The 57,671-nt window shown below is 66.4% G+C and carries 43 protein-coding genes and 1 tRNA gene (2 of these 44 cut by a window edge); 25 read left to right on the forward strand and 19 right to left on the reverse strand.

Features of this window, described 5'->3' with window-relative positions; genetic code table 11:
- The 3 genes from JS531_RS07465 to dnaA all read right to left on the reverse strand — a co-directional run.
- On the reverse strand, positions 1 to 165 hold the 5' portion of the coding sequence (locus tag JS531_RS07465; protein WP_214314667.1) for a DNA replication and repair protein RecF. 978 nt of this gene lie to the left of the window's left edge; 165 of the gene's 1,143 nt are visible here — the first part of the coding sequence; the start codon lies at positions 163 to 165; its stop codon lies off the left edge, out of view.
- A 100-nt stretch (positions 166 to 265) separates the two neighbouring features.
- The gene (dnaN, locus tag JS531_RS07470; RefSeq protein WP_214314669.1) at positions 266 to 1,390 is read right to left on the reverse strand and encodes a DNA polymerase III subunit beta; all 1,125 of its coding nucleotides are present in this window, start codon (positions 1,388 to 1,390) and stop codon (positions 266 to 268) included.
- A 776-nt stretch (positions 1,391 to 2,166) separates the two neighbouring features.
- On the reverse strand, positions 2,167 to 3,729 hold the full coding sequence (gene dnaA / locus JS531_RS07475; RefSeq protein ID WP_214314671.1) for a chromosomal replication initiator protein DnaA: 1,563 nt from the start codon (positions 3,727 to 3,729) through the stop codon (positions 2,167 to 2,169).
- Positions 3,730 to 4,041: 312 nt separating this feature from the next.
- Here dnaA and rpmH point away from each other — a divergent pair, with 312 nt between their 5' ends.
- From rpmH to JS531_RS07520, 9 genes are all read left to right on the forward strand, one after another.
- Positions 4,042 to 4,176, forward strand: a complete 135-nt coding sequence (rpmH, locus tag JS531_RS07480) for a 50S ribosomal protein L34 (protein WP_214314673.1) — start codon at positions 4,042 to 4,044, stop codon at positions 4,174 to 4,176.
- Positions 4,177 to 4,205: 29 nt separating this feature from the next.
- Entirely contained in the window at positions 4,206 to 4,571 is a 366-nt protein-coding gene (rnpA, locus tag JS531_RS07485) for a ribonuclease P protein component (protein WP_214314675.1), read from the forward strand.
- A gap of 17 nt (positions 4,572 to 4,588) precedes the next feature.
- Complete coding sequence (gene yidD / locus JS531_RS07490; protein WP_214314764.1) at positions 4,589 to 4,870, forward strand: membrane protein insertion efficiency factor YidD; 282 nt, start codon at positions 4,589 to 4,591, stop codon at positions 4,868 to 4,870.
- A gap of 14 nt (positions 4,871 to 4,884) precedes the next feature.
- A complete protein-coding gene (gene yidC / locus JS531_RS07495; protein WP_214314677.1) occupies positions 4,885 to 5,895 on the forward strand; it encodes a membrane protein insertase YidC in 1,011 nt (336 codons plus the stop codon).
- Positions 5,896 to 6,016: 121 nt separating this feature from the next.
- On the forward strand, positions 6,017 to 6,547 hold the full coding sequence (locus tag JS531_RS07500; protein ID WP_214314679.1) for a R3H domain-containing nucleic acid-binding protein: 531 nt from the start codon (positions 6,017 to 6,019) through the stop codon (positions 6,545 to 6,547).
- An 83-nt stretch (positions 6,548 to 6,630) separates the two neighbouring features.
- Entirely contained in the window at positions 6,631 to 7,299 is a 669-nt protein-coding gene (rsmG, locus tag JS531_RS07505; protein ID WP_214314681.1) for a 16S rRNA (guanine(527)-N(7))-methyltransferase RsmG, read from the forward strand.
- A gap of 312 nt (positions 7,300 to 7,611) precedes the next feature.
- Positions 7,612 to 8,556: an AAA family ATPase gene (locus tag JS531_RS07510; RefSeq protein ID WP_214314766.1), complete on the forward strand. Its 945-nt coding sequence runs from the start codon at positions 7,612 to 7,614 to the stop codon at positions 8,554 to 8,556.
- A 5-nt stretch (positions 8,557 to 8,561) separates the two neighbouring features.
- Positions 8,562 to 9,908 (forward strand): ParB/RepB/Spo0J family partition protein, encoded by a 1,347-nt coding sequence (locus JS531_RS07515; protein WP_214314683.1) that lies wholly within the window; start codon positions 8,562 to 8,564, stop codon positions 9,906 to 9,908.
- Positions 9,909 to 10,082: 174 nt separating this feature from the next.
- Positions 10,083 to 11,225 (forward strand): FAD-dependent oxidoreductase, encoded by a 1,143-nt coding sequence (locus tag JS531_RS07520; protein ID WP_214314685.1) that lies wholly within the window; start codon positions 10,083 to 10,085, stop codon positions 11,223 to 11,225.
- A gap of 154 nt (positions 11,226 to 11,379) precedes the next feature.
- Here the strand turns inward: JS531_RS07520 and JS531_RS07525 are convergent, their stop codons facing one another.
- From JS531_RS07525 to JS531_RS11265, 4 genes are all read right to left on the reverse strand, one after another.
- The gene (locus JS531_RS07525; protein ID WP_214314686.1) at positions 11,380 to 13,269 is read right to left on the reverse strand and encodes a hypothetical protein; all 1,890 of its coding nucleotides are present in this window, start codon (positions 13,267 to 13,269) and stop codon (positions 11,380 to 11,382) included.
- Between the two features lie 122 nt (positions 13,270 to 13,391).
- A complete protein-coding gene (gene murJ, locus JS531_RS07530; protein WP_214314687.1) occupies positions 13,392 to 15,227 on the reverse strand; it encodes a murein biosynthesis integral membrane protein MurJ in 1,836 nt (611 codons plus the stop codon).
- Positions 15,224 to 17,491, reverse strand: coding sequence for a DUF6049 family protein (locus tag JS531_RS07535; protein ID WP_214314688.1), 2,268 nt, complete (start codon positions 17,489 to 17,491; stop codon positions 15,224 to 15,226). Before JS531_RS07535 ends, murJ begins: the two co-directional genes overlap by 4 nt.
- 44 nt (positions 17,492 to 17,535) lie before the next feature.
- Entirely contained in the window at positions 17,536 to 18,417 is an 882-nt protein-coding gene (locus JS531_RS11265; protein WP_214314689.1) for an NUDIX hydrolase, read from the reverse strand.
- An 84-nt stretch (positions 18,418 to 18,501) separates the two neighbouring features.
- Here JS531_RS11265 and JS531_RS07545 point away from each other — a divergent pair, with 84 nt between their 5' ends.
- Complete coding sequence (locus JS531_RS07545) at positions 18,502 to 20,043, forward strand: CCA tRNA nucleotidyltransferase (RefSeq protein ID WP_214314690.1); 1,542 nt, start codon at positions 18,502 to 18,504, stop codon at positions 20,041 to 20,043.
- A gap of 119 nt (positions 20,044 to 20,162) precedes the next feature.
- Here the strand turns inward: JS531_RS07545 and JS531_RS07550 are convergent, their stop codons facing one another.
- The 7 genes from JS531_RS07550 to JS531_RS11125 all read right to left on the reverse strand — a co-directional run bounded on the left by JS531_RS07550 (position 20,163) and on the right by JS531_RS11125 (position 28,334).
- Positions 20,163 to 20,795, reverse strand: a complete 633-nt coding sequence (locus JS531_RS07550) for a LytR C-terminal domain-containing protein (RefSeq protein ID WP_214314691.1) — start codon at positions 20,793 to 20,795, stop codon at positions 20,163 to 20,165.
- A gap of 36 nt (positions 20,796 to 20,831) precedes the next feature.
- Complete coding sequence (locus JS531_RS07555) at positions 20,832 to 21,866, reverse strand: 4-(cytidine 5'-diphospho)-2-C-methyl-D-erythritol kinase (protein WP_214314692.1); 1,035 nt, start codon at positions 21,864 to 21,866, stop codon at positions 20,832 to 20,834.
- Positions 21,863 to 22,858, reverse strand: coding sequence for a 16S rRNA (adenine(1518)-N(6)/adenine(1519)-N(6))-dimethyltransferase RsmA (gene rsmA, locus JS531_RS07560; protein WP_214314693.1), 996 nt, complete (start codon positions 22,856 to 22,858; stop codon positions 21,863 to 21,865). The genes JS531_RS07555 and rsmA overlap by 4 nt, the downstream gene beginning before the upstream one ends.
- Before the next feature lie 104 nt (positions 22,859 to 22,962).
- On the reverse strand, positions 22,963 to 24,492 hold the full coding sequence (locus JS531_RS07565; protein WP_214314694.1) for a G5 domain-containing protein: 1,530 nt from the start codon (positions 24,490 to 24,492) through the stop codon (positions 22,963 to 22,965).
- Positions 24,493 to 24,759: 267 nt separating this feature from the next.
- Positions 24,760 to 24,833 (reverse strand) — tRNA-Thr (locus JS531_RS07570).
- A gap of 82 nt (positions 24,834 to 24,915) precedes the next feature.
- Complete coding sequence (locus tag JS531_RS07575) at positions 24,916 to 25,887, reverse strand: thioredoxin domain-containing protein (RefSeq protein ID WP_214314695.1); 972 nt, start codon at positions 25,885 to 25,887, stop codon at positions 24,916 to 24,918.
- Positions 25,888 to 26,033: 146 nt separating this feature from the next.
- A complete protein-coding gene (locus tag JS531_RS11125) occupies positions 26,034 to 28,334 on the reverse strand; it encodes a protein kinase (RefSeq protein WP_346427770.1) in 2,301 nt (766 codons plus the stop codon).
- Positions 28,335 to 28,872: 538 nt separating this feature from the next.
- On the opposite strand from JS531_RS11125, the gene JS531_RS07585 reads away from it, so the two are divergent.
- Both JS531_RS07585 and ugpC read left to right on the forward strand, forming a co-directional pair.
- A complete protein-coding gene (locus JS531_RS07585; protein ID WP_276313208.1) occupies positions 28,873 to 30,003 on the forward strand; it encodes a glycosyltransferase family 2 protein in 1,131 nt (376 codons plus the stop codon).
- 246 nt (positions 30,004 to 30,249) lie between these two features.
- Positions 30,250 to 31,377 carry a sn-glycerol-3-phosphate ABC transporter ATP-binding protein UgpC gene (ugpC, locus tag JS531_RS07590; RefSeq protein ID WP_214314697.1) on the forward strand — a complete coding sequence of 376 codons (1,128 nt, stop codon included), beginning with the start codon at positions 30,250 to 30,252 and terminating at the stop codon, positions 31,375 to 31,377.
- A gap of 271 nt (positions 31,378 to 31,648) precedes the next feature.
- Here the strand turns inward: ugpC and JS531_RS07595 are convergent, their stop codons facing one another.
- Together JS531_RS07595 and rlmB are read right to left on the reverse strand one after the other, a co-directional pair.
- Positions 31,649 to 33,052 (reverse strand): DUF4032 domain-containing protein, encoded by a 1,404-nt coding sequence (locus JS531_RS07595; RefSeq protein ID WP_214314698.1) that lies wholly within the window; start codon positions 33,050 to 33,052, stop codon positions 31,649 to 31,651.
- A 129-nt stretch (positions 33,053 to 33,181) separates the two neighbouring features.
- Complete coding sequence (gene rlmB / locus JS531_RS07600) at positions 33,182 to 34,198, reverse strand: 23S rRNA (guanosine(2251)-2'-O)-methyltransferase RlmB (RefSeq protein WP_214314699.1); 1,017 nt, start codon at positions 34,196 to 34,198, stop codon at positions 33,182 to 33,184.
- 283 nt (positions 34,199 to 34,481) lie between these two features.
- Between rlmB and JS531_RS07605 the strand changes: the two genes are divergently transcribed.
- On the forward strand, positions 34,482 to 37,481 hold the full coding sequence (locus tag JS531_RS07605; RefSeq protein WP_214314701.1) for a cation-translocating P-type ATPase: 3,000 nt from the start codon (positions 34,482 to 34,484) through the stop codon (positions 37,479 to 37,481).
- A gap of 221 nt (positions 37,482 to 37,702) precedes the next feature.
- On the opposite strand, the gene JS531_RS07610 is transcribed toward JS531_RS07605, so the two are convergent.
- Positions 37,703 to 39,523, reverse strand: coding sequence for an FIVAR domain-containing protein (locus tag JS531_RS07610; protein WP_214314703.1), 1,821 nt, complete (start codon positions 39,521 to 39,523; stop codon positions 37,703 to 37,705).
- A gap of 73 nt (positions 39,524 to 39,596) precedes the next feature.
- Entirely contained in the window at positions 39,597 to 40,178 is a 582-nt protein-coding gene (gene dcd, locus JS531_RS07615; protein WP_214314705.1) for a dCTP deaminase, read from the reverse strand.
- Positions 40,179 to 40,596: 418 nt separating this feature from the next.
- Between dcd and JS531_RS07620 the strand changes: the two genes are divergently transcribed.
- The 6 genes from JS531_RS07620 to JS531_RS07645 all read left to right on the forward strand — a co-directional run bounded on the left by JS531_RS07620 (position 40,597) and on the right by JS531_RS07645 (position 49,121).
- Positions 40,597 to 41,469, forward strand: a complete 873-nt coding sequence (locus tag JS531_RS07620; protein ID WP_214314707.1) for a hypothetical protein — start codon at positions 40,597 to 40,599, stop codon at positions 41,467 to 41,469.
- A gap of 10 nt (positions 41,470 to 41,479) precedes the next feature.
- Positions 41,480 to 42,160, forward strand: coding sequence for an esterase (locus JS531_RS07625; protein ID WP_214314715.1), 681 nt, complete (start codon positions 41,480 to 41,482; stop codon positions 42,158 to 42,160).
- A gap of 260 nt (positions 42,161 to 42,420) precedes the next feature.
- Positions 42,421 to 43,200 carry a sulfite exporter TauE/SafE family protein gene (locus JS531_RS07630; protein ID WP_217625669.1) on the forward strand — a complete coding sequence of 260 codons (780 nt, stop codon included), beginning with the start codon at positions 42,421 to 42,423 and terminating at the stop codon, positions 43,198 to 43,200.
- 192 nt (positions 43,201 to 43,392) lie between these two features.
- Positions 43,393 to 45,465 carry a Na+/H+ antiporter gene (locus JS531_RS07635; RefSeq protein WP_214314719.1) on the forward strand — a complete coding sequence of 691 codons (2,073 nt, stop codon included), beginning with the start codon at positions 43,393 to 43,395 and terminating at the stop codon, positions 45,463 to 45,465.
- A 128-nt stretch (positions 45,466 to 45,593) separates the two neighbouring features.
- A complete protein-coding gene (locus JS531_RS07640; protein ID WP_214314721.1) occupies positions 45,594 to 46,046 on the forward strand; it encodes a nucleoside deaminase in 453 nt (150 codons plus the stop codon).
- A gap of 756 nt (positions 46,047 to 46,802) precedes the next feature.
- A complete protein-coding gene (locus tag JS531_RS07645; RefSeq protein ID WP_214314723.1) occupies positions 46,803 to 49,121 on the forward strand; it encodes an alpha-galactosidase in 2,319 nt (772 codons plus the stop codon).
- A 128-nt stretch (positions 49,122 to 49,249) separates the two neighbouring features.
- On the opposite strand, the gene JS531_RS07650 is transcribed toward JS531_RS07645, so the two are convergent.
- Positions 49,250 to 50,269 (reverse strand): LacI family DNA-binding transcriptional regulator, encoded by a 1,020-nt coding sequence (locus tag JS531_RS07650; protein ID WP_214314725.1) that lies wholly within the window; start codon positions 50,267 to 50,269, stop codon positions 49,250 to 49,252.
- A 328-nt stretch (positions 50,270 to 50,597) separates the two neighbouring features.
- On the opposite strand from JS531_RS07650, the gene JS531_RS07655 reads away from it, so the two are divergent.
- The 6 genes from JS531_RS07655 to JS531_RS07680 form a co-directional block, all read left to right on the forward strand.
- Entirely contained in the window at positions 50,598 to 51,926 is a 1,329-nt protein-coding gene (locus tag JS531_RS07655; protein WP_214314732.1) for an extracellular solute-binding protein, read from the forward strand.
- Positions 51,927 to 52,039: 113 nt separating this feature from the next.
- Entirely contained in the window at positions 52,040 to 53,152 is a 1,113-nt protein-coding gene (locus tag JS531_RS07660; RefSeq protein ID WP_240542108.1) for a glycoside hydrolase family 172 protein, read from the forward strand.
- Positions 53,153 to 53,277: 125 nt separating this feature from the next.
- Positions 53,278 to 54,306, forward strand: coding sequence for a LacI family DNA-binding transcriptional regulator (locus tag JS531_RS07665; RefSeq protein ID WP_214314736.1), 1,029 nt, complete (start codon positions 53,278 to 53,280; stop codon positions 54,304 to 54,306).
- A gap of 318 nt (positions 54,307 to 54,624) precedes the next feature.
- The gene (locus JS531_RS07670; protein WP_214314738.1) at positions 54,625 to 55,950 is read left to right on the forward strand and encodes an extracellular solute-binding protein; all 1,326 of its coding nucleotides are present in this window, start codon (positions 54,625 to 54,627) and stop codon (positions 55,948 to 55,950) included.
- 136 nt (positions 55,951 to 56,086) lie between these two features.
- A complete protein-coding gene (locus tag JS531_RS07675; RefSeq protein ID WP_214314740.1) occupies positions 56,087 to 57,007 on the forward strand; it encodes a sugar ABC transporter permease in 921 nt (306 codons plus the stop codon).
- Between the two features lie 7 nt (positions 57,008 to 57,014).
- Positions 57,015 to 57,671, forward strand: partial view of a carbohydrate ABC transporter permease gene (locus JS531_RS07680; RefSeq protein ID WP_214314742.1) — the 5' portion only. It continues 168 nt past the right edge of the window; only the first 657 of its 825 coding nucleotides appear in the window; its start codon is at positions 57,015 to 57,017; the stop codon falls past the right edge of the window.

A 57,671-nucleotide genomic window follows, 5' to 3' on the forward strand; every position in this document is an offset into this window, starting at 1 on the left:
GGACGTGCGGTGGCTGGTGCCGGTGGACAGCACCTCCACAGCCTCGACGATGTTGGTCTTGCCGAGTCCGTTCTCGCCGTGGAGCACGTTCACGCCGGGCTCGAGGTCGACCACGACGCTTCCCCAGGAGCGGTAGTGGTCGAGTGCGAGACGCGAAACGTACACGGTGGATGCCTTTCGGTTTTTTCTTCGGTCGAAATGAGTTTCGCTTTCGTTTCGCAAGTGCGAAAACCTTGCGAAATGAAAGCGAAAAGTCGTGCGAAAATCAGGCGCTCAGGCGCATCGGGACGAGCAGGTAGCGGTAGTCCATCGATTCGTCGGAATCGGACTCCTGCTGACCGTTGAATTCGACCGGCTTGACGGCGGTCGTCATCTTCATGCGGACGAACGGTTCGGTGATTGCGCTCAGACCCTCGATGAGGTAGGAGGGGTTGAACGCCACGGTGATGTCCTCGCCGTCCATGTCGATGTCCAGCACCTCGGTGGCCTGCGCCTCATCGGCGGCGCCGGCGGAAAGCGTAAGCTCCTGGCCGGCGAACGCCATGCGAATCGGGGCGTTGCGCTCCGCCACCAGGGCCACTCGCTTGATCGCGCCGAGCAGCTGCTGGCGGTTAAGCACCGCCTGGATCGGATATTCGTCGGCGAACAGACGATCGACCGCCGGGAACTCACCGTCGATGAGCTGCGAGGTGGAGACGCGTCCGGCGTTCTCGAATCCCAGCAACGACGGGCTTTCCACGTCGAAATCGAGGACGACGTTCTGATGCTCGTCGAGCGAACGGGCGATGTCGCGAAGCAGCGAGCCGCGGACCAGCGTGGTGGTGTTCGTGTCCATGTCCATCGGGGTCCAGGTGAAGCTGGCGCGGGACAGACGGAAGCGGTCGGTCGAGGTCATGATCACCTTGTCGCCGTCGAACTGCATGCGCACGCCGGTCAGCACCGGGCGGTTCTCCTCGCGGGAGACCGCGACGCACGCCTGGGCCACGGCCTGCACGAACGTCGGCGCGTCGACCTGGCCGAGTTTCGGCGGAATTCCGGGCAAATCCGGGTATTCGGCATCGGGCATGAGCTGCAACGTGAACGTCGACTTGCCGGAGGTGATGGTCATCGTGGAGCCGTCGGTGGCGAGGTAGGTCTTCTCCGCGGGCAGCGATTTGGTGATATCGGCGAGCAGTTTGCCGAGGACGAGCACGGTTCCGGGCTCGTCGACGCCGGCCTCGATGTGGTGGCGGGCGGAGATTTCGTAGTTGAACGCGGACAGCTGCAGCGTGCCGTCGACCGCTTCGAGCTTGATGCCGGCGAGGATCGGGTTCGACGGGCGGGCGTCGATGACGCGTGTGGTCCATGCCACGGCGTCGGCAAGTGCGGCGGATTCGATTTCGACCTTCATGGTTCCTGCTTTCGGTGGTTCGGTTTCGTTCACGCGATCGGTTCACGCACGGTTCGGCGTGCGGTTGTCCGGCTGGGTCTCATTCTAGCGACTCGGACGGCTGCCGCCGTCCTCGCGCGGGGAAGGTGAGGGTACAGGTGATGGTGAGTGGAGAGAGAACGTAAGTAGTAGTCGTAATAAGGCTTGTGGATAGTGTGGAAAACGTCGCGCGACCGTTCTGCCGACTTGTCTCAGGGTGGGGTGCCGATTGTGGATAACTGGTGCCAAGTAATGTGGATAACTGGCCGACTTATCCACAGGCGGAGGCTCGTCGCGCGGTAATCCACAATGGGAGGGGTCTCATCCACCGGTTTTCCACAACGGAACCCGGGGTAATCCACCGGTTATACACCGCGGTTACCCACATTTGTGGATAACGCTGTGGATAACTTTTCCGTAAAATCATCGTCCGTTCGGAGTGTTGCGGAGGCTTCCGTCCGTCAGAATCGTTCCTGACGACCGATTTCGACGTTTTTTCCGAACGGTTCCGAAAACCCCCGAAAACGTTCGCTGTACGCGATTCTCCCGGATGAAGGTCTCCGTGCGGGGTCGGCGGGGAACGGCACGGGATGGTCATGCGGAGGCTTCCGAACGTCCCGGGACGGACGACCGTCAGGGCCGCCGGCCACACATCGGCCCGCAGGATTGCTCCTGACGAACGTTTCCGGCGGTTTTCGCCGCGCGGCGGGCAACATGCGAAAAACGCTCGTCCAGAACGATTCTGCTGGACGAGCGTGCTACTTGTCGATGTCGGCGTTGCCCTGTTTGAGGCGTACGGTGAGCTCCATCACGTAGTTGTAGACCTCCTGGCGCTCCTGCATCTCGTTGCTGATGCGGTCGCAGGCATGCATCACCGTGGTATGGTCCTTGCCGCCGAACACCTTGCCGATGTCCACGAGGCTCAGACTCGTCATCTCGCGGGTGAGGTACATGGCCACCTGCCGTGCGATGGCGATGCTCTTCATGCGCGAGCGGCCCACGATGTCGTCGAACGTGAGATGGAAGTACTTCGCCACCTGGCTGATGATGTCGGTGGGCTTCACCTCCACGTCGGTGGTGAAGAAATCCTGCAGCGTCTGCTCGGCCATCGCGCGCGTGACCGGCTGGTTGCTCAGGCTCGCCACCGCGGTCACGCGGGTGAGCGCGCCCTCCAGCTCGCGGATGTTCTCCGTGAAGCGTTCGGCGATGAGATCGAGCACATCGTTGGGGATGTTGCTGTGGTTCATCGAGGCCATCATGCGCAGGATGGCGATGCGCGTCTCCAGGTCCGGTGGTTTCACATCCACCGTGAGGCCCGAATCGAAGCGGGAGATGAGCCTCGCCTCGAAGCCCTTGAGGTTCTTCGGCGCCACGTCGGAGGCGATGACGATGCGTTTGTTCGCCTGATGCAGCGCGTTGAACGTGTGGAAGAACTGCTCCAGGGTGGCTTCCTTGCCACCGAGGAACTGGATGTCGTCGATGAGCAGCACGTCGACCTCGCGGTAACGACGGTTGAATTCCGCGATCTGGCCCTGCGACTGGTTCGGGTTCTGCAGCGCCTCGATGAACTCGTTGGTGAACTCCTCGGAATTCACGTATCGGACCTTGAGGCTCGGATCCTTGACGAGCGCGTAGTTGCCGATCGCGTTGAGCAGATGCGTCTTGCCCAGACCGGAGCCGCCGTAGATACACAGCGGGTTGAAGTCGCGTCCGGATCCCTCCGCCACGGCGAGGGCCACGGTTCGCGCGAAACGGTTGGAATCGCCGGGGACGAACGTGTCGAACGTGGCGTTCTTGTTGAGGTGGGTCTCCGGATCGCGGGCCACCTTGTTGCGGCTGATCGGATAGTCCGTGGTCTGCTGCGGTTGGTGCGCCGCGGTCGGGACCGCGGTCGGCACTTTGGGGACCGGTCCCCGGGAGCCGAACGGCTGCCTGGCCAGATCGGCGATGGAGGGCGTGCGCCCCACCACGTCCGCCGGGGTCGGCACCTTCGGTTTGGCCGGTTTCGCCGGCTGGGGCTGCGGCGCCGGTTCGGCGTGCTGCTCGCGCGGCGTAATCTTGAAGGCGGGGAACATGTCCTGACCGGTCACGAAGCGCAGCGCGTCAAGCAGCGGCTTGCGCAGTTCGTTCTCCAACGCCTGACGGGTCCCGGCGTTCTCGACGCACAGCACGATCGTCGTGCCGAACATCGCCTCCGGGTACACACCCTCGAGCCACCCCTTGTCCCGGGGGGACAGGGACGAGTTCTGCTTGAGCAGTCGCAGCGTGTCGGACCAGATACGGTTGGCCTGCGCTACGGGGTCGTTCGACTCTGCGGCCATACCGTTCCTTTCTCCATCCGTGCGCGAATACAGTGCGCGTACTATTTTTACTCAAGACCGGGGAAGTTATCCACAGGCTTGCGTGTTGCAATCATTGGAATGTGAATAACACAAGTGTAATTTGTGGATAACTTCCATGCGCGCAGCGGCGTCATACCAACGTTCCGGCACGGTGAACGCAGTGCGTCCACGGGGCCAATTGTGAATAAAATGCCCGTATGTTGACGTCTGGGGAGGGGTGAGGGTACTTTGGTATAGCTTGACTCACGTGTGAGCCGCGCGTAAGCGTGGCCGAAAGACTTAGGAGCGATTATGAAGAGGACCTTCCAGCCCAACAACCGTCGTCGTCACATGAAGCACGGCTTCCGTGCCCGCATGCGCACCCGTTCCGGCCGCGCCATGATCAACCGTCGCCGCGCCAAGGGCCGCAAGACCCTGGCCGCCTGATTTCCGGTTTTTCGACGGCTGAGATTCGTTTGGAACGGCTGAAAAGCCACGGTGATTTCGTCGCCGTGCTCAAGCGCCGTCACAGGATATCCCGCAATGACATCGTCGTGCACTATCTGGTGCGCGGCGATTCGGTCGTTCACGGGAATGTGACGCCGCAGGCACGGCGCATGGGTCTTGCCGTATCCAAAGCGGTGGGTAACGCGGTTACCCGCAATACGGTGAAGCGTCGCTTCCGCGTGCTGGCCGCGCGGTACGAGGACCGACTTCCCGAGGGCATCGACATCGTGCTTCGTGCGAAGCCGAGCGCCGCATCCGCATCGTTCCAGTCCTTGGACGAGCAGATGGCCTCCGGTTTCGACAAAGTGTCCCGCAAGGTGACGCAGGAATCATGAGCACGTTGGGGGATGGCATGCTGCGGGTGGTGCGTTGGTATCAGCGCACGTTCTCCGCACGGCGTGCCGTGCCCTGCTGCCGGTATTACCCCAGCTGTTCGAACTATGCGATTCAGGCCATCGAGCGTTTCGGTGCCGTCCGCGGGGGGACTTTGGCGGTGTTGCGGCTGCTGAGATGCCGACCGTGGAATCGTGGCGGCATCGATGATGTGCCGCAGCGCTTTTCCCTGTTCTATCGTTTTTCATGGTCGTCATGCCATGAGGAGCCGCGATTGACGCCGTTGCCGGCCGATAAGTGAGGTAATCCCGAACGATGTTTAACCAAAACCAATTCATGCTGGACAGCGGATTCTGGGGGTGGCTGTACAAGCTGCTGACCCCGGTGGAGTGGCTCATGACGCAGATCATGAACCTGTTCCACGAGTTCCTCTCCCTGTTCATGCCGCGCGTCGGCGTCTCCTGGGTGCTGTCGATCATCTTCCTCGTGCTCGTCGTGCACGCATGCATCTTCCCCATCTACTACAAGCAGATGAAGTCGATGCGCAAGATGCAGGCGCTGCAGCCGAAGATGCAGCATATCCAGAACAAGTACAAGGGCAAGACGGATCAGGCCAGCAAAGAGGCCATGAGCCGTGAGATGATGAAGCTCTACCAGGACAACGACGCGAACCCGGCCGGTTCGTGCCTGCCGTTGCTGGTTCAGGGCCCCGTGTTCATGTGCATGTTCTACGTGCTCTCCGCCATTCCGTACATCGCTCGTGGGAAGCGCGCCGCGCTCGGCGCTTTCGATGTGGCCACCGCTCAGGAGTTCGCCAAGTCCAAGGTCTTCGGCCTGGTGAGTGTGACCGACATGTTCGGCACCGCGGACACGGTCGGCAAGGTCGTCATCGTCTCCTTCGTGGTGCTTATGTGCGCCTGCATGTTCTACATGCAGTGGCTCAACATGAACCGGAACATGAATCCGGCCACCATGCAGGGGCAGGCAGCCACCATGCAGAAGACCATGCTGTGGATCATGCCGCTCATGTACATCTTCTCCGGTTTCACGATGCCGTTCGCAGTGCTCGTCTACTGGCTCACCAACAACGTGTGCAACCTGTTGCGTACGTTCTGGCAGCTGTACGCCTTCCCGACGCCGGGCTCGCCCGCCGCCGACGAGAAGAAGATTCGCGACCACAAGAACGAGAACGCACGCCGTGCCAAGGCCGGTCTGCCGTCCCTCGAGGAAGAGGAGCTCGCCAAGGCCAAGGATGAGGCAGACAAGAAGGCGACGCAGGGATTCCAGCGTCAGCAGCCGCAGCGCAAGCGCAGCAAAAAGAAGTGAGTAAGTAAGGCCCGATGTTTCACGTGGAACATCGGGCCGAACTATCCCGGCACACGGCGGGGGACCCGAGTGCCGCTGGTTTAGACTGTTACCATAGAACCCTCGAAACAAGGAGGAATCCATGACCCAGGAAGACGACAAGACCGTCGATCAGCTCAATGATGAAGCCGATATCGCGGCCGACTACCTCGAAGGTTTGCTGGATATCGCCGACTACGACGGTGACATCGAGATGGGCGTGAGGAACGGTCGTCCGATGGTGCAGATCGTCGCCGACGACGATACCGACATCAAGCATCTCATCGGGCGTAACGGCGAAGTCGTCGACGCTCTGCAGCAGCTCACCCGATTGGCGGTCCAGCAGAAGACCGGCGAGCGTTCGCGCCTCATCGTCGACGTCGATGGCTTCCTCAAGCGCAAGCGTCAGCGTCTGCACGACATCGCCCTCGACGCGGTGGACGAGGTCAAGGAGACCGGCGAACCGGTGAACCTCAAGCCGATGAACTCCTTCGAACGCAAGGTCGTCCATGACGTCGTACGTGAGGAGGGGCTGCGTTCCCGCTCCCACGGCGAGGAACCGCATCGCTACGTCACCATCTACCTGCGCGCGAATGCCGAGGCAGATGAAGGCGACGACGACGTCGAGGAGTGATCGGGTTTCATCGAGGCCCCTCACCTTCAGGCGAGGGGCCGTTCTGATGCCGCCGTGTGCGGCCTGACCAAAGCGGAGTGGACATGACGGATCAACTTGAAGGCTCGCCGATTCTCGCCGAAGTACTGGGTGATGCCTTGCCTGCGCTGCAGGTGTTTCACGTGAAACTCGAGCGCGAGGGCGAACCGCGCGGACTCATCGGCCCTCGTGACGTCGACATCATCTGGGAGCGGCATATCCTCAACTCGGCGGCCATCGTACCGTTCGTGCGTGAGGCGACGAAGGGCGCCCGATTCAAGACGGTCGCCGATGTCGGCAGCGGAGGAGGGTTCCCTGGTCTGGTCGCGGCCGCATGCCTGCCTGATCACGAGTTCACGTTGATCGAACCGATGGAACGTCGCGTCGCATGGCTGAAGGAATGCCGTGACGAGATGGGCCTGAAGAACGTCAGCGTGTTCCGTGCACGTTCCGAAGAGGTCATCGATGCGATGCGGCATGACCGCCAGCTGCACCCGTACGCGGTGGTGACCTGCCGTGCCGTCGCGCCGATGACGAAACTGTCCGGATGGACCCTGCCGCTGTTGAAGCCGCATGGGCGATTGGTCGCCTTGAAGGGGCGTTCCGCGCAGGCCGAAATCGACAAGGCAGCCAAGGAGATCGCTAAACGTCACGGCGTCAATCCTCGGGTCTGCGAGGCTCCGGTCGGCCCTGGCTTGGAACCTACGCACATCGTGCTGGTGGACAAACAATGACGGGGACGGCCTGAGCAGATTGGTTTGGACCGTGGGCGTCATGTGGATAAGGGAGGCAGTTATCCACAATTTGCAGGCTGCCGAAAAGTTATCCACAATTCCAAGTTCATCTGGCTGAAACCGTAAACCGTTGGAAATATTGACCTAAGACGTTGTGGAAAACATCGTGTGGATAACCGGGAACCGAGTTATCCACAGTTATCCACATTTTTGTGGATAACTTCATGGCGTGTGGATTCCTGTCCACATGCATAGAGAAACTGGAGCGAGTTATGTTGCCAAGGAGGAGTCGTGGCTGAGCATCAGGAGCCTATGGAGTCCGCCGAACAGACGCTGAAGCGCATCTTCAGCGAAGGAAGTTCGTCGGTCGGAGCCGAAATCGCGCAGGAGTCCAGCCGGTACGCCCGCCTGCAGCAGGCGACATATCCGAAGCCGTCGCGGACGCGACTCATCGCGGTCGCCAACCAGAAGGGCGGCGTCGGCAAGACCACGTCCACGGTGAACATCGCCGCGGCCCTCGCCAACAGCGGGTCGCAGGTCCTCGTCATCGACATGGATCCGCAGGGCAACGCCTCCACCGCACTCGGCGTGCGTCACGCCTCGGGGGAGCCGTCCGTGTACGACGTGCTCGAAGGGCGACTCTCCCTGGCCGAAGTGAAGCACCAATGCCCTGACTTCGACACCCTGGATGTCGTGCCGGCCTCCATCGACTTGAGTGGTGCCGAGCTTGAGGTGGCTGACCTGCCGAACCGCAACACCCTGCTCAAGGAGGCTCTTGACGCCTATCTCGAGGCTTCCGAGGTCCACTACGACTACGTGTTCATCGATTGCCCTCCGAGCCTCGGCCTGCTCGTCATCAACGCGATGTGCGCGGTGCATGAGATGCTCATCCCGATTCAGGCGGAGTACTACGCGCTCGAAGGGCTCGGCCAGCTCATCAACACCATCGGCCTGGTGCAGGATCACTTCAACCCGAGCCTCACCGTCTCCACGATGCTGGTCACCATGTTCGACCGCCGCACGTTGCTGAGCCGTGAGGTGTTCAACGAGGTCAAGCAGCACTACCCGTCCATCGTGCTGGATACCACTATCCCTCGCACGGTGAAGATCTCCGAGGCGCCGAGCTTCAGCAAGAGCGTCATCGCCTACGATCCGCACGGCATGGGCGCGATTTCATACGCCGAAGCCGCACTGGAAATCGCACGTCGTTCGCCGTCCGTTCTGGACGCCATCGCAGCACGCATGAAGGAGGCCTGATCGATATGGCATCGAAATCCCGTCTTGGCAAGGGCCTTGGCGCACTGTTCCCCGACCTGCCGGGGGAGGAGTCCGAGAAGAAGGAGCCGAAGGTTTCACGTGAAACACCGGCCGCGGTGAAACCCGTTGTGAAGCCCATCGCCCCCACGCCGAAGGCTGAGACCAAGCCCGCGAAGAAGACCTCGTCCAAGAACCGTCGTGCTGCGATGCCGACACTTGACGACATCGCGCATCCGAGCGACATGTTCTTCAACGACACCGTCGGCATCGCGCCTGCACCGGTGAAGAAGGCGATTGCGGCCCCCGCGGCCGCTGAATCGTCGCCGTCGACCACTGACACAGGGGAGAGCGGCGGCAAGGTTTCACGTGAAACACCATCCTCCGCGAAGGATACCAAGAACGGCAAGGACGCGGACAAGGAGCCGGAACTCAAGCCGGTCGTCGGCGGCTACCTCGCCGAACTCAAGCTCGACGAAATCGGGCCGAATGCACATCAGCCGCGTACCGTCTTCGACGAGGACGACCTCAACGAACTCGCCGCCTCCATCAAGGAAGTCGGCGTGCTGCAGCCGATCGTTGTGCGCAAGCGGCCGCAGGCGCAGATCGACGAGGCTCGCAGGAAGCAGGAGGGGCACAAGCCCGCCAACCGCTTCGACGGCCATCTCGACAGCCCGTACGAACTCATCATGGGCGAACGCCGTTGGCGTGCGTCCCAGCTGGCGGAACTCGACAGTATTCCGGCGATCGTCAAGACGACGGCCGACGATGACATGCTGCGCGACGCCCTGTTGGAGAACCTGCATCGCGTGGCCCTCAATCCGCTCGAAGAGGCGGCCGCCTACCAGCAGATGATCGACGAATTCGGTCTTACCCAGGCCCAGCTGTCCAAGTCGGTATCGAAGTCCCGTCCGCAGATCGCCAATACCTTGCGTCTGCTCAACCTGCCGTCCTCCGTGCAGAAGAAGGTCGCCGCAGGCATTCTCACCGCCGGCCATGCACGTGCACTGCTCGGCCTGAACGATACGGCGAGCATGGACAAGCTCGCCAACCGGATCATCGCCGAAGGGCTGTCCGTGCGCAGCACCGAGGAAATCGTCTCCATGGCGAACCTGGAAAGCAAAGAACCCAAGAAGCCCAAGACGAACAAGAACAACCCGTGGGCCGGCTCTCCCATCCAGACGAACCTGGAGAACCACTTCGACACCAAGGTCAGCATCAAGGGCACGCCGAAGCATGGCCGTATCGAGATCGTGTTCTCCTCGCCGGAGGACATGGACCGCATCCTTGGTCTGCTCATGCCGGACAAGGGTGCTGCCTCGCCGTCGTCCGATGGAAAGGGCCAGTGGGTCTGATTCGGCTCCGTACGCCGTACGTTCCGTACCATCATGCAGTGGGGGTGTTGCGACATGATTCATGTCGCAACACCCCCACTGCCATATCCGATGTTCCATGTGACGTTCACGCATCGGTATATGCGTAGCGCCGAAACCCACAGGGGCAGGGCACTGCTTTGATAGGGTGGGGACATGACTTTGCGACATGTGGTGATCATCGGTTCCGGACCCGCCGGATATACAGCGGCGATCTATCTGTCTCGCGCGGGGCTTCGGCCGGTCATGGTGACCGGCGCGCTGACACCGGGCGGGCAGCTCGTCAACACGACCGAGGTGGAGAACTATCCGGGATTCCCGGATGGCATTCTCGGGCCCGACCTGATGGACGCGATGAAGGCGCAGGCCGAGAAGTTCGGCACCGAGTTCATCCCGTCCGATGTGGAATCCGTCGTCGAGCTGCCGTCGACCTCGGACCTGGATACGGACCTGGATACGGATGCGGACGGCACCTCCCACGGCAAACCGACATTCCGTCTCACGCTGGATACGGGGGAGGAGCTGGACGCCCGCGCGGTGATCGTCGCGACCGGATCCACCTACCGCAAGCTCGGTGTCCCCGGCGAGGAGAAGTACTCCGGTCACGGCGTCTCATACTGCGCCACTTGCGACGGCTTCTTCTTCCGGAACAAACCCATCGTCGTGGTCGGCGGCGGCGACTCCGCATTCGAGGAGGCTCTGTACCTGACCCGCTTCGGTTCGTCGGTCACGCTGATCCACCGTCGCGGCGAATTCCGCGCCTCCGCCATCATGGTGGAACGCGCACGTGCGAACGAGAAACTCACGCTGCTCGCCGACACGGTCGTCACCGCGATCCATGGCGGCGTTCCGGCCGCGACGCCGTCGGCGTCGGACGCTTCGACCGTATCCGCGCCGGCTCCGGGCGGGCTGAAACTCAACCTCGGCGGACCCGCCGGCGGATTGTCGCTCGGTGACGGCAACGCGATCGGCGGCGGTCTGTCGTTGCCGCTCGCTGTGCCGACGGCAGGCGAGGTGACCGGCATCGACATCCGCAACACCGTGACCGGCGAGACCGGTACGCTCACTACGTCGGCCGTGTTCGTGGCGATCGGCCACACGCCCGCCACGGGATTCCTCGGCGGTCTGGTCGATAAGGACGGCGACGGCTATGTGCTCGTCGATGGTGCCGGCACGTGCACCTCACATCCGGGCGTCTTCGCCGCCGGCGACTGTGTGGACCGCGTGTACCGTCAGGCCATCAGCGCCGCAGGCATGGGATGCCGCGCCGCGCTTGACGCACAGGCCTATCTGGCGTAGGCGCGGCCCGGCGCGCACAGGACAGGTTCCGGGTCGGGCGCCGAAACATACGCAGAACCCCTGCCAGGGAGTCTTTCGCTCCTGACAGGGGTTCCGTCGTACTGACGCGTAAGTGCCGCCGCTTATACGCGGTCTACGGTCGGCGTGAGCCGGTTCAGCGACGGTAATAGGCGGCGGTCACATCGACGAGCACGATGTCATCCGCGGCCGCGCCATGCGCATTCGTGGACGTCTTCTTCTGCGAGCCGCTGTCGCCGAACGGCACGTCGTTGAGGTTCTGTTCGGGCCACTGGTTCGCGTCGTCGCCCTTGTTGCCGGAGTTCGAATTGTTGTGGAACGTCACCAGCGCCACGGTCAGCGCGGCCGCGATGAGCACCACGGCCACCGTGATCACCGCCACGGTGATTCGCACATTGCCGAACAGGCGATGGTCGGACAGGTTGTCGTCCGGTTCCGAAGACTCCTCCACGGACTGTGCGGGACGGGGCACGAAACTCGGCGGCAGCTGACCCACCGGGGACATCACGTACGATTCCACATTTCCGGTGCGGGAGGTGCGCTCCGCATCACCCGTCACGATCGTCGAATCATCCATCGCATGCGGCGGGAACGACGGCGCGGCACCGGACGCACCCGGCGCAACGGCACCGGACGCACCGGACGCGGTCGCACCATGCGCGGAAGCGCCTTCGGGCCGGGCCGGCAGTTCGCTGCGGATTGCGGACATGTCCAACGCCATCGTCGGCTGGTTCTCCGTCATGATGGGGATGCGCGTGGTCTCCTCGCCCGGACCGAACGTGTTCGGCATCGGCGCGGGCGAGGGATACGTCTGGAACGAGAACTCGTGGAACAGGTCAGACGAGGCATCGCCGGGAATGGTCGCATCGAGGTCGCTGCCGATCGCCGCACGGGGGATGGCAACCGTGGGCTGCTGACGCTGGCTCCTGCGCTCCGGCAGCGGGATGTCTCCGGTAGGCGTGCCGGACCCCAGCGGGCCGCCCGTCGCGCCGGCGGCGAGGTGCCACAGCGAACGGGGTTCGTTCACGTCGATGACCGGATCGGCCGGCAGTGATTCGAACGCCTCGCGGTTCTGGCGCGCCACCACGCGGTCCGCGTGCTCGGCGGCCTCCGCCTCGGTGGGCGCGTGGTCGATGGTGAGGTTGCGCAGCTTCTCCCGGGTCACCACGTCGTCCGGCAGTGACACCGGCTTGAACTTCGAATCGGCTTCGACCAGCGCGGCCATGGCGATGGATCCGTTGCCGGACTCGCCGGGAACGGCCAGATCGTGACCGGAGAGTTTGCCCAACGGCGTCCATTCGCCCAGCAGTGCGGTGAGCTCGCCCAACGTGAGCATCGGCTCGCTGGCGTTGCCGGCCTCATCGGGCAGCTCCAGACCGCGGGCCATGATGACCTTGAATTCCGGCGGCAGGTCGTCGGGCATGGCGTGCAGGTCCACCTGATCGATGGACAACGCCGGCGCGCGCATGACCAGCGCGGCCATCACGAATGCGAGCTGGCGGATGGCGAGCTGCTCCACGGGGAGCTGCTCCTCCTCCTTGGCCGCCTCGCCCGTCTTGGGACGGGTCGTGTCGACGAGCAGCGAGGCCAACGGCGCATCGGCCAATTCCACGCCACTGGTGGAGATGCGGATGGTGTCCACGCTCAGACGCGGCTCCTGCAATCCGGAGGCGATGCCGGCGGCTTCGCCGATCACCGTGCGGATGGCTTCGAAGCTGAACGTGCCGCTCGCCTTGCCGAGCAGGTACTCATGCAGGGACAGTCCCTGTTCGATCTGCGTGACGAGCATGGCCGCCTGTCCGGCCTTGCGGAATTGGAGCACCGGATTGACGCCGGCTTTGCGGCCCACCGCCGTGGCCATGGACGAGACGGATTCGATGGCGGCGGGATCGGTGACGATGAACAGCTGGCATTCGCGCGCCAGCACACGGTCGGTGGCCTTCCACGCCTGCAGGTACGGAACGTCTCGAAGCAGGGTGACCAGTGTGTATCGGTTGAAAAGCGTGTCTCCCAGCTGAGGCTTCATAGTTCCTTCGACTCCGTGATGCGTGACGGCTGCGCCATGCTTGACTTCCGATGGCGCTGTAGACATTCTAGCCATGGGCATGCCCGTGTCGAAAGCGGTTTCGTCGGGACTTTGCCCTTGCTTCACAGTTGCGTGTCGTGGGGGTGCGACGACACCGTGCGGGGTGCGTGGGGCGCGGTTTCGGAACCGTCCCGTGGCGCCGGTTCCGGCGACGTCTCGCCGTCGTCCACGAAGATGTCCCGGGGAGCCGAAGCGTCCGCGCCTGCGGCGGCATCGGACGTCGGTGCGGACGCCGGTGCGGACGCGCCGCGACGGCCCGCCACACGGCGCAGCACGGAGGAGGACAGCGCGGTGAACTCCTCGCAGCGCACCGCCATGAGCATGGCCGCGTAGACGACCGCCGTGACCGCGGTGACGATCGCGCAGAACAGGAACGCCTGCATCCAGTTGAGATGCTCGTGCCCGGGCTCCAGCGACGAGCCCAGCAGGGCCTCGATCGGCCTGGAGAGCAGCTTGGCGACCAGTCCGGCCACCACGGCCGCGGCGAGCGTCTTCAGACCGGTGGAGGCGATGCGTCGGCCGTCCAGACGTCCGTCGAACCGCTTGCGCAGCATGACCACGAGGAACGGGAAGCTCAGCAGGTAGCTCAGCGAGATGGCCAGGCCGATGCCCGCCGTCCAGTACTGCGGCGGCGCGAGCAGCATGATGCCCACTTCGATGACGATCTGGATGGTGTTCGTCATGAGCTGGAACAGGAACGGCGAACGGCCGTCCTCGAACGCGTAGAACGTGCGCTGGATGAGCAGGTACGCGCTGGTGGCGGGCAGGCCGATCGTCAGGGCCATCATCGGCCCGGCGATGAGCTGCGCCTCCGGCACGCTCACGCTGGGCAGCAGCGCGATGGTGATCTCGACCGGCATGACGAGGATCGCCATCGTGAAGAACATCATGAGGACGAGCACGTTGCGCAGGGCGCCGCTCAGGTCGGCGCGCGCCTCGTCCATGTCACGGTCCGCCACCGCGCGCGAGATCTTCGGGAAGATGGCGGTGGCCACCGAGGTGGCGATGAGCGAATACGGCAGGATGTACAGCGTGAACGCGTTCTGGTAGGAGCCGTTGCCGGCGATGCCGTACAGGTCCCCGCCGGCGAACGGCGCGCCGTTGGAGATGCGGGCGTTGACGATGTTCGTGATCTCCTGCATGCCCATGACGCCCATGCTCCACGCGGCCACCGGGCCCATGGCCTTGAGGCCGATGCCGGACACGCCCCACTGGGGACGGTACTTCAGGCCGCTGCGCATCAGCGGGACGAACAGGATGAGCGCCTGGAAGGCCACGCCGATCGTCCAGGTGCCGGCGGTGAGGAAGATCTTGCCCTCGTCCCAGAACTGGAGCGGTTGGCGGCTGGCTGGGCCGAACAATACGAGGAAGACGGTGAAGCCGGCGCAGCTGATGACGTTCGCGCCCACCGAGCTCCACGCGTAGGCGGTGAACTTGTCCTGCGCGGCGAGGATCTGCCCGAGCACGGTGTACAGCCCGTAGAAGAAGATCTGCGGCATGCACCACAGCGTGAACGCGTTCACCAGCGCGCGCTGCGCGGGGTCCCAGCTCGAGTTGAGGTACAGCAGGGTGAGCAGCGGCGTGGCGGCCATCATGAGCAGGGTCATGGCCAGCAGGATCACCACGGCCAGGGTGATGAGCTTGTTGAGCCGTTCCTGCGCGTCATGCGCCTTGAGCGTGCGCACGATCTGAGGCACGAGCACTGCGTTGAAGATGCCGCCGGAGATGACGGTGAACAGCACCTGCGGAATCATCGAACCGGTTTGATACGCGTTGGCGGCGATGCCGGTGGTGCCGAGGCACGCGGCCAACAGGATGGTGCGCACCTGTCCGGTGATACGGGAGGCCATGGTCCCCGATGCCATGATCAGGGAATTGCGGCCGACGTTGGAACTCATTCGTCGGGATCCTTCTTGCGGTTGAACTGACGCCACAGGCCCAACGCGCCGAGCAGCACGGCGAACCCGATGATGACGAAGCCGGTCTTGTCGCTGATCTTGAGCACGCACGTGACGTCCGTGTGCTGGACGGCGCCGAACGAACGGCCCTCACGGTCCTCGAGGGACACGCTCGCCGAGGTGGAGCCGGAGGTGGCCGCGCGCAGCGAGAACGTGACCTGCGCCTCGGAACGCGCCGGCACGGTGACGGTGACGCGGCGGGAGGTGACGATCTCCGGGGAATCGGTGATCGACGAGACCTGGATGGTCACCGGATACGGCGTGACGTTGCTGACCGTCACCGGCATCGAGGCGGTCTCGGAGAGCATCGTCACCGCTTCCGAAGGCGTGAGCGTCACGCCGGACATCACGTCCGACGACAGCTGCCGCGCACCCTGCAGCACACTCGTCGCGTCCGCGCCCAACGCGGAGGAGCCGCCGTCGGCGGCCATCGCGTGCAACGCGAGCTGGTCGTGCGCGGCCAGCAGGTCGGCCGCCCAACGGGCGGAACCGGTGAGACGGGCGGTGGCCTTCGCGTCCTGACGGGCCAGCGCCTGCGCGTTGGACGAGCCGCTGCCGGAACCGGACGACGAATCGTCGTCCTTCGCCAGAATGGCATCGCGGAAACGCACGATGTCGTTGCGGGCGGACACCAGCGCGGACAGCGCGTCATGGATCGAGGCGGCGTCCGCGTCGCTCAGGCCGGACGCGTCCGGCACGGAGGCCTTCGCCTCCTCGCCCGTCGTGTACGGCGAGGTCGAGGCCAGCGTGTCCAGATCGGTGAGCTCGAGCCACGGCGACGATTCCACCGCGCCCATGAACGCGTCGATGGTGGAGGCGGCGGCGTCCGCGGAGAAGCAGACCAGCAGGTTGCGCGCCGTGTACGGCTGCTCCATCTGATAGAACGCGCTCTGCGCGACGAAGCGCGCCAGACGCCCCGCCTCCGTGGATTCCGCCAGCGCCTTGCGGCTGGTGGCCTCGCCCTTGGCCAGGTTGCCCAGCTCGCGCTGCTCCACCAGCACGGTGACGTCGCCGGCGTCCGTCGGCACGATGGTGGTGCCGGTGTGCACGGTGTCCGTGCCGGTCGATTCGAAGTCGTATGTGGAGACCACCGTGGAGTAGCCCTGCCGGCGCGCCTCGGTGAGCGCCTTCAACGTCCACTTGGCCTTGCCCTGCCAGGCGATGGCCGTGGACTTGGCCTTCTGGTCGCCCAGGGCGGCACGGTACCAGGCGGTCGCCGTGTCGGCGCTCCACGAGTCCGTGGCGATGCCGGCGTTCGCGTAGCCGTCCGCGTCGTCCATCGCCGCGTAGGCGGTGATGTCGAAGCCGGCTGGCTGGCTGATGGCGGTGACCTTCGGCGGGATGGCCAGGGCGGATAGGTACGTGGGGTCGGCCACGGTCTGCAGTGCGGTGTGCTTGGACAGCGTCTGCGAGAGCGTGGTGTCGAAACGCGTGTGGTCGCCGTCGAGGACGGCCGCGGACAGGTCGCGGCGTACGGTGCCGTTCGTCCCATCCGACGTCGACGCGCCCGACGTGCCGGAACCGTCCGATGACGTCGTCGCCGTGGACGTCGTGCCGTTCGTGACCAGCGATTCCAGCGACTGCGTGTCCACCGTCCAGTGGCCGCTCGTCAGCGGCATTGCCATCGTGATCTGCATGGCCGGCGTGGCCGCGTTGGCGAGGCCTTCCGCGGAGCGCGTCAGGAACGTGTGGAGCTCCTCGACGGCGCCGTCGTGCGCGTACGAGACGAGCAGCGGCTTCGGCCCCCATACGGTGATGGCTTCGAGCGCGTCCGCGTCCGCGGAGGCGTCCACGTTCACCACCGTGCTGTCTCCGGGCGCCAGTTCGGGCACGTCGACCTCGCCGAGCACGGCGCGCGTGGGGATGGCCGCGGCCGATTGCGCCCACTCCTGGATGTCCGTGCGCGAGGTGAACGAGTACTTCGGGTTGAGTGACAGCGTGAACGTGCCGGCCGACCAGGTGTCCTGCGAGGTGTTGGTCACGGTGGCCATGAGATGGTAGCCGGACGTGGCCGTCACCGGCGACGTCGTGCCGTTGAGGGCGATGACCTGTCGCGCGTCGGCATCCTGCGTGCCGTCCGTGCCGGACGCGTCGGACGTCGAGGCCGTGTCGGACGTTCCTGATGTTCCGGACGCATCGTCGGCGAACGCCGGAAGCGCCACGGCTCCCGCCAGAAACGCCACGGCGAGAAGAAGTCCGGACATGGCGCGCCACCACAGGTGCGCGCGCCGTGCTGGGGCGTATCGGTTCACTCGTCTGCCTGCCTGTTCAGTTTCCTGGCGTATAGCCACGCGATCTTGCGTTCATTAGGGTAGCTGAGCACGTCGTCCAGATCCTTGAAATCGACCCAGATGGCGTCCTCCGCCTCGTGGTCCGGATCGCCTTCCACGGTGAGGTCGCCACCTATCTTCCGGAGCGCGAAATGGTGGACGAGTTTGTGGACGCGTTGCGTGGTGCCGGTGAACCAGTAGTCGATGGTGGCGATGGAATCCACCACCTCGCCCAGGATGCCGGTCTCCTCGTGGACCTCGCGCACCGCCGTCTGCTGCGGCGTCTCGCCCTTTTCGATGTGGCCCTTCGGCAGGCACCATTCCAGATGCCCGCTGCGCGAGTGGCGGGCGATGATCGCCACGCGGCCGGTCTCGTCGAACACGAGGCCGCCGGCCGAGTATTCGCGCACCACCGGCAGTTCCTGCGCGTCCAGCGAGGCGAACGTGGTGGGGCCGTCCGAGGTGCGGCGGCGCGGCATCATGGCCGGCGTGGGGGAGCGGCGGGCCGCGCGTTGGGCGGGTCCCGCCATGATGGCCGGCGTGACGACCGAGGTGACGGAGGCGTCACGCCGGTCGATGCTGGTGATGTGGGCGTCGCCGTCGTCCGGCGGCAGCATGTCCGCGATGATGTCCGCGATACGAACGGAAAGGCCGTCGTCGGCCGGTGCGACGTCATCGGAGTCGTCGTCGGCGACGGTCCCGTCGACGGCTGCGGCACGTCCCCCGCCCGTCACATCCGGACGTGGCGACGAGACCGACGTGTACAGCAGCACGTCCTCTTCCAAGCCGTTTTGGGTACGGTTGGCCGCGGCATCGTCGGCATGCCTCAGCATGCGCGCTAGGTCCGCGGGCGTAATCATGCCTTCCACCTTACTCAAGTCTGTGTGCATGTCGAGTGACGGTATGCTGGTAGCGGCAAGAGGAAACGGTCCGAAAGGGTTGTCGTGAATTTCGAAGTATGGCCTGAAGCCATGGAACTGGGGCGCATGTTCGCCGCCGAAGGATACGAGCTGGCGTTGGTCGGCGGTCCGGTGCGCGATCTGCTGCTGCACCGCCGCAGCCACGACCTCGACTTCTGCACGTCGGCCCGTCCGGAACAGTTCGAGCCGATCCTGCGGCGCTTCGGCCACGACGGCTTCTGGGACATGGGACGCAAGTTCGGCACGCTCGGCGCGATGCGCCGGCGTCCCGACGGCACCGAAGTGAAGGTGGAGGTCACCACCTACCGTTCCGACACGTACGATCCCGACTCCCGCAAGCCGGAGGTCGCCTACGGCGACACGTTGGAAGGCGACCTGTCCCGTCGCGACTTCACCGTCAACGCGATGGCGCTGCGCGTGCCCGACCTCGAGTTCGTCGACCCGTTCGGCGGCGCCAACGACCTCGCGAAGGGCATCCTGCGCACGCCCGTGGACCCGCGGCAGTCGTTCGACGACGACCCGCTGCGCATGATGCGCGCCGTGCGGTTCGTGGCCCAGCTCGGCTTCCGCATCGCGCCCGAGACCGCCGAGGCGATCAGCGACATGACCGAACGCATCGGCATCGTCTCCGCGGAACGCGTGCGCGACGAACTCACCAAACTGCTCCTCAGCGACCGGCCGCGCGACGGCGTCGAAGCGCTCGTCGAATCCGGCCTGGCCGACATCGTCCTGCCCGAGATCCCCGCGCTGGAACTGCAGATCGACGAACACCACCGTCACAAGGACGTGTTCGAGCACACGATGATCGTGCTCGACCGTGCCGTCGCCCTCGAAACCGGCGACGACGGACCGGTGCCGCGGCCCGACCTGACGCTGCGCCTCGCCGCCATCATGCACGACGTCGGCAAGCCGAAGACCCGACGCTTCGAACCCGGCGGCAAGGTGAGCTTCCACCACCACGACGCCGTCGGCGCGAAACTCACGCGCAAGCGCCTCAAGGCGCTGCGCTTCGACCACCACATCGTCGAGGACGTGAGCGAACTGGTGAACCTGCACCTGCGCTTCCACGGCTACGTGGACGAGCCGTGGACCGACTCCGCCGTCCGCCGCTACGTCAAGGACGCCGGACACCTCTACGAGCGGCTCAACCGCCTCACCCGCGCCGACGCCACCACGCAGAACCGCCGCAAGGCGCACATCTTCGCCACCGCGATGGACGAGATGGAGGCGCGCGTCAAGGAGCTCAAGGAGAAGGAGGACTTCGACGCGATCCGTCCCGACGTGGACGGCAACGAAATCATGGAGATCCTCGGACTGGCCCCCGGACCCGAGGTGGGCCGCGCGTACCGGCACATGCTCGAATACCGTTTGGACAACGGCCCGGTGGAGCACGATGTGGCCGTGGCCGAGCTGCGGCGCTGGGCGGGGGAGCATGGGCTGACGGCCGAAACGGGTGAATCTGGTGAAGCGGCCGAATCCGCAGAATCGGCCGAAACGGCCGCGCAGCCCGAACAGCCCGCACCGGGCGCACCAGACGCACAGCCTGCACCGGACACGCAGAACTGAGTCCCACGCGGCGCCGACGATATGACGAAGCCCGGAACCTCAATGGTTCCGGGCTTCGTCATATCGTCATCGGATTCGCTCGGCGGCCGTGCGCGCGTGCGTACCCGCCGAACGCCGCGTCAGTTGACCTCGGTGTGCTTGACGGCCTTCGGCAGGCCGGCCTTCTGCATGGCCTCGGCGCTCTTGCAGCCCTCGAAGTCCTTGATGGTCGAACCGCGCTTCTTGAGCTGCGCGTCGGTCTTGAAATCGTTGAACGTGGCGCCGATCACCACATCCACCAGACGGTCCTGGCGGTCGTCCATCACCATGACCGCGTCCGTGAAGTAGGAGTTGAGCGTGTATGCCGGGTTGATGGCGTTCACGCCGTAGTAGATGGTGGTGCGCCGCACCTTCGTGGAGGTGAAGTTGTCGGCCAGGACCACGTTGAACTGACGGTCCGTGAGCGCCTCCTTCACCGCGCCGGCCAGACCCATCGAGCTGGTGCCGTTGAGCACGCGCACCGGCACGGTGGCGGGCTCGGCCCACGCCATGGCACTGCCGTCCTCGTTTTTCGCGGCGCACGCCACGGCCACGCCGTAGTTGGGCTTCTCCTCCTTCTTGACCTGCTCGTCCACGTCGATGATCCTGAAGTAGAACAGGAAGGACACGACAAGCGCCACCACGAGGATCGCCGCCGTGATGGAGAACACGATCTGCTGACGGCGTCGTACATACGCCTTGCGTGCCTCGCGCTCGTCATACTGTTCCGCCATGCGCTTTACCCTTTCGTTCGCTGTGCTGTCAATACCTTAGCGTGCAACCGTGACGCTGCCCGCGGAGTCCATGGAGGCGTAATGCGGCCGGATGAGCGGCTTCGCAGGCGCTTCGGCGGCGATGATGCGGTCCACCGCGCCGCTGCGCCGCCACGTCTCGGCCACCCGCTCCCGGACCTGCTCGGTGGGGACGAACGCCACCACCGAAGGGCCCGATCCGGAGACGAACGCGTGCCGCGCGCCCGCCCGCAGCGCCTCGTCCACGGCCGTGCCGCTGCGCGGATGCAGCTCCACCGCGGCCCGCTGCAGATGGTTGCGGTGGCCGTCCCCGGCGCCGACGCGGTCGAAGGCCGCATACACCTTCGGCGTGCTCAGCTGCGCCTGATAGGCGCCGACGAGCACGCCGCCGCAGTAGCCTTCGGCCCGCAGCGCGCGGTCCATGTCGGAGCCCTCCTCGATGGGCGTGATGATCTCGCCGTAGCCGGTGCCGCGCGCGTAGCCTCCCGCCACGCAGAACGGCATGTCCGCGCCAAGCGTGGCCGCCACCTTGCGCAGGCGCGCCACCGGCCAGTCGAGCCCCCACAGCACGTTGAGCGCGAGAATCGTGGCCGCGGCGTCGGCGGAGCCGCCCGCCAGACCGGCCCCCACGGGGATGCGCTTGTCGATGGACAGCGCCACGTCCGGCGTGCGTCCGGCCTCCTCGGCCATCGCGAACAGGGCGAGCACCGCGTGGTTGCGGCGCATGTCGGCGGCGCCGGACGCCAGATCGCCCAGATGCCTGCCGGCGAGGTCCAGCGAGAACCCGGATCCGGCCGGTTTTGCGCCGGCGGTGACCGTGTCGGTCAGGCCCAGCGCGCAGTAGATGGTGTCGAGCTCGTGGCGGCCGCCCCATTGCTCGTGGGCGGGGCCCACCTCCAGCGTGAGGTTCGTCTTCGCCGGGCAGTCCACGCTGACGGACACGGGAAGGGCGTCGTGGTTCCGGCGTCCGCGCGGCGCGTCGGCCGTTCCCGCCGTCCCGAGCGGCCCGTTCGCGGCGGCGAGATTCGCAGGCGACGCGACGGCGGAGGTCATGCCGTCACCTCGCCGTCGTCGGCCGTGGCGCCCGCGGCGGTGTCTGCGTCGTCGTCGGCCGCCTGCGCGAGGCACGCCTTGGCCAACGCGGTGAACTCGCCGATGGTGAGCGTCTCGCCGCGGCGGGTTGGGTCGATGCCGGCCGTCTCGAACGCGCCGGCGGGCACCGTCTTCTTCAGCGCCGCGTGCAGCGTCTTGCGCCGCTGCCCGAACGCGGCGTCGATGAGACGGAACGTCTCGCGACGCAGCGCCACGTCGTCGGCGCCGTCGTCCGTGTGCGTGCGATGGAAGGCGACGAGCGCGGAATCGACGTTCGGCGCGGGCCAGAACACGTTGCGTCCGATGACGCCGGCGCGGCTCGATTCGCCGTACCAGGCGAGCTTGACGCTGGGGGTGCCGTAGATCTTGCTGCCGGGCGTGGCGACGAGACGGTCCGCCACCTCCTTCTGCACCATGACGAGGAACGATTCGAGGTTCGGGAAGCGTTCCAGCAGGGTGAGGATGATCGGCGTGGCCACGTTGTACGGCAGGTTCGCGACGAGCGTGAACGGCTCGCCGTCGGCGAAGTCCGTCAGGTTCTCCGGGGAGACGGTGAGGGCGTCGCGGTTCACGATGGCGAGACGTCCGGACGCCTCCGGCATGAATTCGGCGACGGTCTGCGGCAGGCGTTCCGCCAGCGGCGGGTCGATCTCCACGGCCGTCATGCGCGCGCCGGTCTCCAGGATGGCCAGCGTGAGGGAGCCCAGTCCGGGCCCGACTTCGAGCACGTGCGTGTCGGCGTCGACGTGCGCCTCGCGCACGATGCGGCGCACCGTGCCCGGGTCGATGACGAAGTTCTGTCCGAACTTCTTCGTGGGGCTGACGCCCGCCTCCGCGGCGATGCGGCGGATGTCGGCCGCGCCGAGCAGGTGTCCGGTTGCGGCGGTTGCGGCGGTTGCAGCGGGGGAGTCCGGTTCCTCGGATGCGTGACGTGTCGATGTCGTGGTGTTCATATCACCTTCCGCGATTGCGATGGGTATGCGTTGGGGTCTGCGATGGTCTGCGATGGGTGGTGGCGATGCCGGTTCGTGCGATGGCGCGCGGAACGCTCCGCCGATCAGTACCAGTTGTGGGCGAGCCACCAGGTCTTCGCCTTGGTGGGGGAGCCGTAGCGCTGCGCGATGTAGCTCAGGCCCCAGTCGATCTGGACGGCGCCGTCGTCCTTCCAGCCGGTGCCCATCTTGGAGCCGGGGAGGGCCTGCGGGATGCCGTAGGCGTCGGACCAGGGGTTGTCGGCGTACCACAGCCAGCCGGATTCCTTGTTCCACAGCCACACGAGCGTGTCCCACTCGGTGCCGGTCCATCCGCGCTGCGCGGCGGCCGCGGCCGCGTAGGTCTGCGCCTGCGCCACGGTGGGGTGCCACAGGCGGCCGCCGCCGGAGTTGGACGAGGATCCCGAGTTGCCGGAGTTGCCGGAGTTGCCGGAATTGCCGGAATTGGAGTTGCCCGAGTTGTTGGAATTAGAGGAGTTGCCGGAGTTGTTGGGCTTGTTCGAGTTGCCGGAATTGGAGTTGCCGGAGTTGTTGGAGTTGCCCGAGTTGCCGGAATTGTTCGAACCGGAGTTCGAGGAGTTGCCCGAGTTGTTCGATCCGGAGTCGTTCTTGGAATCGTCCTTGCCGGAGTCGTTCTTGTCCGTCTTGTCGTTCTTGGACGAGTCGGAGTCGTCGTTCTTCGAATCGTTCTTGCCGGCGTCCGCCTGGCCGTTGCTGGTGTCCTGCGGGTCCTCGACCTTCTCCGGGCCGACGGCCACGATCCTGTCGAGCGCGATCTTCGTGGTGGTCTCGCTGACGAGCGTCTCGCTCTCCGCCACGCCGTCCACGTACGTCACGTCGTACACCTGCGTGATCTCGCCGTTCTGGCCCTCCTGCTGGATGACCGTCTGCCCCGGATCCAGGGAGGAGTCGATGACGGTCTGCGTGCCGTACGGCACCGTCTTGACGCGGGTCTCCTGGCCGTGGGTCACGCGCTGCACGCGCAGGATGGTCTTGCCGCCGTCCTCGGTGACGCTGACGCGGTCCTCCTTGCCCACGTTGATGCCCTTGGAATCGAGGATGGACGCGGCCGGCAGCTTGCCGTTCGGGGCCACGGAGGTCTTGCCATCGGCGATCACCGTCACCGGGCCCTCCTTGTTGATGACCAGGCCGCCGGTGAGCTGGTTGTAGATGTTGTCGATGTTGACGGTGACCTGCTGCGCCTGCTTCTCGTTCGCCTTGAAGAAGCCGATGAGCTGGTCGGCGCTGTCCGCCACGGTCCAGAACGGAATCTCCTCGCCGTCCACGTTCACCGTGGTCTGATAGGCGCTGCGCACGCTCACCACCGCATGGTCCGTCAGCGTGCTGCCGGAGGAGGACTTCACCACGTCGTGCGTCTTCACGTCGACGCCCTGCTCCTCGAGCAGACGGTCCACGGTCATCGCGTAGGTCTCGACGGTGGTGGTCTTGCCGTTCACGTCCAGCGCCACCGCCTTGCGGGTGGAGAATCCGAAGCCCGCGGCCGAGGCGGCGACCACCGCCACCACGCACACGGCCACACGGATACGGCGCAACATCACGAATCGTTGCGGGGTCCATCGCCGTGCCATAGTCATACCTCTTTCCCGCCCGGAATTCGGCGCGTTGGCGCGACCGGGCATACCGGTGCCATCGTAGCGCAACAAGTGCAAAGAAAAAGAAAAAGGGGGCGGGAGAGAAGGGGAAGTTCCCGCCCCCTGTAACCGGGACAGGAGTTGGTTGGGGGACACTCCTGCCCTGTCTAGGGAACCAAAATCGGGGGAAGGCTCCTAGACGCTTACCCGTGTTAAGTCTGTATCGCGCCCCCGGCGCACAACTAGTATACGCCATCCCTGAACACGACGAGCCTCTTGTCGGGATCGAACCGACGACCTGCCGCTTACAAGGCGGCCGCTCTGGCCATCTGAGCTAAAGAGGCATGCGCGTGTTGCCCTTCGCGGCACACGCGCGGGAGACCAGCATACACCATGGGCCGCCCGAGCGGGCGGCCCATGACGACGTCACTTGCCGGTGGTGAGGGAGATCGGTTTGCCGCTGGCGCCGATGGACGGCAGCGTGCCCTTCTGGCCCACCTGGTCATCGGTGAGGCCCAGGGCCTCCACCAGGCCCTTGTCCGCCGTCAGCGAGGCGGTGGAGAGCTGGTTCATGTCCCAGAAGTGGCCGTTGATGGTGACCGTCGGCGTGGTCATCGAGCCCTTGAGCTGGCCGGAGACGTTCGCCAGCTCGGTGCGCTTCGGCGTGTACGTGTCGATGGCGTCCAGCCACTTGGTGTACTTGTCGGTCACGGCGGCATCGGCCACCTTCTGCGCCACGCCCGCGTTGACGGCCTGCTTCTTCATCTGGTCGTCGGAGGTCTTCTTGCCGGAGTTCTCGGCCGGCTGGAAGTCCTCGGCGTACATGTTCGTGATGAAGCCGAGGATGTGGCTGGCGTCCTTGTCCTGCTCGGTGATGGACAGCAGCATGTTGGCGGCGCGCGTCGAGTACTCGTCGGAGCTCCAGCGGTCGCCGAACGACATCGGGTGCAGCTCCAGGTTGATCTGGCCGGCCTCGACCAGCTTGGTGATCGTCTCGCCCGCGGTGCGTTCGAAGTTGCCGCAGCCGGAGCACATGAAGTCCATGTAGACGGCCACGGTGGGGGCGTCGTCCACGGTCTTGCCCACGCCGTCCTTGGACAGGATGACGCCGCCCTTGTCGTCGGCGGTGCTCGGCTTGTCCTCCACCTTCTGCAGCGCGTCGTACGCCTCCTGGACGGTCATGTCGCTGCCGGCGGCCGAGGTGTGCGCCTTCCACAGCGCGATGCCGGCGACGAGCACCAGGACGGCCACGATGGCCACGACGATCGCGCCGATGATGGTCTGCTGCCGGCGTTCCTTCGCCGCCTGCTCCGCCCTCGCCTTCGCGGCGGCCTCCTCGGCCGCGCGGCGCGCGGCGCGCGTCTTGCGTTTGTCCGTCTTGTTCGCGTTCGATGCCATCGGTGGTGTGTCCTTTCCCCAATATCAAACCGAAGACCAGCCCCGGTCCACAGACGGCCGCGATGCGGGGCGTGGACGGGCATTGAGCGCCAGTCTAGCCCAGAGCCCCGCACAATACGGGGCTCCATCGTTGAATTCCGGGTGAACTACGCCACCGGCGGATTGCCGCGCGTCACGCCGGCACCGAGCCGCAACGTGGCCGTGTACGGCCAGAACGCGGCGACGAGCCATGCCGCGGCGGCCATGAACGCAAGTGCCGCGCCCGTGGCGGACAGCGGCCCCTCGACCGGCCATGGCACCTGATACGGCCAGATGCCGCCCGGCGTGGGCGTGGGCGTGACCGGCAGCTGGAACACCAGGACGAGCGCGGTCATGCCGGCCACGTCGACGAGCAGGAACAGCAGCGTGCGCGCCACGGCCATGGCCAGCGCCTTGAGCAGATGCCAGGGCATCTGCACGGCGCGCATGGCCGCGTCCGAGCCCCTGCGTTCGCCGCCGCGGCGCTCCTCGCGGGTGAGCTGCGCGTCGGCGCTGCACCCGATGGTGAGCAGCACCCAGAAGATGACGGCGGCCGCCACGACGCCGGCGGTCGGCGTGATGACCGCCGCGACGGCCGGCACCACGGTGAACGCGAACAGCGGCGCCTTGCCGCGCTGGAGATAGCGTATGCGCGCCTCGACGGCCGGGTTGGGCGCCGTCGGTCCCATCTGCGGTCCCATCCGCGGCGGCTGCGGGAATCCCGAGACCGGCATCGGTGCGGACTGCATCGGCATGGGTCGCATCGGCGTGACCGGCATGGTGGCGGGCGCGCCGTTCCCGGCCGGAGGCATGACGGCGGTCGCCTGCGTCGCCGGCTCACGCAGGAACGCCGGCACCGTGCCCGTCACGGGCGCGACGCCCGGACGGGCGTCCGTCGCAGGGGTCTGCGGCGGCAACGCGGCGGTCGCGGAACCGACGCCTCCGTCCGATGCCGTCTCCTGCTGCGGGCGATACGGCACGTAGGCGGGCGGCATCTCCTCCGGTCCGTCCGCCTCCTCCGGCTCTTCGGCGGCCGCCGTCCCGTCGTCGTCCGACGTGCCCGCAAGCCGTCGCAACCGGCGACGCGATTCGTCCGCCGTCCGTCCGGAACCGTCCGGAACGTCCCAGCCATGCCGCATCGCGGGCATCACCCGGGTACGCGACGGCAGGACGGCCGGGACGTCGGGTACCCCATCGTCGGCGAGCATGGCCGTGGCGTCGTCGGCGTCGAGCGGATCGCTGGCCAACGCCACCGTGCACTGGTCCGGACGCAACGCGCGCGTCGCGTCCGTCACGGCGTCCCAGTCGTCGCCGTCGCGCCACGCGGCGCGCGCCGACGCGGCGGGCGGTATGACGGCCGTGGCGGCGGTCGCCGGCATCATCCGCGTGCCGGGCAATGCCGCCGTGCCGGACAGACCGGACGGGGCGTCGGACATGACGGCCGTGGCGTCGCCGTCAAAAGGGCGCATCACCTCGGTGGCGTCGCCTGTCGTATGAGGCAGGGTGCTGTCGAGCGTGTCGTCGTCGAGCGCGGCGAACGGGATCAGCGCGTCCAACGCGATGGCGTGCAGCAGCTGATCGGGCGTGCACCGCTTCGCGGGATCGGGATTGAGGGCGCTGCGGAACGCGGTCAGCGTATGCACCGGCAGGCCGGCGAGATTCGCGTTGCCGGACGCCTCACGCTCCAGGACGGCCATCATCGGCTTCGTGCCGAACACCGGCTCGCCGGTGGCGGCGAACGCGAGCACCGAGGCGACCGACCACCAGTCGGTCGCCTCGCTCGATTCGGCGCCGTCGATGATCTCCGGGGCGATGAACCCCGGCGTGCCCATCACCAGGCCGGTGCGCGTCACGTGGCTTTCGCCTTCGCCCATCGCGATGCCGAAGTCGACGAGCACCGGGCCGGACGCGGACACCATCACGTTCGTCGGCTTGATGTCGCGGTGGATGATGCCCGCCGCGTGCACGGCGCGCACCGCGTCGATGAGCTTGCGGGCGAGCCGCTCCAGGTCGTCGCCCACGTACTTGCCGTTCGCGGCCACGTCGTCCTTGAGGTTCTTGCCTTCGATGAGTTCGGTGACGATGAACGCCACCGCGTCGTCGAGCTCCATGTCGACGATGCCGCACACGCCGGGATGGTCGACGCGCTTCAGCGCCATCGCCTCGCGGCGCAGGCGCTCGCGCGCGGTGACGTTCTCCTTGAGGTTCGGGTCCTGCGGTGTCCGCGCGCCGGGGTCCGCGCCGTCGCCGGACGCCTCGTCGGACAGCGAATCGCGCAGGATCTTCATCGCATACACCTGTCCGCCGTCGTCGTGCACGCGCCACACCGAACCCATCGCGCCGGAACCCAGCCGGGAGATGAGGGTGTAGCCGCCCACCACCTCGCCCGGACGGAGGTTCAACGCGCTCAAATCACTCATGGCACCCATCCTATCCATGGCCCGGGTATGCCGGAGCATATGTACCGGTCGTCGCCGGCCATGCGTGTTGCATGGTGCCGTCCGCTACGCTCCCGGGCTTTGTGGGCGTCGTTTCCGTGCCAAGCCTGGCGTGGAAGCGACGCTTAGGAGGTTTGCGCGGCGTTTCCGGCCACTCTGTGGCACGCCGACGCCGCTGATGAAGTCATCAGCGGCGTATGCGTGCCGATCTTGGCTCGGAAACGACGCTGGGGGCTCCGTAGGCGTCGTTTCCGTGCCAACGGGTGTATGGCCGCAGATGACGTTGGCTTTCCGCCGACGGTGTTGGCGCGGATCCGACGGTGGTGGCACGGATCCGACGGTGGTGGGACGGTGACGGATGCGGGATGGGCATGCCCATGGCCCGCGCCCGCGTTCGCCTCCCCTCTTCACGTCCCGTTCGCCCGACGGCGTTACGCTGGTGCGCATGGAACGTGAGTCGCAGCAGGAACCGTCCGCATCGTCCGCCGCACCGGAGGTGACGCCGGCGGCGGCGCCCGTCGGCGAACCGCTGGTCAGCGTCGTCATCCCCGTATACAAGGTGGCGGCGTACCTCGACGCGTGCGTCGCGTCGGTCACGGCGCAGACGTACCGGAACCTCGAGATCCTGCTCGTCGACGACGGCTCGCCCGACGAATGCCCCGCGATGTGCGACGCGTGGGCCGCACGCGACCCGCGCGTGCGCGTCATCCACAAGGCCAACGGCGGCCTGTCCGACGCGCGCAACGCGGGCATCGCCCAGGCGACCGGCGCGTACATCTACTTCGCCGATTCCGACGACACCCTCGCCCCGAACCTCGTGGAGGACTGCCTCAAGGCGATGCGCGAGTACGACGCCGACCTGGTGATGTTCCAGTTCGACACGATCTCCGATTCCGGCAGGCCGCTGCTCTCCGACTACCGGCACAACGACTTCTCGCACGTGCAGGTGCTCACGCCCGTCGAGGCCGTCAAAATGCAGGTCAAGGCCGAGATCGACGGCTACTTCTGGGCGTTCCTCGCGCCGGCGTCCACCTATCAGGGCAGCGGGTTCTCGTTCCCCGTGGGGCGCAAGATCGAGGATCTCTCGCGCATCTGCGAGGTGATCGGCGCCGCCACACGCGTGGTGCGCATCCCCGAGGCGCTGTACCACTACCGCATGCGCGAGGGGTCGATCACCGCCGGCCTGGACCCGCAGCTGATGCGCGACTGGATGAAGGCCGCCGACGACCGCGAGGCGTACGTCGTCGGCCGGTTCCCCGAACTCAAGGGGTTCATGAAGCTCCAGCAGCTCAACTTCTTCGCCAACCTCGACTACGAGACCATCCGCCAGTCGCTCATCGCCGGGCTCAAGATCGACCCGGAGGACGCGGACCTGATGCGTCGGCGCATCGAGGGCCTGCGCCGGGACGTGGAGCATGGCGACGGCGACGAGACGATCCCGGACACGCTGCGCGACCTGCTGGGGCTGCTGCGGCTCGCCGTGTCCAAGGGGTCCGACGAGCGGGCCGCCGACGCCCACCCCGGTCTGGCGGACCTCTTCCACGACATGCGCGAGGATTGGCGCCAGATGCGCGTCCAGTGGGTCGGCGCCATGCAGGAGGCCATGCGCGAGAAGGGCTCCGAGCGTGTGGAAGTCCGTCGGGACAACGCGACGGAGTGACACGAAACGCCCAGCGAAAGCGCTTTCTTTGACGGGCGGCGACATTCGTGTATAGTGTTCCACAGATTCCGAGCAGTGATGTGCGGAATCCGATAAGTAAACGCCGAGGTTTGCGGGTTGTCGGAGATTGCAGCGATGCGGTCGAGGGCGACGAACGAATCAAAGCACAGTAAAGAAACACAAAGCAGTAATCCCTTTACAACGGATCGTGAGGCACGTACCTGCCTCTGAAAGGATGAACAAACCATGGCTGAAGTCATTTTCGACCACGTCACTCGTATCTACCCGGGCAACGACAAGCCCTCCGTGGATGATCTGAACCTTGATATCAAGGATGGCGAGTTCCTCGTCCTCGTCGGCCCCTCCGGCTGTGGTAAGTCCACCACGCTGCGCATGCTGGCCGGCCTCGAAGAGGTCAACAAGGGCCGCATCCTCATCGGTGATAAGGACGTCACCACCATGCAGCCGAAGGACCGCGACATCGCCATGGTGTTCCAGAACTACGCGCTGTACCCGCACATGACCGTGGCCGACAACATGGGCTTCGCCCTGAAGATCGCCGGCACCCCGAAGGAGGAGATCCGCAAGCGCGTCGAAGAGGCCGCCAAGATCCTCGACCTCACCGAGTACCTCGACCGCAAGCCGAAGGCCCTCTCCGGTGGCCAGCGTCAGCGTGTCGCCATGGGCCGCGCCATCGTGCGTAAGCCGAAGGTCTTCCTCATGGATGAGCCGCTGTCCAACCTCGACGCCAAGCTCCGTGTCCAGACCCGTACGCAGATCGCCGCCCTCCAGCGTCAGCTGGGCGTCACCACCCTGTACGTGACCCACGACCAGACCGAGGCTCTGACGATGGGCGACCGCATCGCCGTCATCAAGCTCGGCATCCTGCAGCAGGTCGGCGCCCCGACCGAGCTGTACGATCGCCCGGCCAACGTCTTCGTCGCCGGCTTCATCGGCTCCCCGTCCATGAACATCAACGTCCACCCGGTCGTCAACGGCAAGGCCCAGATCGGTGAGGACACCGTGGACCTGCCGGCCGAGGCCGTCAACAAGCTCACCCCGGAGGACGGCGGCAAGATCGTCGTCGGCTTCCGTCCGGAGGACGCCTCCCTGGCCCCGTCCGACGACCCCAACGCCTTCTCCCTGAAGGTCGTGAACGTCGAGGATCTCGGCTCCGACGGCTACATCTACGGCAACATCATCACCGATGGCTCCGCCGCCGAGGAAGCCCAGGTCATGTCCGACCAGAACAAGCTCACCACGGTCCGTGTGAACCCGCGTGCGCTGCCGAAGGTCGGCCAGACCGTCAAGATCAAGATCGACCCGGCCAAGATGCACCTGTTCGCTCCGTCGACCGAGCTGCGTCTGAACTGATAACACTTGGCCGGACGGTTGTTGGCCCGGTCAACCATTAAACGAGACGTCTCTCTTCCTCTCTAATCGTCTCGTTGGAGAAGCCCCGCTCTGTCGCGGGGCTTCTTTTGTATGCACGTCGTTTGTATACACGTCATGCGTGCGGCTCCGATGCGCATGCGTATGCGAAGACCCCCGTGACGTCGTCACGGGGGTCTTCGCTATGGTCGGTCCGGCCGGGGCCCTTCGTCAGCGGGACATGCGCGGCTGGACCGCGGCCGAGACCGGATCGTCAGTGCGCCCAGACGGCCGCGTCCGGATCGAAGTCCGGATTGTAGCCGTCGTCATCGTTGTCGTAGTAGGTGGACTCGTCGTCGATGACGCCGGAATCCGCCTCCTCGAGCAGCGTGTCGATGTCCTTCTTGTCGAGCATCTGCTTCGGCAGCACGTCCTGGATGTAGCTGGTCACGGCCTCGCTCATCGGCACGTCATGGCCGGCCTTCTCCGCGAGGAACCAGCGGTGGGTGAGCACCTCGTGGAAGAACTGCGCCGGCTCGATCTGCGAACGGTACTTCGCCGGAATCGAACGCACGGTCGGCTCGAACACCTCGCGCATCCAATCGGTCGCCACGATCTCCAGATCCTCGCCGTCACGCCACGTGGAGGCGCGGTAGGCGTCGAGGTCGTTGAGCAGGCGACGCGCCTGGTTCTCCTGCACGTCGAGGCCGGTGAGGCGCAGCAGCTTGCGGTTCGCGTAGCCGGCGTCGACCACGCGCGGACGGACCAGCACGCGCTTGCCGCCCTCCTCGGTCTTCATCTCCAGCTCGTCCACGTCGAAGCCGAGCTCGTTGAGCTTGTTGACGCGCTTCTCGATCTTCCACATCTCGTCCGGGCCGAACTTGTCGGTGTCGGTCAGGGCGCTCCACAGCGAGTGGTAGCGCTCCACCAGGCGGTTGCCCACCTCGATCTCGTCCACGTCGCCGGGCAGCAGCTTGCCGGAGCTCAGATCCATGAGTTCGCCGATGATGTTCGTGCGCGCCAGGTCGATATCGTACTCGCGCTGGCCGTTGGTGAGGTTGACCTGCAGGTCGCCGGTCTCGGCGTCCACGAGGAACGCGGAGAACGCGTCGGCGTCGCGCAGGAACAGCACGTTCGACAGGGACACGTCGCCCCAGTAGAAGCCGGCCAGGTGCAGGCGCACCAGCAGCACGGCCAGCGCGTCGATGAGACGTTCGGCGGTGTCGTTCTGCAGGTTGCGCGCGAACAGGGCGCGGTACGGCAGCGAGAACTTGAGGTGCTTGGTCACCAGGATCGCCTCGAGCGGCTCGCCCTCCTTGCTGTGGCGGCCCGTCACCACGGCGATCGGGCGGACGGCCGGCAGTTCGAGCTTCTGCAGGCGGCGCAGGATCTCGTACTCGCGCTCGGCCATCTGACGGGTGATCTCCTTCATCGCGTACACCTCGTCGCCCACGTGCACGAAGCGCACCACGTGGCGGGAGATGCCTCGCGGCAGGTTGGCGAGCAGCTCGTCCGGCCAGGTGGCCAGCGGCTTGTGCCACGGCAGCGTGAACATCTTCGGGTTCGAGCTGGCTGCGGTGATCTTCAACGCCTGCGGCTCCGCCGTGGCGGCCGATTCGTCCGCGGCCTGCACCGACGTGGCCTTCGCCGCGCGAGGGTCCAACTGTGAAAGATTCATTGCGGATTGCATTGCCGATCCTTACACTTCCGGTTTTTCGTTACTGCTGTGTTCTGTGATGTCCGATGCCTCAGCGCATCGCGGCCGGTCCGCGCGCCTCCATGTGCGCGGACCGGCCGTGCGGTGGGGTCAGGACCGCTGCTCCTGTGCCTTCGCTGCGGCGATGGCCTTGCGTCGGGCCTCGGCCACGGCGTACAGGCTGATGCCCGCCGCCACGGATGCGTTGAGTGATTCGACCTGGCTGGAGATCGGGATGCCGGCGACGGCGTCGCACGTCTCGCGCACGAGACGGCTCACGCCCTTGCCTTCCGATCCGAGCACGACCACCAGCGGGTCGGTCTCGAAGCCGGTCCCGCCGACAAGGCTGCTGCCGCCGCCGTCCAGCGCCACCGCGTAGTAGCCGCGTTCCTTGAGGCTTTCGATGGCCTTCGTGAGGTTCACCACGCGGCACACCGGCAGGTGCGCGGCCGCTCCGGCCGACACCTTCCACGCCGCCGCGTTCACCGAGGCGGAACGACGCTCCGGCAGGATGACGCCGTTCGCGCCGAACGCGGCCGCGGAACGGATCACCGCGCCGAGGTTCTGCGGGTCGGTGACGCCGTCCAACGCGATGAACAGCGGACGCGCGGCGAGACGCGCGGCTTCGGAGTTCGCGGCCTCCATGGCCTTCGACCTGCGGTCCGCACGATCCGCCAGCTCGGCGAGCGAGGCGTACTGGTACGGCTCCACCTTGAGGATCACACCCTGATGGTTGCCGGAGCGAGCGATGCGGTCCATCTCCAGGCGATCGGCCTCGAGCATGTGCACGTTGTGCGTGCCGGCGAGCTTCACGATCTCGCGCGTGCGGTCGTCATGCTCGATGCGGGAGAGCACGTACAGCGTGGAGCTGGGCACGCCCACGCGCAGCGCCTCGAGCACGGAGTTGCGGCCGAACACCAGATCAGTGGTGTCCGCCGAGGCGAACTTGTCGACGCGACGGCGGGCCGCCAGCCGCGGATCGGCCATCCTGCGGCGTTCCGCCGCCTTCTTCGCCGCGTACGCCTTGTGGTAGACGCGGTCCTCGGCCTTGGGCGTCGGTCCCCTGCCGCGGAGCGCGTTGCGATGCTTGCCACCCGACCCCTTGGTCGGTCCTTTCTTCGTAACCATAAGGGCCATTGTCTCACAAGGCCCAACCTAAGGGAACATACGGGGAACGCGGGGTGCGGGCCGGTCGCCCGGCGGTTGATTCGGCGACCGTCCGGCGGCTTATTCGACAACGCGGCCCGCCATGTTTCGCCGGTGGGAATCGACCATGTGGAATAATGGCAACCGTATGCATCGGCGGCAGTCGCGCCGGTGCCCATAACCGCGCAGTCCGTCGCGCACCGGAGAGACAACCGGCAGGCGAGGGGCGGGCTGACTACTCCGCGGCTATACCAAGGAGAACACCATGGTTGATCAGAAGGATCAATCCGCAGCGCTCGCAACGAACGAGAGCGCCATATCAGAGGAAACCCGCGCCCAGCAGGCGCTGCTCAACGACATCGACCCGAGCCTGACCGACGCGGCCGCGGTCGCCAAGGCGCTGGATGTGGACCCGGCGAAGGGCCTGAGCTCGGCCGAGGCCAAGCGCCGACTCGAGAAGTTCGGCCCCAACGAGCTGGCCAGCGCGCCGCCCGTGCCCAAGTGGAAGAAGTTCCTGGCCCAGTTCCAGGACCCGCTCGTCTACCTGCTGCTCGCCGCCACCGTCATTTCCGTGATCGCGTGGTTCATCGAGCGCGGCCACGCGGGCGCCGAGGGCGGCGAGCCGCTCCCGTTCGACGCCCTCGTCATCGTCCTCATCCTCATCGTCAACGCCGTGCTCGGCTACATCCAGGAGGCGAAGGCCGAGGCCGCCGTCGAGGCGCTCGCCCAGATGACCGCGCCGCAGACGTCCGTCCTGCGCGACGGCAAGGTCGTGCGCATCAACACCGCCGAGGTCGTCCCCGGCGACATCATCGTGCTCGCGGAGGGCGACTCCGTCTCCGCCGACGGCCGACTCGTCTCCGCCGCAAGCCTGCGCATCGCGGAGGCGAGCCTCACCGGCGAATCCGTGCCGGTCGGCAAGAAGCCGGACACGCTGCCCGAAGCCAAGGCGCTGGGCGACCGCACCAACATGATCTTCAACGGCACGTCCGTCACGCAGGGCACCGGCCGCGCCATCGTCACCGGCACCGGCATGAACACGCAGGTCGGCAAGATCGCCGACCTCCTGTCCGCCACCGACGACGAGCAGACGCCGCTGCAGAAAGAGATGGACTACGTCTCCAAGATCCTCGGCATCGCCGTGTGCATCATCGCGGCCGTCGTGCTCGCCGCGCTCGCGGTCCTCGAGGGCTTCCACTCCACGCAGGACGTCATCGACTCCCTGCTGCTCGCCGTCTCCCTCGCCGTGGCCGCCGTGCCCGAGGGCCTGGCCGCCATCCTCACCGTCGTGCTCGCGCTCGGCGTGCAGCGCATGGCCATGCACAACGCCATCGTCAAGAAGCTGCACTCCGTCGAGACGCTCGGTTCCGCGTCCGTCATCTGCTCCGACAAGACCGGCACGCTCACCCGCAACGAGATGACCGTCGAACGCGTCGTCACCCCGAGCGGCGAAGTGCAGATCACCGGCACCGGCTACGCGCCGGAAGGCAAGATGGTCGCCGCGGACGGCTCCCCGCTCGCCGACAGCCCGGCCCTCAAGGCCGAGGCGCTCGCGACGCTCGCCGTCGGCACGCTCGCGAACGACGGCGACCTGCGCGAGGAGCACGGCACGTGGGAGATCGTCGGCGACCCCACCGAGGTGTCCCTCATCGTCGCCGCCCGCAAAACCGGCGCGATGAAGGGCTACGAACAGTTCGCGCGCGTCGCCGAAGTGCCGTTCACGTCGGAGCGCAAGCGCATGTCGATCATCGCGAAGGACGCCACCGAAGGCGGCAAGCTCACCGTATTCGCCAAGGGCGCGCCGGACGTGCTGCTCGGCTACTGCTCGCGCATCGCCGTCGGCGGACAGGTGCGTCCGCTCACCGAAGGCGACCGGCAGACCATCCTCGCCACCGTCGAACGCCTCTCCTCCGAGGCGTACCGCACGCTGGGCGAGGCGTACCGTCCGCTCGGCACCGCCAACCTGTCCGAAGTGGACGGCATCCAGTCGAACGCCGCCGGCCAGGTCACCGACATCGCGGACCAATCGGACGCCATCGAGACGGACCTCATCTGGACCGGTATGGTCGGCATCATCGACCCGCCGCGCACCGAGGTGCGCGACTCCGTGGCCGAAGCGCACCGCGCCGGCATTCGCGCCGTCATGATCACCGGCGACCACCCGCTCACCGCGGCCCGCATCGCCTCCGACCTCGGCATCATCGAGAAGGGCGGCAAGGCCCTCACCGGCGACCAGCTCGACGAGCTCGCCGCCCGCGACGCCGCGACCGGCGACGGCAAGGGCACGAAGGCGTTCGACAAGGCCACCTCCGAGGTGTCCGTGTACGCGCGCGTGGCGCCGGAACACAAGCTGCGCATCGTCGAATCGCTGCAGCGTCAGGGCAACATCGTCGCGATGACCGGCGACGGCGTCAACGACGCCCCGGCCGTCAAGACCGCCGACATCGGCGTCGCGATGGGCATCACCGGCACTGAGGTCACCAAGCAGAGCGCGAAGATGATTCTCGCCGACGACAACTTCTCCACCATCGTGGCCGCCGTGCGCGAAGGCCGCGTGATCTTCGACAACATCCGCAAGTTCCTGCGCTACCTGCTCTCGAGCAACGTGGGCGAGGTGTTCACCGTGTTCTTCGGCGTGGTGCTCGCCGGCTTCCTCGGCATCACCCAGCCGGGCACGCAGGGCGTCACCGTGCCGCTGCTCGCCACCCAGCTGCTGTGGATCAACCTGCTCACCGACGCCGCCCCGGCGCTCGCGATGGGCGTCGACCCGCAGACCGAGGACGTGATGAACCGCGGCCCGCGCAAGGTCACCGACCGCGTCATCGACGCCTCGATGTGGGGCGACATCATCTACATCGGCGTCATCATGGCCGCCGTCACGCTCATCGGTATGGACATGCACCTGGCCGGAGGCCTGTTCACCGACCGTTCCGTCGACGCGCTCGGCCATGAGGCGCAGATGGTCGAGGCCCGCACGATGGGCTTCACCATCCTCGTGTTCGCCCAGCTGTTCAACGCGATCGCCTCCCGCTCCCACGCGCAGTCCGCGTTCGTGGGCCTGTTCTCGAACAAGTGGCTGTGGGGTGCGATCGGCCTGTCCGTGGTGCTGCAGCTCGTCGTGATCTACGTGCCGTTCCTCAACGGCGCGTTCGGCACGACCCCGCTCTCGCCGATGGCATGGCTCGAATGCATCGGCCTGGCCGCGTTCGTGCTCGTCGCCTCCGAGCTGCGCAAGTGCGTGCTGCGGGCGATGGCGCGCAAGTGAGCGCCCGGCGGTAGGGCCATCGCATAAGGGGGAGGTCCCATACGGCGTGTGCCGTATGGGACCTCCCCCTTTTCGTATGCGCGTTCGTTGGCATGCACGCTGTGCGTGCGGTCTGTGCGTGCGGTCTGTGCGTGCGATTGCGGTTCGCGTGGTCCGACGCGATGCGGCCTGCGCGGGTGGGCAGTTGCCCGCGCAGGCCGCCCACCCGCGTCAACGCCGGCTCACTGGCCGTCGCTGTAGGTGGTGCCGCCGCCGTTGTCCGCGGTGCCGTCCGAAGTGCCGTCGCCGGACTGGTCCTGGCTGTCCTGCTGTTGCTGCTCCTCCTGCTGGCGGCGCTGCTCCTCCTCCTGCTGGCGCTGCAGTTCGGCCTGCTTGTCCGCTTCCTGCTTGGCGGTGATGGAGTTGTTCACGTTGTCGATGGCGGTCTGCAGCTGCGTCTTGGCGTTGGTGATGTCGTCGTCGGACGACTTCGAGTTGTTCACCACGTTGTTCGCATTGGTGATGGCGGTCTGCAGCGCGGTGCGCGTGCTGTCGTCCTGCACCTGGCCGTCGGAGGAGGTGAGCAGGTTCTGCGCGCTGGAGATCGTGCTGTTGAGGTCGTTCTTCAGCGAATCGGTGGTCTTGGTGGTCTTGCTCTTGGTCACCGCGCTTTCGGCCTGCTTGAGGGTATCGAGCTGGTCGTCGGCCTGCTTCTTGGCGTCCTTGAACTTCTGCACGTTCGTCTTGAGGTCCGACTGGCTCATGTCGGCGCTGCAGCTGGCGTCCGTGGTGATGGAGCCCGCGTCGGTGATGGCCTGGTTGAGGGTGGTGAGCGTGTTCACGTCGCTCACCTGCGTGGACGTGGTGCCGTCGGCGGTCTGCTTGGCTTTCGCCGCCTCGTCCGTCAGCGCCTTGGACGACTTCTCGTACTTCGACTTCGCGCTGTTGCACACCGCGACCGTCAGGTCGCCGCTGTTGGAGCGGAACCAGAGGACGCCGCCCACGATGAGCGCGATGACGACGATGACCGCCGCCACGATGCCGGCGATCTGTCCCTTGGAAAGCTTGCGCTTGCCGCCGCCCTTGCCGTTGCCTTCGGCGCCGTCGCGTCCGTCGTCGTCGCCGTTGTTGGCGGAGTCATCGTCCTCGTAGAAGTCCTCCGGGGCGATGGACGGCGGCATGGAGACCGGCTTCGCCGCGTTCTCCGCCGCGATCCGATCCATCATGCCCGGCTGGAACACCTGGGTGGCCGCCTCGCTGGCGGCGGGCTCCGCCGGTTCGACGGCGGTGGGCATGGCGGTGGTGGCACCTTCCAGCGGGCTGAAGACGACAGTCTCGCCCGGCTGGGGGCCGGCGGCCGGTGCGGCCTGGGGCTGCTGCGGCGTCTGCGCCGGCGTGAACGCCATGGTGGGCTGGTCGGCCGGGGTGAACGCCTGCGTGGGCTGTTCCGCGGCGGGCGTCGGCGTGATGGCCTGCGTGGGCTGCGCGGCCTGCCGTTGTGCGGCGTCGTTCACCGCCTGGACGAAGTCCGGCACGAACGCCTGGGTCTCCTGGCCGGGGTCGGTGGCCGGCTGCGGGACCGACGGCACGGCCTGCGTGGCCTGCTCCTGCCGTTCCTGCGGCGTGGGCAGCGGCACCGGCGGCAGCGACGGCGTGGGCAGGGAGGCCGGAGCGGGAGCGGTCGGAGCGGTCATCGACGTCGGCACGACGGGCGTCGACGGAGCAACGGGAGTGACCGGCGTGACGGGAGTGACCGGCGTGACGGGGGAGGAGACGAAAGGCGACTGCGCGGACACGGCGCCGGGCATGTCGAACGACACGTCGAACTGCGGGGTGAATGCCTGCGTGGCCTGCGGATCCGTGCCGGCGGCCGGCGCGATGGGCGTAGGCTGGACGGCCGGCATCACCGGTGGCTGCGGCGCGGCGGCACCGGCTCCCGCGGACTGCTGCCAATCGGGCGTGAACGCCTGCGTGGCCTGCGGGTCATCCTGCCCGGTCTTGTCCTGCGGGTTCTTGTTCTGGAAATCGAAGTGGAACTCACCCATCGTGGGGTCGGTCATCATGTCTCCTCAATGCTTGGAATGCGTGGCGGCGGCCCGTGCGACGGCCGCTGCGGCGGAATGCCGGTGGCGGCGGTCAGTCGTCGATGTGAGCGCGGTAGAAATTCACGTACGAACGGCTGGGGGTGGGCCCGCGCTGGCCCTGATAATGCGATCCCACGCCGTTGGAGCCGTACGGATGCTCGGCGGGGGAGCTGAGCTGGAAGAAGCACATCTGGCCGATCTTCATGCCCGGCCACAGCTTCACCGGCAGCGTCGAGACGTTGCTCAGCTCCAACGTGATATGCCCCTCGAAGCCCGGATCGATGAACCCGGCGGTGGAGTGGGTGAGGATGCCGAGACGGCCCAGCGAGCTCTTGCCCTCCAGACGGGCGGCGATCGTCGGATCGAGCTTGACATACTCCCACGTGGAGCCGAGGGCGAATTCGCCGGGATGCAGGATCCACGGCTCGTCCGGCTGCACTTCGAACTGCTCGGTGAGCGCACCCTGGTTCTCCGCCGGATCCACATACGTGTACGCGTGGTTGTTGAACAGGCGGAAGAAACGATCGAGACGCACGTCGATGGATGCGGGCTGCACCATCTCGGGGGTCCACGGCTCAAGCGAGATATGACCTTCGGCCTGCGCGGCCAGAATGTCGCGGTCGGACAGCAGCATGAACTCACCTCAACGAATCGATGGACGGGATACACCTAACCAGCCAGTCTAACGCCCACCCGGAACTATGGGCCCATCATCTTCCCGGGATTCACGGGCCTCCCCGCATGCGGCGGGCGTCCGGATGCCCGAGACTTTCAGGAAATCCACAGGCAACGGTGGAGGGAAGCACAGGAACGTATGGTTATCTAGGACATGTCGGCAAGAGCGCCGGCCCGGAGCGCAAGTTCCCGACAACTGAACCTTTCTTCTTCTCTCTCCTTTCTCTGGCCCCGGCGGTGACCCCGCCGGGGTTTTCCGTTTCCGTCGTCGTCTTCCCTCCATCGGACATTCATCCCGCAGACCTATGGAGGAACCGCGCCCCCGGGCTAGACTGGACGCGGAAGGCGATGTGGCATACGAACGAAGGGGACGATAGATGGCGGACGATTTCGACCACCTGGAAGACGACTACGAACAGGCCGGACGCGTGCCCGCACGCGGACGGACACGTCCTGCAACCGCATCGCCCGGCATCCGGCCCCACGAAACCATCTACCGCGTGGGAGAGCGGGCCGACACCGGCAGCCGCGTATGCTCCGCACTCGCCCTGCTCACCGGCCTCGGCTCCATCGCGCTGGGAGGCGCCTCCGCGGCCCACGAACTCGCCCCCGCCTACCTCGACCCGAACGGCACCGTCCCCGGACGGTTCATCGCCATCGCCTGCGCCACCCTCATCGGCGTGACCCTCATCCTCGTCATCGCGGCCAAAGCCAGCCGGCCGCGCAACACGAGTCGCCGCGGCACCGGGGCGACGGGACTCGTCGCCATGTTCCTCGCCGTGCTGCTGCTCGCACTCGGCGTGGTCGTCGGCATCCTCTTCCCGGCCGGACTGATCCGTCCCGCCATGCGCGACGAAGCGCCGGTCGGCAGCGAGGACGGCATGCGGTACAGCATCGAACGCGTCACCGGAACCTGCGAAGGCGGCTGGACCGACGTGGACGTGCACGCCTACCCGGGCGTGCAGGTCGTGGCCGTCTGCCCCACCACGCGCGTGGCCTACGCGCTGTTCGAATCGGACACCGCCGCCGGACTGTACCGTACGCCGCTCGAGACGAAGGTCGTCGAACTGCTCGACGAGCACGCCGACGATACGCAGGCCCAAGGCGACTGGTGCATGCTCACCGGCGGCAGGTGGGTGGCGTTCGGCGGCAAGGACGCGATGACCCTGCTGGAACAGGAGTGGGGCGGCAAACTCGACACCGTCGGAACAACCGACACCACAGGCGCGCAACAAGGCCAACAGGAATAGAGTGGACGCCATGAGCATCGACCTGACCATCGCCCAATACTCGCGGGGCGGCGGGGCCACCCACCCCACGCACCCGTTGTTCCTCTGCCTGCACGGCTGGGGATCGAACGAGATGGAGATGGCCGACCTCATGCGCCAGATCGCGCCCTACAACGACTACGCCTCCCTGCGCGGCCCCATCCGTCTGTCCGGCGGCGACGCGTTCTCGCCCGGCGCCTACGCATGGTTCACCGAACGCGTGCCCATGGGCGAGGACCTCGACCGCGACGCCTACGAGATGGCCCGGTCCATCGACCGGTGGGTCGGCAACAACCTCGCCGACGAACGCCAGGTCGTGCCGCTCGGCTTCTCTCAAGGAGGCCTGCTCGCCACGCACCTGCTGCGCGTCAACCCACGCCGATACTGCGCCGCCGTCTCCCTTTCCGGATACCTCGCGCCGGCGGCCGTGCCCGGCACCGCACCGGCCGACGGCATCCTCGACAACTACAACATCCCCGTCTTCTACACGTACGGCAAGAACGACGACGTCGTGCCCAAGTACGAGCTGTTCGCCGCGCAGGCGTGGCTGAACGAGCACACGTGGCTCACCACGAAGAGCTACCGCGCGCTCGACCACAACGTGAGCCTCGAGGAGCTCACCGACCTGCGGCAGTGGCTGCTCGACCACGACATCACGTCCGGCATCCTGTGACGGGGGTGACGGCGTCGCGTGCGGTATCGCGGGCGGCGTCGCGGGCGGCGTTGTGGGCGGCCGGCGGACAACAAGTGGAAACCGGACGGGCCGGGCGCATACGGCGCGTTTAGACTGAAGCCGTGAACGCAGCAATCGCAGCAATCGACGAGAAACACGACAACGGCCGGGACGAGAACCGGGCGGACCGGGGGAACCGCGAGAACCGGGCGGACCGGGAGAACCGGGCGGGTCGGGACGGGACCCTTGACGAGAACCATCTGGACGAATCGCCGCGGGGACTCATCATCATGGGCGTCGTCGGCGTGTTCGTCGGCATCCTGTCCGGCCTGTTCGGCATCGGCGGCGGCACCGTCATCGTGCCCGCGCTGGTCTGGCTCGGCCTCACCCAACGGCATGCGGCCGCGACCTCGATGATGGCCATCGTGCCCACCGCCGTTTCCGGCGTCATCTCATACGCGATCGAAGGCGACGTCGACTGGATCGCCGCGGCGCTCGTGTTCGGCGGCATGTTCGCAGGCGGGCAGATCGGCTCGTGGCTGCTCTCCAAGCTGCCGGAAGTGGTGCTGCGATGGGTGTTCGTCGTGTTCCTCGCGTTCGTCATCGTCAACCAGGCCATGTCGAACCCGTCGCGCGATTCCGAGATCGCCATGAACGCCGGCACCGTGATCGGGCTCATCGCGTTCGGCCTGGTCGCCGGCGTCCTGGCCGGACTGCTCGGCATCGGCGGCGGCGCGATCTGCGTGCCCGCGCTGTCGATCCTGTTCGGCGCGAGCGACCTCATCGCGCGCGGCACCTCGCTGCTCGCCATGTTCCCCAACTCCATCACCACGTCCGTGGCGAACGTGCGCCGGCGCATGGTGCACGTGAAGGCGGCGTTGATCATCGGCGTCGTCGCGGCCCTGACCGCGCCGCTCGGCACCTGGCTCGCCGCCGCGGTCACCCCGCGCACCGGCGCGATCATGTTCACCGTGTACCTGTCCGTGCTGCTCGTACGTTCCGTGTTCGTGGCGATGAAGGCCACGCGCCGCGCGCGGTGAGACGCCCCGCGCGGGTGCGCCGTACGTTCGCCGCGCGGGTGCGCCGCCCGGATGCATGGTGCGGATGCATGGCGCGTCTCGCGTACGCCGTGTGCTTAACGATTTCCTAACCCGTTTCCTATACTCTGGACCATTGGCCGACGCCCGAGGAGAGCGGGCGACGAGAGGGACGAGGAAACCGGAAAGAGCGTCATGGCTGTTGTCGAACTCATATTGTGCATCATCGCGGCGGTCGTGCTGTCGTCGTTCCTCAGCCGGTTCATCCCCAAGGTATCCACGCCGCTCGTGCAGATCGCGTTGGGCGCGATCATGGCGCAGCTGCCGTTCTTCCCCAACGTGAGCCTCAACCCTGAAGTGTTCATGGTGCTGTTCATCGCACCGCTGCTGTACCTCGAGGCGCACGAGATCGACAAATCCGCGCTGCTCAAGACGCTCAAGCTCAGTTTGTCTTTGGCCATCGGCCTCGCCATCGCCACGATGGCCGCCGTCGGGTTCGCGCTGCACGCGATATGGCCCGCGATGCCGCTGGCCGCCGCGCTCGCGTTGGGCGCGGCCCTCGGCCCCACCGACGCCGTCGCCGTCAGCTCGCTCGGCAAGGAGGCGTCGCTCACGCTGCGCCAACGCGGCGTGCTCAAAGGCGAATCGCTGTTCAACGACGCCTCCGGCATCGTCGGCTTCCAGTTCGCCATCGCCGCCGCCGTCACCGGCGAATTCGCCGTGGGCGAGGCCACCGGCGACTTCATCGTCTCGTTCATCGGCGGATCCCTGTTCGGAGTGGTCGTGGGACTGGCCGCGAACTGGCTGTTCGAGACCATCCGCTCGCTCGGCTGGGAGACCACCACCACGCGCATCCTCATGGAACTGTTCCTGCCGTTCCTGCTGTATTTGGGCGCGGAGGAGGTGCACGTCTCCGGCATCCTGTCCGTCGTGGCCGCCGGCCTGCTGGTCCGATTCGACCGCACCGGCATCGGCCCCAACGTGGCGCGCACCAACATCGTCGCCACCAGCGTGTGGGGCGTGCTCTCGTTCACGCTCAACGGCGCCGTGTTCATCCTCCTCGGCATGCTGCTGCCCGGCGCCATGACCGCCAGCTGGTCCGACCCGTGGGTGAGCAACCAGCTGCTCATCGGCGTCATCCTGCTCGTCACCGGCGTGGTCATCGCGCTGCGGTTCATCTGGGTGACGGCCATGCTGCGCATCGCACGCGACGTGAACACCGGCAAACGACGCAAGATGACCGTCGAACGCCTCCGTTCCGCGGCCGTCATGACGTTCGGCGGCGCCAAAGGCACCATCACCCTGTCGCTGATGTTCACCATCCCCTACTATCTGGCCGCAGGAACGCCGTTCCCCATGCGCGACGAACTCATCTTCATCGCCTCCGGCGTCATCGTCATGACGCTGCTGCTCGCCAACTTCATGCTCCCGCTGCTCGCACCCAACCGTCACAAGGACGACGTGGGCGAACTCACCGAAATCACCATCGAAGTGCTGCGACGCACCATCGAGGAACTCACCGGACGCATCACGCCGGACAACCGACGGGCCGTACTCATGGTCATCGACTCGTACACGAAACGCATCGGACGGCTCAAGCACCGCATCGGCGCACTCGACCCGCAGGGCTACGGACGCCTCCAGATCCGCGCGCTCAACTGGGAGAAGGAGTTCGTGCACGACAGGCTCCTCGACGTCAAAGCGCACCCCAGCATGGACAAGGCCACGCAGGAACTCAACGTGGAGGCGTGCGAACGCATGCTCGACCAGATCATGAACACGCTGCGCCACACCACCGCCGGACCGGACTCCGGCAGGCTCGGATGGCAGATCAGCGGCCGCATGCGCGGATGGCGGCACCGCACCATGAACCTCGTGAAACGCACCGTCAACCGCATCCGCCGCACCACGCCGCTGGTGAGCGAGGACCAGATCTTCGCGCACACGCGCGTCCTGCAGGTCGAGGCCATCGAGCACGTGATCGCCATGCTCGAGGAGGAGATGACGTACGACAGGTACGACACCGAATTCTGCTCCGCCCTGATCCTCGACTACCGTCGCGCCGAAGCCTCGCTCAAGTCGCGGCCCAACGTGGCCGGCAGCGCCGTGGCCGCCAGCCAGGCCGAGGAGGTCAAGAAGCAGAGCTACGCCATCGAGCTCGGCGTGGTGCAGGACATGCTCGAGGCCGGCGACATCTCCCGCTCCCAGGCCAAGGAGCTGAGGCGCAACATCTACGTCATGCAGGTGGATGCCGATTCCGGCATCTGACGGCACGTCCGGGTCGGCTGTCAGTTCCGGCGTCTGCCGGTCGGCAGGCCCGAGACCTGCGGAAGGCATCCCTGCGGAAGGCATTGGGTTCCGGTTCCACGGACCCGGCCACCGGTACATTGGTCGGTATGCGATACGACGAGGAGATGGGTGAGGCGTTGGCGCTGGCCCGACGCGCGGCGGCCGCCGGCGACGTGCCGGTGGGTGCGCTCGTGGTCGACGATGCGACTGGCGTCGTGATCGGCCGCGGCTACAACACGCGTGAGGCGGACGGCGATCCGCTCGCCCATGCGGAGATCGTCGCGATGCGTGAGGCCGCCGCGGCGCGTGGCGACTGGAATCTCGCCGATTGCACGCTCGTCGTCACGTTGGAGCCGTGTCCGATGTGTGCGGGCGCGTGCCTGCAGACGCGTATCGGGCGCATCGTGTTCGGCGCGTGGGATGCGAAGCTCGGCGCCTGCGGTTCGATTTGGGATATTCCGCGCGATCCGCACGTGGGGCATGTGCCGGAGGTGCATGGCGGCGTGCGCGAGGGGGAGTGCGCCGCGCTTCTCGCCGTCTTCTTCGCCGGTCGGCGGTGACGCAGGGTACGATTTGTCCAAGTGAGGGGGATAGCTATGAAGGCTCGGCGGATTCGATTATCGGTGGCGTGGCTGGTTGCGAGCGTTATTGCGGTTGTGGTTATCCTTTTGGGTGCCGGAATGGCTGTCAGGAGGGAATTCCTGGTCGATACGAGTTCGACGGTCATTGAGATATCGCAATCCCGGTTATTCTCCCGCGAGACGCTTCTGGATGGAGCGAAGCATATCGAGAATGACGCTTCGGATTTCCGAGGATGCAGTATAGACAGGATTGTGTATCGCGAGCCGCATCCTATGGTGGCTGGCGGAGATGGAAGAGACAAGCCCGGGACTCAGACGACATTCATGATGTATTACCATTGCGAGCACGAACAGAAGTCGATTCCTCAAAACGGTTCGTATGAGTACAGATTGATGTATCAGCCATCCGATTCCACGGATGGGACCGGATGGCTGACGGTCGATCATGGCAATGGGTGATGCTGTCGGTGGTGTCGCAGACGGACTGTTTCTCGTTCTGGATGCGCTCTCCGTGAATCGGTTAGGCGGGGCTACGACTGGTCGTTTCGCTAGGAGGGGTGTTTGCGAATCGGTCCGGCGGTATGCTGCCGACTTGCTTCGCCGAGGGGCCCTTATCCGCGTGATCGTCATGCACAGGCGGGAAAACACACGAGATTCCTCTGAAGGACGGCCTGTTGCCCTACCATCGGAACCGATACAGACCCCGACGCGAATCGAATCCCCAGGAGGTCAGCAATGACGCGCATCGAACGATTCACCGGCGCCGCAGCCGACGGCACGCCAATCACCCTCATCTACGCCGAACAGGACGCCGCCGTACGCCCGGACGCCGCCGTCGCGTTCGCGCTCGCCTTCCCCGGCGACGACCTGCCGCGCTTCGTGCACTGGGGCAAGCCGGTCGCCGCACCCGAGACCCTGCTCTCCCAGGTCGACGCCCTGAAGCCGCAACGCGTGTCCGGCGCTCTCGACGAGACCGCATGGCCGTCCATCCTGCCTACGCAGAGCGAATCGTGGATCGGACAGAAGCGCTTCGAGGTGCGCCGCGACGGCGTCGAACTGTTCCCGTGCTTCACCGTCACCGACATCGCAACGGCGCTCGACGCGCGTCCCGCGCTCGACGTGACGCAGGCCGTCGACGCCCCCGAATCCACGCCCGCGGAAGCGCGCGTGACCACGCCGGCCGTCACCGTCGACACCCCGGTCGTCACCGTCACCGCCGAGGACGCCGAACTGGGCGTGCGGATCGTCTGGACCGCGGAACTGCTGCACGGCGGCCTCGTCCGCCAACGCGCCACCGTCACCGACACGACCGACGCGGCGGCTGGCGCGCTCGAAATCGGCCGTGTCGAACTCGGCTTCCCGCTGCCCGCCGTCGCCACCGAGATCCTCACCACCACCGGACATCATCTGCGCGAACGCAGCCCGCAGCGCCAGCCGCTCACCGTCGGCCGGTTCGAGAAGGTCTCGATGGCCGGTCGTCCAGACTTCGACGCCTCCCTTCTCCTTACCGCGGGCGTGCCCGGCTTCGGCTTCGAACACGGCGAGGCGTACGCCGTACACGTCGGCTGGAGCGGCAACAGCGTGCTGTCCGCCGAACGCCAGCCGTACACCACCGGCCTGATCGGCGGCGGCGAAGTCCTGTTCGGCGGCGAAGTCATCCTCTCCTCCGGACCCGCGTACACGACGCCGTGGGTGTACGGCGCGACCGGCGACGGCCTCAACCAGATCGCCGCACGCTTCCACACCTACCTGCGCGACCGTCACCCCGAACTCGCGTCCAAGCCTCGCCCCGTCATCCTCAACACGTGGGAGGCCGTCTACTTCCAGCACGACTACGACACCCTCAAGGCGCTCGCCGACAAGGCCGTCGAGTCCGGCGTCGAACGCTTCGTGGTGGACGACGGCTGGTTCGGCTCCCGTCGCGACGACACGTCCGGTCTGGGCGACTGGCAGATCTCGTCCGCGGTGTGGCCCGAAGGCCCGAAGAGCCTCAAGGCGCTCGCCGACTACGTCCACGGCAAAGGCATGGAGTTCGGCCTGTGGTTCGAGCCGGAGATGATCAACCCCGATTCCGACACGTACCGCGCCCACCCGGAGTGGACGCTCAAGCCCACGCTGGACCGTCTGCCGATGCAGGGCCGCTCCCAGCAGGTGCTCGACCTGACTAACCCGGAGGCGTACGCCTACATCTACGGATGCATGGATCGGCTCGTCGGCGAGCTTGGCATCGACTACATCAAATGGGACCACAACAAGCTCGTCACCGAGGCCGTCTCGCCGCGCACCGGCCGCCCGGCCGTGCACGCGCAGACCCTCGCCGTCTACCGCATCTTCCACGACCTGCGCGAGGCCCATCCGGGGCTTGAGATCGAAAGCTGCTCGTCGGGCGGTGGCCGCGTCGATCTCGGCATCCTCGAGTTCGCGAGCCGCATCTGGGTGTCCGACTGCGTCGATCCGGTCGAGCGCGCCGACATCCAGCGCTACACGTCCCTGCTCGTACCGCCGTGCATGATGGGCGAGCATGTGGGCGCGAGCCCCGCGCACTCCACGCAGCGCGCCACCAGCCAGGAGATGCGCATGGCCACCGCGTTCTTCGGGCACATGGGCATCGAATGGAACCTGCTCAAGGAGCCGGCGGAGGCCCTCGCCGAGTTGGGCGAGTGGACCGCCGAGTTCAAGAAGCACCGTGCATGGTTCGCCGTGGACGCGTGCGTCCATGCGGACACCCCCGACCCGGCCGTGCGTCTCGACGGCATGGTCAAGCCGGACGGTTCCGCCGCGTTCTACCGCTTCACGCAGTTGACCACCGGCCAGACCTATCCGGCCGCGCCGGTCCGTCTGCCCGGCCTCGACCCGGACGCCGTCTACCGCGTGCAGCCGCTGCACCTCGATCTTGACCTTGCGGCGCTCGGCCTCGGCAATGGTCAGTCGACGCTCGGCTGGTGGACCGCCGACGGCGTCCTTATGACCGGCCGAGCGCTCGCCACCTACGGCCTGCGCCCGCCGAGCCTGCATCCTGCGCAGGCGGTCCTGTTCACCGCGGTCCGTCAGTAGGCCGTCGGTAGGACGTCGGTAGGCCGTCGGTGGCCGTCAGTCTGTGGGCTGACGGTGACCTGCGGCTGCCGGTTGTGCAGTCCGACAGTCCGCCGGCCCTCCGGCACGCGGGCTTGCCTCCGTCGCCCCTACTCCCGCACCGGCGCGCTGGTCGCGCCGGGCTGGACCTCCACCGGCACGGTGGTGTGCGGCTCCTCGAGCGTCTTCCCTTCGATGAGGTCGAGCGCCTTGCGCGCCGCGATGCGTCCCATCTCGCGCGGGGGAGTGGGCACCATCGTGCTCAGGTCGATGGCGTCGGCCACGTCGGAGCCGTCGAATCCGAATACGGACACGTCGTCCGGCACGCGCGCGCCGGCCTGCCGCAGTTCGTGGATCACCCGCAGTGCGTAGTGGTCCGACCACACGCAGATTGCGGTGGGGCGTTCCGGTTGCGTGAGCATCGTGGCGATGACCCGTTTGGCCGATTGCGGTTCGTGCGGGTCGATGTAGTGGATGCCGCAGTCGGTCAGTCCCAGCGAGACGATTTCGTCCTTGTATCCGCGGGCGCGTGCGTCGAAGCCCCATGCGGTGCCGTTGAGCGGGTCCACGCGTCCGATGTAGCAGAAGCGGCGATGCCCCATCGCGGCGAGGTAGCGTACGGCCATCGCTTCCGCCGCCTCGTCGTCGATGGCGATGGATGCCTGGCAGCAGCTGATGTACGGCGAGTTCACGGAGACGATGGGCATGTCCATGCCGGCCAGCGTGTCGGCCTCCTCCTGTGTGGCGGAGAAGCCGGTGACGATGAGGGCGTCCGCGTTGCGGTTGGCGGGCAGTCGGGTGAAGAATTCGGCGCGTTCGTCCACGCTGCCGGCGCGGTAGAGCATGAGGTCGTATTGCGCGCGGCTGAGCACGTCGTACAGGCCTTCGTACAGTTCGCCCATGAACCAGCCGGCGATGGTTTCGCGGGCGAGCAGCGCCACGCGGTTGGTGCGTCCGCTGGCCAGGGCCGCCGCCGACCGTGACGCCGTATAGTTGAGTTCCTTGGCCGCTTTGAGCACCTTTTCGCGCGTCGCTTCCGCCACGTGGTCCTTGCCGCGCAGCGCGCGTGAGGCGGTGAATGTCGAGACTCCGGCCGCTAGGGCCACGTCGTTGATGGTCGCGCGTTTCATGGTGATCGCCGGGTGCGCGCCCCCGGCTGCGCGTCGCGCACCGCGGGCCGTCCGGGCCGTCCTTTCTGCGGCGTCGGGTGGTACTGCTGTGATGCCACACCATCATATTGCGTTTTCCGGTATGCGTGTGCAATCGATTGCTCCGATACGGTCCGACGCCGTGCGGATGTGCGGTGTGTGCGTGTGCGCGTGCCGTGTTGACATGGCTTCGCGTGCGGGTTACGATGTTGCGTAATCGATATCGCAAATACGGCGTAAGCACATCTGAAGGAGCTGTGTGAGCGCTATGGTACCGATTGCACAACAGGAGATACGAGGAGGTAATCCGATGAGGAGCATGATTCGCAAGGCCGGCGCGCTGCTGGCCGCGTTCGCCATCGCCGGCACGCTGACCGCGTGCGGCCCCGGTTCCGCGAACAACGCGAAGGAGGACACCAAGCCCACGGACGTGAACACCGACCTGGGTGACAAGAAGTACGAGCTGACCCTGTGGGACGGCGCCGGCCTGAAGGCCGTGGACGAGGCTCTGATCGCCGGCTTCGAGGCGAAGTACCCGAACATCACCATCAAGGGTCAGTACGATCCGGACAACGTCTCCGGACAGAACGGCCCGCGTGTGATTTCCGCCTCCGATGCCCCGGACATCGCCCGCGTCACCGACATGAACACCGCCGTGCGCGGCAACCACCTCATCTCCCTGGAGGCGTACGTCAAGGCGTACGGCTGGGACGTGCCGGACTCCCAGACCGAACTGTACCGCGTGGACTCCAACGGCAAGCTCGGCGACGGCGACCTGTACGCGCTGCCCAACTCCTACTCCGTGACCGGCATCTACTTCAACACCAAGCTCGCCAAGCAGCTGGGCATCGACGCGGCGCCGAAGTCGGTCGACGAGTTCGTCCAGGACATGCAGAAGGCGAAGGACGGCGGCGTCCTGCCCATGATGACCTACGCCAAGGATGGCGGCACCTCCTTCGTGTTCCAGGCGCTCATGGCCAACAACAGCTCTGCCAAGGACGTGCAGAACTGGATCCTGCAGAAGTCCGGCAGCTTCGACACCAAGGCCGCGCAGGACGCGGCGGCCACCCTGCAGGAGTGGAACAAGAAGGGCTACCTGCCCAAGGGCGTGAACGCGGTGGACGCCTCGACGGCGCTCAGCCGCTTCTGCTCGGGCGAGGGCCTGTTCTTCCCCAGCGGCAACTGGAACCTCGACACCATCGCCAAGTCGCTGGGCGAGGACGTGCAGTTCTTCGCATTCCCGGGCGCCACGGCCGAGGACGAGCCGAACGTCGCCGCGAACGCCGGCGCGTTCTACGGCATCCCCGTGAACTCCAAGAACCATGACGCCGCCGCCGCGTTCCTCAACTACACGCAGAGCGACGAGGCGCAGCAGATCATCGTGGACAACTCCGGCTACCTGCCCAAGGCCTCCACCGACGGCCTCAAAGCGAACAGCACGCTCCAGCAGAGCATGTTCGACTCCTACGCGGGCGTGCTCACCAGCGGCCACACCAGCGACTTCATCAACAACGCCACGGCCGGCATGCAGGCGAGCGGCCTGATCCCGAACTTCCAGCTGCTGCTCGACAACAGCATCACGCCGCAGGAGTTCACCAAGAACGTCCAGGCGCAGTACGAGAAGGAAGCCAAGCAGTAGAGCCAAGCAGTAGTAGGCCCCAGCCCATCTCAAGGACGCGGGCCGCGGGCCGCGGCGCCGGCGTCGCCTCCGGGCGGCGCCGGCGCCTTCCATGAAGGAGGAACGACATGACGATGACGACCCCGTACCAGGGGAACCTGGCGGCGCTGCCGATGCTGTGCGACGAGGTCACCCGGTCCATCAACGCGGAGAACCCGCACGGCCTGCCGGGAGGCGCGTGCCATGAGGCCGGTCCGCTCGGCCCCTCGCGCAAGGGCCGGCCGTGCCTGACCGACGTGGCGCCCGGCGCCTCGGTCACCCTGGCCGACATCGAAGGCCCCGGATGCATCCGGCACATGTGGTTCACCGTCACTGACCGCACCGACGACGCGAACCGGTACGTGCTGCGCGACCTGGTGCTCGCCATCTACTGGGACGACGAGGACGAGCCGTCCGTGGAATGCCCGCTCGGCGACTTCTTCTGCTGCGGGTTCGGCCGTAGCTGCGACGTCACGTCCATGCCGATCACCGTGGCGCCGACCCGCGGCATGAACTGCTACTTCGCCATGCCGTTCCGCCGGCGCGCGCGCATCGTGGTCCGCAACGGGCATCCCAACCCCATCCCTGCCCTGTTTTACCAGATCGACTACGCGCTGGGCGAGGCGTATGCGGACCCGTCGCTCGCCTACTTCCACGCGCAGTGGCGCCGGCAGCCGGTGACCGAGACCGCCCACGACTACGTCATCCTCGACGGCGTCGAAGGGCGCGGACAGTACGTCGGCACGTATCTCGCCATCTCCACGCTGCAGCGCTACTGGTGGGGCGAAGGCGAGGTCAAGTTCTACATCGACGGCGACGGCGAATACCCCACGGCGTGCAGCACCGGCACGGAGGACTACTTCGGCGGCGCGTGGAGCTTCGCCGGCGTCCGCGACGGCCGCGCCGTCGAACGCACGTTCTGCGCGCCGTACTTCGGCTACCCGTTCCACGCCACGCACGACGACGGCGTCTTCAACCCGTACCACGACGATTCCTGCCCGCCGATGCGCGGCCTGTACCGCTGGCACATCCCCGATCCGGTCCGGTTCCGCGAGGGCCTGCGGGTGACGCTGCAGCAGATCGGTTCGGGATACGAGGGCGCGTTCGAACGTCAGGACGACGTGTCCAGCGTGGCCTACTGGTACCAAAGCGAGCCGCACGCGCCGTTCCCGCCGCTGCCGGAGGGGCGGGCCCGTCACCCCCGGTGACGGGGAGTCGGACGCAAGGAAGGCCGTGAAGCCCGTGAGGTAGCATCGAGGCACATCCGCGCGCATCGTCGCACACATCGGCGGCGCGCATCGGCCGCACGCGCGGGCACGGCAAAGGAGGGGCCATGGGTGAACCCACGATCTACGAGGTCGCCAAGGAGGCGGGCGTCTCCGCGGCCACGGTCTCCCGCGCCATCAACGGGCGCGACCGTATCTCCGAGGCGACGCGCCGGAAGGTGTTCGAGGCGTGCGAGCGGCTGGGGTTCTCCGTGTCCAGGACGGCGTCGATGCTGCGCACAGGCAAGAGCAACCGCATCGCGTTGACCGTCGGCAATTCGCTCGCCGGGTGGTTCAGCTCGGAGCTTGCGGAGGGCGTGTACTCCACGTTGTCCGCGCAGGGCTACGACCTGCTGTCGTACCGTCTCGCCGACGCGGCCCAGCGACGGGACTTCTTCGCGTCCATGCCGGTGAAGCGCAACGCCGACGCGTTCATCATCTCGTCGTTCGACGTGACGGACGACGAGCGGCAGGCACTGGAGGGTCTGGGCATGCCGGTCGTCGGCGTCAACACCATCGGCCTGACGGCGGAACGGGACATGGTGTCGATCGGCGTGGACGACATCCAGGCCATGCGGCAGACGATCCACCAGCTGGCCGGATTGGGGCACCGACACATCGCGTTCGTGCACAAGGCGCAGGAGCATGCCGGTTTCGTCTGGGAGGCCGACCAGCGCATCGAGGGATACCGGCTCGGCATGCGGGCCGAGGGTCTGGACGTCCCCGAAGGGTACGTCATCGCGGTGAAGGAGGGGCCTTCCGCCGGCGCGGACGCGTTGGGCGCGCTGCTGGCGCTCGACCCGCGTCCCACCGCGGTGTGCTGCATCAGCGACGAGAACGCGATTCCTCTGGTGCATGAGTTGCGTGCCTACGGCTTCGACGTGCCGGGCGACATGTCGGTCGTCGGGTTCGACGACTGGCCGCTTGCGCAGGCGCTCGGACTGTCGACGGTCCGGCACGATCCGCGCGCCTACGGCGCGATGGCCGCCGACATCGCCATCCGTCTGTCCCGTGGGGAGCAGGTGGATGGGCATCGGATCGTCGTGCCGACGCGGCTGATGCTGCGGGGGACCGTCGGTCCCGCGCGGCGTGCGTAGGAGGGTGGTGCGGACGGGGTGCTGGCCGCCGGATGCATAAGCGCATATGCATAAGCGTTTATGTGGCATGTGCCACGATGGCGGTTCGATGGTTCCGTGAAGTCGGCGGGTTCGTCGCCGGCTTCCGTAAGTGCCTGTTTTCGTAAGTGTTGTGCGATATCCGATGGCTGCCTTCGCCCGCGTGTCGCGTGTTGACGAACCGGTTCGATGCCTGCTATCTTCATACATAAGCGCTTAGCAAGCCTAGGTGCTGGAGAACAAGTCAAGGAAGACAAACCGAGCGGTCACACCGCCCGGGTGGAGGAAAGGAAGCCTCTTATGAGGATCGCGAAAGCCGCCAAGACGATCGTCGCCGGACTGCTGTCCGTGGCCTGCCTGGCATCCGTCGCCGCTTGCGGCCCGGGCTCGTCCAACAGCAAGGCCAACACCAGCAACGAACCGGTGAGCACCGATCTGGGCGATACCAAGTACGAGCTCAAGCTGTGGGACGGCGCCGGTCTGAAGACCTTCGACGACCAGCTCATCGCCGCCTTCCAGAAGAAGTACCCGAACGTGACCATCAAGGCCACCTACGATCCGGACAACACCTCCCAGCAGAACGGCCCGCGCATCATCTCCGCCGCCGATACCCCGGACATCGCCCGCATCACCGACATCAACTCCGCCGTGCGCGGCAACCACGTCGTCAACCTCGACGAATACTCCAAGGCCTACGGCTGGGATCTGCCGGATTCGCAGACCCAGGTCTACCGCGTCGACTCCAACGGCAAGATCGGCTCCGGCAGCCTGTACGCCGTGCCGGACGGCGTCTCCATGACCGGCCTGTACTGGAACAAGAAGGTCGCCAAGGAACTCGGCATCACCGAGGCCCCCGCCACCGTGGCCGAGCTCGAGGCCGACATGAAGAAGGCCAAGGACGCCGGCAAGCTCGCCATGATGATGCCCGCCAAGGAGGGCGGCACCTCCTACATCTACCAGGCGCTGCTCACCAATTACGAGGGCCGCGACACCGTCCAGGATTGGATCATCCAGAAGGACGGCGCCACCTTCAACACCGACGGCGCCGTGAAGGCCGCCCAGAAGATCCAGGAATGGCAGAAGGCCGGCTACTTCTCCAAGGACGCCCTCGCCCTCGACGGTTCCACCGCGCTGAGCCGCTTCAGCAACGGCGAGGCCCTGTTCTTCCCCTCCGGCAGCTGGTACTCCGCCTCCATCAACGACGCGCTCGGCGATGACGCCGGCTGGATCGCGTTCCCCGGCGAGAAGGCCGATTCCGGCTCCGCCGCCGCCAACGCCGTCACCGCCTTCGGCATCCCGGCCAACGCCAAGAACAAGAACGCCGCCGCCGCGTTCCTGAACTTCCTCCAGTCCGATGAGGCCCGCCAGATCGCCGTCGACAACGGCTACCCGCCGATCGGTGAAGGCGAGACCCCGAGCACCGACAACCAGCTGCTCGGCCAGGTCCTCACCGCCTACGAAGGCCTCGTGAAGACCGGCAACACCACCGACTACATCAACAACGCCACCGCCGGCATGCAGGCCAGCGCCATCATCCCCGGCTTCCAGTCGCTGATCGACGGCTCCATGACCCCGAAGGCGTTCGTCGAGTCCATCCAGGCCCAGTACGAGAAGGAAGTCAAGTAGCCTTCCGCCCGTAACCGGGCATCCCACCGAGACTTCGGGCGGAACGGACTTCCCCTTCGCCGTTCCGCCCGATCCCATTCCCACACACGTCAATCCAATACCGTCCGCAACAACCCAGCAAAGCATGGTGACAATCATGGATTCCCATACGTCAGCCAAGCCCGCCAAGGCGAACAAGCCGAAGCGCGGCATGTCCCTCGGCCTGGTCAGCCTGCTGTTCCTCGCGCCGGCGCTGCTGTTCTACATCGCCTTCGAACTGTGGCCCATCATTCAGACCATCTGGTACTCCTTCTACGAGTGGAACGGCATCGACGCCAGCACGTTCATCGGCATCGAGAACTACATCACCGTCTTCACCGACCCCGAGCTGTACGGCTCCATCCTGCACTCGTTCTACCTCATCATCTTCTTCTCGATCATCCCGATCGTGCTCGGCCTCATCATCGCCGTGCTCATCAAGGACATGAAGTCCAAGGTCGGCCGCTCCTTCTCCCAGGTGTGCCTGTTCCTGCCCCGCGTCATCCCCGGCGCCGCGGCCGGCGTGGCCTGGACGTGGATGCTCGCCGACAAGGGCACCGCCAACCAGCTGCTGCGCGCCATCGGCCTCGGCGATGTCGCCCACGTGTGGCTCGGCGACCAGTCCACCTCCCTCAACGCGGTGGGCGTCATCGGCTTCTGGCTCCAGCTCGGCTTCTGCGTGGTCCTGCTCCTTTCCGGCATCGGCGGCATCGACCAGTCCCTGTACGAGGCGGCCAGCCTCGACGGCGCCGGCTGGTGGCGTCAGCTCTTCCACATCACCCTGCCGGGCCTGCGCGGCCAGATCGGCGTGTGCCTGACCATGACCATCATCGCCGCGCTCGCCAGCTTCGACGTGGTCTACATGTCCACGCAGGGCGGCCCCGGCACCTCCACCATGGTGCCCGGCGTGCAGGTCTACCGCCTCGCGTTCACCCAGCAGAGCGTCGGCCTCGCGTCCGCGCTCGCCGTCACCCTGATGATCCTCGTGCTGCTCGTGGTCGGCCCGCTGCAGCGTCTGGTCAACGGAAAGGAACAGTGAGACAGCCATGCAGCAGTCCAAAACCGTGCGCATCACCGGCGGCGTGATGCTGGCCCTGACCATCATCTTCTGCGTCCTGCCGTTCCTCAGCATGCTCTCCGCGGCCCTCCAGCCGCAGGGCTCCATGCCGGAAGGCATCCAGTTCAGCGCGCACCCGCACTGGGAGAACTTCATCGACGCGTGGAACATGGCGAACATCACGCCGTTGCTGCTCAACAGCATCATCCTCGTGCTCGCCGTGGTCCCGTGCGTCGTGATCTTCTGCTCGCTCGGCGGCTACGCGTTCGCCCAGCTGCGCGTGCCCTGCAAGGGCCTCATCTACGTGCTGTTCCTCGTGGGCCTGACCATCCCGTTCGAGACCCTGGTCACCCCGCTCTACTACGAGATCAGCGACATGGGCCTGCTCAACACGCGCCTCGCCCTCATCCTGCCGCTCATCGGCCTGAACATCCCGTTCGGCATCGTGTGGATGCGCTCCTGCTTCGAGCAGATGCCGCGCGACCTCATGGAGGCCGCCAGCATCGACGGCGCCGGCCACTTCCGCACCTTCTGGTCCATCCAGCTGCCGCTGGCCCTGCCGGCCATCTCCTCGCTCGGCATCCTCACCTTCCTCGCCACCTGGAACCAGTTCCTGCTGGCCGTGGTGTTGGAGAACGATCCGAAC

The sequence above is a fragment of the Bifidobacterium sp. CP2 genome (assembly GCF_018555635.1).
Lineage (GTDB): Bacteria > Actinomycetota > Actinomycetes > Actinomycetales > Bifidobacteriaceae > Bifidobacterium > Bifidobacterium saguinibicoloris.

Excerpts from the sequence above, each read along its gene's own strand:
- dnaN (WP_214314669.1), bottom strand. The coding sequence starts at position 1,390 with ATGAAGGTCGAAATCGAATCCGCCGCACTTGCCGACGCCGTGGCATGG.
- dnaA (WP_214314671.1), bottom strand. The coding sequence starts at position 3,729 with ATGGCCGCAGAGTCGAACGACCCCGTAGCGCAGGCCAACCGTATCTGG.
- rpmH (WP_214314673.1), top strand. The coding sequence starts at position 4,042 with ATGAAGAGGACCTTCCAGCCCAACAACCGTCGTCGTCACATGAAGCAC.
- yidD (WP_214314764.1), top strand. The coding sequence starts at position 4,589 with ATGCTGCGGGTGGTGCGTTGGTATCAGCGCACGTTCTCCGCACGGCGT.
- yidC (WP_214314677.1), top strand. The coding sequence starts at position 4,885 with ATGTTTAACCAAAACCAATTCATGCTGGACAGCGGATTCTGGGGGTGG.
- JS531_RS07500 (WP_214314679.1), top strand. The coding sequence starts at position 6,017 with ATGACCCAGGAAGACGACAAGACCGTCGATCAGCTCAATGATGAAGCC.
- rsmG (WP_214314681.1), top strand. The coding sequence starts at position 6,631 with ATGACGGATCAACTTGAAGGCTCGCCGATTCTCGCCGAAGTACTGGGT.
- JS531_RS07510 (WP_214314766.1), top strand. The coding sequence starts at position 7,612 with ATGGAGTCCGCCGAACAGACGCTGAAGCGCATCTTCAGCGAAGGAAGT.
- JS531_RS07515 (WP_214314683.1), top strand. The coding sequence starts at position 8,562 with ATGGCATCGAAATCCCGTCTTGGCAAGGGCCTTGGCGCACTGTTCCCC.
- JS531_RS07520 (WP_214314685.1), top strand. The coding sequence starts at position 10,083 with ATGACTTTGCGACATGTGGTGATCATCGGTTCCGGACCCGCCGGATAT.
- JS531_RS07525 (WP_214314686.1), bottom strand. The coding sequence starts at position 13,269 with ATGAAGCCTCAGCTGGGAGACACGCTTTTCAACCGATACACACTGGTC.
- murJ (WP_214314687.1), bottom strand. The coding sequence starts at position 15,227 with ATGAGTTCCAACGTCGGCCGCAATTCCCTGATCATGGCATCGGGGACC.
- JS531_RS07535 (WP_214314688.1), bottom strand. The coding sequence starts at position 17,491 with ATGTCCGGACTTCTTCTCGCCGTGGCGTTTCTGGCGGGAGCCGTGGCG.
- JS531_RS11265 (WP_214314689.1), bottom strand. The coding sequence starts at position 18,417 with ATGATTACGCCCGCGGACCTAGCGCGCATGCTGAGGCATGCCGACGAT.
- JS531_RS07550 (WP_214314691.1), bottom strand. The coding sequence starts at position 20,795 with ATGGCGGAACAGTATGACGAGCGCGAGGCACGCAAGGCGTATGTACGA.
- JS531_RS07555 (WP_214314692.1), bottom strand. The coding sequence starts at position 21,866 with ATGACCTCCGCCGTCGCGTCGCCTGCGAATCTCGCCGCCGCGAACGGG.
- rsmA (WP_214314693.1), bottom strand. The coding sequence starts at position 22,858 with ATGAACACCACGACATCGACACGTCACGCATCCGAGGAACCGGACTCC.
- JS531_RS07565 (WP_214314694.1), bottom strand. The coding sequence starts at position 24,492 with ATGACTATGGCACGGCGATGGACCCCGCAACGATTCGTGATGTTGCGC.
- JS531_RS07575 (WP_214314695.1), bottom strand. The coding sequence starts at position 25,887 with ATGGCATCGAACGCGAACAAGACGGACAAACGCAAGACGCGCGCCGCG.
- JS531_RS11125 (WP_346427770.1), bottom strand. The coding sequence starts at position 28,334 with ATGGGTGCCATGAGTGATTTGAGCGCGTTGAACCTCCGTCCGGGCGAG.
- ugpC (WP_214314697.1), top strand. The coding sequence starts at position 30,250 with ATGGCTGAAGTCATTTTCGACCACGTCACTCGTATCTACCCGGGCAAC.
- JS531_RS07595 (WP_214314698.1), bottom strand. The coding sequence starts at position 33,052 with ATGAATCTTTCACAGTTGGACCCTCGCGCGGCGAAGGCCACGTCGGTG.
- rlmB (WP_214314699.1), bottom strand. The coding sequence starts at position 34,198 with ATGGTTACGAAGAAAGGACCGACCAAGGGGTCGGGTGGCAAGCATCGC.
- JS531_RS07605 (WP_214314701.1), top strand. The coding sequence starts at position 34,482 with ATGGTTGATCAGAAGGATCAATCCGCAGCGCTCGCAACGAACGAGAGC.
- JS531_RS07610 (WP_214314703.1), bottom strand. The coding sequence starts at position 39,523 with ATGATGACCGACCCCACGATGGGTGAGTTCCACTTCGATTTCCAGAAC.
- dcd (WP_214314705.1), bottom strand. The coding sequence starts at position 40,178 with ATGCTGCTGTCCGACCGCGACATTCTGGCCGCGCAGGCCGAAGGTCAT.
- JS531_RS07620 (WP_214314707.1), top strand. The coding sequence starts at position 40,597 with ATGGCGGACGATTTCGACCACCTGGAAGACGACTACGAACAGGCCGGA.
- JS531_RS07625 (WP_214314715.1), top strand. The coding sequence starts at position 41,480 with ATGAGCATCGACCTGACCATCGCCCAATACTCGCGGGGCGGCGGGGCC.
- JS531_RS07635 (WP_214314719.1), top strand. The coding sequence starts at position 43,393 with ATGGCTGTTGTCGAACTCATATTGTGCATCATCGCGGCGGTCGTGCTG.
- JS531_RS07640 (WP_214314721.1), top strand. The coding sequence starts at position 45,594 with ATGCGATACGACGAGGAGATGGGTGAGGCGTTGGCGCTGGCCCGACGC.
- JS531_RS07645 (WP_214314723.1), top strand. The coding sequence starts at position 46,803 with ATGACGCGCATCGAACGATTCACCGGCGCCGCAGCCGACGGCACGCCA.
- JS531_RS07650 (WP_214314725.1), bottom strand. The coding sequence starts at position 50,269 with ATGAAACGCGCGACCATCAACGACGTGGCCCTAGCGGCCGGAGTCTCG.
- JS531_RS07655 (WP_214314732.1), top strand. The coding sequence starts at position 50,598 with ATGAGGAGCATGATTCGCAAGGCCGGCGCGCTGCTGGCCGCGTTCGCC.
- JS531_RS07660 (WP_240542108.1), top strand. The coding sequence starts at position 52,040 with ATGACGACCCCGTACCAGGGGAACCTGGCGGCGCTGCCGATGCTGTGC.
- JS531_RS07665 (WP_214314736.1), top strand. The coding sequence starts at position 53,278 with ATGGGTGAACCCACGATCTACGAGGTCGCCAAGGAGGCGGGCGTCTCC.
- JS531_RS07670 (WP_214314738.1), top strand. The coding sequence starts at position 54,625 with ATGAGGATCGCGAAAGCCGCCAAGACGATCGTCGCCGGACTGCTGTCC.
- JS531_RS07675 (WP_214314740.1), top strand. The coding sequence starts at position 56,087 with ATGGATTCCCATACGTCAGCCAAGCCCGCCAAGGCGAACAAGCCGAAG.